Raw genomic sequence first — 56676 nt, forward strand, 5'->3', positions numbered from 1 at the left:
CAGGCGCCGCGCGCCGTTCTTGCGCACGTCCGTATAGTCCTCGCCTTCACCGATGCATTCCTGGTTGCGGATCTTCAGATCGGTGGCGGTGTTATAGCCGCTGTAAAAGCCGTCCCTGGTGGTCTCGAAGCCCGAATAGTGCAGCCCCAGTTCATAGCGCGCGATCTCGCCGGTCTTCGCATCGCCGAGCAGCCAGCTGTTCGCATAGCCGCCGTTATTGGCGAGCGCGAACATCTCGCACCATTCGCCGATACTGTTCGCATACTGCGACGCGCGCCGCGAACGGTAGAACTCCGGTGCGCCCGCCGGGTTATAGCCGGCGAAGTTGGAGATGGTGGTTTCGGTGACCATCAGCCCCGCGGCGGTCACCCAGAAGTCGGTGAGGCTGGAGATGCAGCCCGGCAGGCCCTGCATCAGGATGCGGTTGCCGCGATCCGGCACGATGTCGAACACCACGTTGAACGCGTCGCCTGCGGCGTAGCGGTCCCACGAGTTGTGCGCCATCACGATGCGGCCGTCGCGCGTGGCCTTGCCGGTGGCGACGAACGCGCTGCAATGATGTCCGCGCCGGCCGCGCCACGGTTTCACGCCCAGCTGCGGCTGCTGCTGTGCCGCGTGGCTCGGCCACCAGCTTTGCAGCAGATCCATGTAGCCGTTCCATGCCAGCACTTCGGCGAACGGCAGCTTCGCGCCGTCGGCGATGCCCTGGATTTCGTCGGCGAATTCGGTGTCGAGCCGGTTGGCGAACTGGGCGACCGCGGCGTCGACGAAAGTGTCGAACTCTTCGCCCGTGTCCCACTTCGCGAGGTAGCGGGCGGTGCGGATCGCGTTCTGGATTTCGCTGGCGAGCAACTGCCCGTGCTGTTCGCCGCGATCGTAGGGTTCGCCTTCGATGTGCAGGAAAATCCAGCCTGCCTGGTCGCGGCGCACGGCATCGAGGGACGGTTCGCTCATGTTCGCTCCGATCGAACGGCGGGCGTCCCGGGGCGCCCGTCCTGGCGTAACGCGCGCTGCCGGCGCCTTGTGCTTGCGCTGCAGCGGTCTCCCCATTGTAGAAAATCTGCGGCGCTTTGCACGGCGCCGCCAGGTTCGCGGGGCGCGGCCGCCTAGTGAGTCGGATTCATGCGGAAATACGCATCGAGCAGCGAGGTCTTGTAGACCACGCCCGCCAGCTTCGGATGCGCGGCGCTTTCCACTACCGGCAGACGCTCCCCCTGGAACGCGAGGAAGTGCTGCAACGCGACGCCGAGCGACATATCCGGCGTGAGCACGTCGAAGTGCGGCTGCAAATAGTCCGCCGCCGTTTTCGCCGCCGTGTCGCGATTGTCGAGCAGATCGGACGTGATGTCCTTGAGCGCGACCACGCCGAGAAACGCGCCGGACTGGTTGGCGACGTACAGATACTTCACCGGATATTCGAGGAACACGCGCGTCATCTCCTGCACGCTCGCGTTGGGCAGCACGACGGTTTCGGCGGGCCGGATCAGCTCACGCATCTGCGTGGCGCGCAGGCGCGTGCGCTCCTGTTCCTCGCGATTGCGCCGCAACGTGATCTCATACATCGAGGTCTTGCCGATCGCGCGCGAGATGAAATACGCAACCACACACGACAGCATCAGCGGCAGCACGACCTGGTAGCTGAGCGTCATCTCGAAGATCATCAGGATCGCCATCAGCGGCGCCTGGGTTGCGCCGGCGAGAAACGCGCCCATGCCGACCATCGCATACGCGTAGGGCGCCGAAGTCGCATGCGGCCACAGCGCGTGCATGCCCTGGCCGAACAGCGAGCCGACCGCGGCGCCGACGAACAGGGTCGGCGTGAAAACCCCGCCGACCGCGCCGGAACCCGCCGTGGCCGCGGTCGCCGCGAGCTTGAACACCAGCACGAGGACGAGCGCGGTCCACGTCCACGGCGAATGCAGGATCGAGTTGACGACGCTATAGCCGTTGCCCCACACCTCGGGGGTCCAGATGGAGATGATGCCGACCACGAAGCCGCCGAGCGCGAGCCGCACGGGCAGCGGCACCGGCAGCTTGCGAAAGGCCGCCTTCGACGCGTCGAGCAGCCGCAGAAACTGCGGCGCCGCCGCGCCGCACAGCGCGCCGAGCGCGACGAACAGCAGTACCTCGACGCCGGTCACCGCGGGAAACACCGGCATCTCGTACGGCGGTTTGTAGCCGGCGAATTCGCGCATCGTGATGTTGGCGACCACCGCCGACACCACCACCGGCCCGAAGCTTTCCATCGCGATTGAGCCGAGCACGATCTCGGTGACGAAGAACGCGCCTGCGATCGGCGCGCTGTACGCGGACGTGATCCCGGCCGCCGCGCCGCAGGCGACCAGCAGTCGCAGACGCGACGGATCGAAATGCACCCAGCGGCCGATCAGCGACGCGCCCAGCGCGGCCAGTTGCACCATCGGTCCTTCGCGGCCGATCGAGCCGCCGCTCGCGATCGTGAACAGCGACGACACGCTGCGCCACAGACTCAGCCGCACGGGCACCACGCCGTCGCCGATCGCGACCGCTTCCATGTAGTCGACGTGATTGGCTTTGTCGGCGTGGCGCTGCGCGATCAGCAGGAAGAAGCCGGCGATCAGGCCGCCGGCCGCGGGCAGCCAGATGCGCACGGTCCACGGCAAGCTGCGCGCCATCTCGACGAAGCTGCCGGACCGGCCGGCCACCGCCAGTTGCAGCAACGCGATCGCCTCGCGAAAGGCGATGGTCGCGAACGCGCCGGCGATGCCGACCACCACCGACCAGACCAGCATCGTGTGGGCTTCGGACAGACGGAACAGGTGTTGGGCGCGGGTGCGCAGCTTCAGCAGGAATGAAAGCACATCGGTGGTACGGGGCGTGAGGGTGGGTTAAAGGACGCGCGCCACAACAGCAGCGCGCCCGCTACGGACGGCGGGCGCGCGGCTGTGGATGAGCGATGGACGACGGCGCGGTTCAAGTCGCCGCCTTGTCGAGTTCCGGGTAGTGCCGGAAGATGCAGGCCTCGTTATGTTCGATGCGCCGCTCGGACTGCAGATACGCGGCGATGTTCGACCGCTCGATCACCGCGTCGTGCAATGCGGCGAGCCGCGGATAGTGTTCGCCGAAGCGCTTGAGCGCACGCGGGAACGCGTACAGCAGGCCGTCGATCAGCTGGAACATCGACAGGTCGACGTAGGTGAGCGAGTCGCCGACCATGAAGCTGTCGCCGGCAGGATTCTGCTTCAGCACGCGCTCGAAGTACGACATGAATTTCGGAATCCGGTTGTCGATGAAGTCGTGTGCGCGCACCTTCGCGGCGTCTTTCTGATCTTCGTAGTAAAGGGCGCTGGCGAGCGGATGATGCGTGTCATGCGCTTCCGTGACGACGTCGGCGACGGTCAGCTGCAGACCGTTGGCGACGTAGCGCAGGCCTTCGACCGACGGCGCGAGATTCAGCCGCGGCCCCAGGTAGAACAGGATGTTGGCGGTCTGCGAGATCACCAGATCGCCGTCTTTCAGAAACGGCGGCGCGAACGGCGGATACGGTTCGTCGCGGTTTTTCATCACGGTCATCATCGCGCCGGTGCCGAGGCCTTCCGACGACGTGCCGCGCGCCACTTCCACGTAGTCGGCGCCGGCTTCCTCCAGCGCGAGCCGCACGAATTCGCCGCGGCCCTGAAGGCCGTCCCAGTAGTAAAGTTCCAGGCTCATCGATCGATCCTCATTCCGGTCGCCCATGCGTGTGGCATGAGCGGGTTGCAGGAGCAGGTGACGCCATCAACCAGTATGCCGTGCGCGCACGCCGGATGCTTCTTCAGAATGCGCAAAACCCCGCGCGCGGCGGGGTGGGTTCGAAAGCGCGGTCGGCTTAGCCGAGCAGGTGCTGGACAGCCCATGTGATGCCCAGTCCACCGGCAATCAGCCACACGTACAGGATCAGGCCGGTGGTCAGCGCGCGTGGGCCGGCCTGGCGGATCTGCGAAATGCGCGTTTCGATGCCGAGCGCGGTCATGGCCATGGTCAGCGCGAAGGTGTCGAGCGTGTTGAGCGTGCTGGTCGCGGCTTCCGGCAGCACGTTCAGCGAGTTGATCACGACGAACGCGAGGAAGCCGACCGCGAACCAGGGAATCGCCAGCTTGCGCGGGGCGCTGCCGTGGGCGCCGTCCCGCGAGGCCGCTGCCGCCGCGCTGCGCGCGGAGCGGTTCACCCACATGCCGACCACCAGCAGCACCGGCACCAGCAGCATCACGCGGGTCATCTTGACGATGGTGGCGATGTGCGTCGCTTCCGGGCTCACGTTGCTGGCCGCGCCGACCACCTGCGCCACCTCGTGAATCGTGCCGCCGAAGAACAGGCCAGCGCCGACCGTGTCGAGATGCAGCCAGCCCGCGTTGAACAGCACCGGGTAGAGGAACATCGACAGCGTGCCGAACAGCACCACGCTGCCCACGGCCATCGCGCTCTTGTGCGGCTTCGATTGCAGCGTGGATTCGAACGCGAGCACCGCGGCCGCGCCGCAGATCGCGCTGCCGGCGGCGGTCAACAGCGCCGTGTCACGGTCGAGCTTCATGATCTTCATGCCGGCCCACGTGCCGATGACGAGCGTGCTCACCACGATCAGCACCGATTCCGCGAGGCCCGGCAGGCCGACCTGAGCGATTTCCTGCAGGCTCACGCGCAAGCCGAAGAAGGCGACGGCGATGCGTAGCAGCTTGCGCGCCGAAAAATTGACGCCCGCCGCCCAGCTCGCGGGCATGCCGTCACGCAGCGCGTTGCCGTAAATGGCCCCGGCGACGATGCCGACGATCAGCGGGCTCAAGCCCAGACCGGCGATCGCCGGGATCGACGCGATGCGGGTCACGGCCGCGGCGAACAGCGCGACGAAGAGAATGCCGTTCAGTTGCCCGCGCGTGGACGACTCGGCGGGTGTGATGGCGGCAAGGTGAGCCGGTGTGGTGGACATGGCGTGGTGCCTCGTTGACTGACTGGATTCAATGGGGCTAATCCTAAAATAGATATAAGGATATGAAAAATCATCATTTAGGATGTAAAGTATCGGCTTAACTGATATTTATATTGCCATGACCCCCGATCAGCTTATAACGTTTGCCGCCGTCGCCGAGCATCGCAATATCAGCCGCGCGGCCGTGGCGCTGCATCTGTCGCAGCCGGCGGTGTCCGGGCAGTTGCGGCAATTGCAGGACGAGTTCGGCGAGCCGCTCTATCAGCGCGACGGGCGCGGCGTGCGCCTGACGCCGGCCGGCGAGCAACTGGCGAGCTATGCGGCGCGGCTGCGCGACACCTGGCGCCAGGCGCATGCCTATCGCGACGCGCTGCGCGGTCTCGAGCAGGGCACCTTGCGGATCGGCGCGAGCACCACACCGGCGAGCTACCTGCTGCCGTACCTGATCGCCGAATTTCATCGTCGTTATCCGGACGTGACCGTGCATACCGCCAACGGCAACACCACGGAAATCGTCGAGGCGCTCGGCTCGGTGGACATCGCGATGATCGAGGGGCCGGTCGGCGCCGATCTGCCGCCGGACACCGCCGTGCACGCATGGCGCGAGGACGAGATCGTCGCGATCGTGCCGCGTTCGCATCCATTGGCGCAGGCGGGCGAGGGCGGGCGCGCGGATCTGGCGGCGTTCGCCGCGCATCGGCTGGTGTTGCGCGAGGCGGGCTCGGCGGTGCGGCAGATCGTCGAGCGCGCGTTCGCGCGGGCGGGCGTGCCGATGCGCGTGGCGCTGGAGATTGCCGGCGTCGAAGGGGTGAAGGAAGCGGTACGGGCCGGCATGGGCGTCGGCTTCGTGTCCGGCATGTCGATGCGCCATGAAGACGGTGCGCTATGCCGGCTGTCGCTGGGTCCGGAGCCGCTGACGCGCCGTCTGTCGATTCTCGTCCCCTTCGCGAGTGCGCCGTCGCGCGTGGTCGAGCGGTTTCTCGCGCTCTGTCTCGCCGATGGCGTCTGAGCGGCGCAGCCGTGCCCGGCGCGCCTGGGGATTTCCTCTATGGTGCGGGCGGCGGATCTCGGCGCACTATTCGGGCATCGCAAGCGCCTCGGCGCTTTTTTTCGAAGCGGGTTTGGAACCGGTTCCAAGCATCGACAACGGCACAGAACTGAGTAGATTCGACATGGCTGATGTGATTGACATCGTGATCGTCGCAAGCGCATTCGGCATGGATGCGGTCCGCGCGCAGGGTCATCTGAAGTGCGCAGAGGCGTGCCGGCGTGCCGGCGCCGCGGGCTTCGAGGTGCGCCGCGAGCTGTTCGCCGACGAGGCCGACGCCGCGCCGCAGCACCTGCGTGCGCTCGGCGGCGCGATTGCCGATCTGGGCTTGTGGTCAGTGTTTTCGACGCCCGCGGCGCTGTACACGGCCGACGGCCGACTCGACGCCGCCGCGCTGCGTCTCTCGCTCGTCGAAGCGAGCGCGCTCGGGGCGCGGTTCGTCAAGCTGCAACTCGGCGGGTTCGTGCACGACGCAGCCGGCGCGGCGATTGCTGGGCAGATGCAGGGTTCGAATGTGCGGCTGGTCGTGGAAAACGGGCAATTGGCCGAAGGCGGCTCGCTCGCGCAGTTCGTCGGGCTGTTCGGCGCGCTGGCGCGCGAAGAGCACGCGCACGTGCTCGGCATGACCTTCGACATCGGCAACTGGGCATGGCGCGACGTCGCGCCGCTCGACGCCGCCGCACAGCTCGCGCCGCACGTCGAATACATCCATTGCAAGACGACCGTGGGCGAGGGCGCGCGGCGCTTTCCCGCCGCGCCGGCCGCCGACGATGCACGCTTCATCGCGGTGCTCGACCGCTTGCCGCGCGATGTGCCGCGCGGCATCGAATTTCCGTTCGATGCGAGCCGTGTCGAGGCGGACGCGACGCACTATGTCAAATGGCTGGCCGCGGTGTGAACGGCGGCTGGAACCTGAGCGAAAGAGCAGTATCTGGAACGGTGGGCGGCGCGAGGCTTGCGGCGACACGAACGGAACGACGCCCGGCAAAACGTCTGGCGAACGGACCGCAAAAAGCGCGTGGCAAACGCATGGCAAGCGCAGACGCATAGCAACCGCCAACGCACCGTGAACGCCCGGCCACGCACCCACAAACCCACGCACCGAAACCCGCGGCAAAACGCACAACCCGCAGCAAATGCAACACGCAGGAGCAAGCATGAACAACCCAGGCGCAGCACTCGATGTCATCACCTACGGCGAAGCGATGGCCATGTTCGTCGCCGCTGAAACCGGCCCGCTGGCCGGCGTCGGGCAATTCACGAAGCGCGTCGCCGGCGCGGATCTGAACGTGGCGATCGGTTTGTCCCGGCTCGGTTTCAAGGTGGGCTGGATGAGCCGCGTCGGCAACGATTCGTTCGGCCAGTACGTGCGCGACACGTTGACGAAAGAGGGCATCGATCAGCGCTGCGTCAGCACCGACGAACGCTATCCCACTGGCTTCCAGCTCAAGTCGAAAAACGACGACGGCAGCGACCCGGCGGTCGAATATTTCCGCAAGGGCTCGGCGGCGAGTCACCTGTCGCTGGCCGACTACGCGGCGAACTACGTGCTGCCGGCGCGGCACCTGCATCTGACCGGCGTCGCGCCTGCGATCTCGGCAAGCTCGCGCGAACTCGCGTTCCATCTCGCGCGGGAAATGCGCGCGGCCGGCAAGACGATTTCGTTCGACCCCAATCTGCGCCCGACGCTGTGGCCGTCGCGCGCCGCGATGGTCGAGGGACTGAACGCACTCGCCGCGCTGGCCGACTGGGTGCTGCCCGGCATCGGCGAGGGCGAGATCCTGACTGGCTACACGGAGCCGCAGGACATCGCCGGTTTCTATCTGGAGCACGGCGCGCGCGGCGTGATCGTCAAGCTCGGCGCGCACGGCGCCTACTTTCGCACCGCTGACGCCTCGGGCGTGATCGCCGCCAAGCCGGTCGCGAACGTCGTGGACACGGTCGGCGCGGGCGACGGTTTCGCAGTCGGCGTGATCAGTGCGCTGCTCGAAGGCAAGCCGTTGCCGCAAGCGGTGGCGCGCGGCAACCGCATCGGCGCGCTGGCGATCCAGGTGATCGGTGATTCGGAAGGCCTGCCGCACCGCGCCGAGCTCGACGCGCTCGAACTGGCCGATGCAAACGCCACCGCAGCACCGATCGCATCTGCGGCCTGAATGCACGGCCAGCCGTCGTCCGCTTTCACCCAGGCCGCCCCGATAACAGCAAGAGCGCCCGACAGCGCCCCCTCACTGTCCATCATTGGTTCGGGAAGCCGTCAGCCACTATCTTGCATGGGACCGGAGTAGGCGCTGAAGCGCCAACTCGGGTCGACCGCATCCAGTTGCATGGGACCCGAGTAAGCGCTAAAGCGCTAACTCGGGTCGACAAAGGAGACACTCATGACTTCATCGCTTGCGATTCGCCGCTGGTGGACGATCATGCCGATCGTATTCATCACATACAGCCTCGCTTATCTGGATCGCGCGAACTTCGGCTTCGCATCGGCCGCCGGCATCAACCAGGATCTCGGCATCAGCAAGGGCCTGTCGTCGCTGATCGGCGCGCTGTTCTTCCTCGGCTATTTCTTCTTCCAGATTCCCGGCGCGATCTACGCGGAACGCCGCAGCGTGAAGAAACTCGTGTTCTGGAGCCTGATCCTGTGGGGCGGCTGCGCGGCGCTCACGGGCATGGTCAGCAATATTCCGTCGCTGATGGTGATCCGCTTCGTGCTCGGCGTCGTCGAAGCCGCCGTGATGCCCGCGATGCTGATCTTCATCAGCAACTGGTTCACGAAGCGCGAGCGCTCGCGCGCCAACACCTTCCTGATTCTCGGCAATCCGGTGACGGTGCTGTGGATGTCGGTGGTGTCGGGCTATCTGGTGCATTCGTTCGGCTGGCGGCAGATGTTCATCGCCGAGGGCGCGCCCGCGATCATCTGGGCCGTGTGCTGGTGGTTCATCGTGCAGGACAAGCCGCAGCAGGTCTCATGGCTCACCCAGCAGCAAAAGGACGATCTCGCCGAAACACTGCGCGCGGAGCAGGCCGCGATCAAGCCGATGCGCAATTACAGCGAAGCGTTTCGCACGCCCGCGGTGATCAAGCTGTGTGCGCAGTATTTCTGCTGGAGCATCGGCGTGTACGGTTTCGTGCTGTGGCTGCCGTCGATCCTCAAGAACGGCTCGTCGCTCGGCATGGTCGAAACCGGCTGGCTGTCGGCGCTGCCATATCTGGCCGCGACCATCGCGATGCTTGCAGCTTCGTGGGCATCGGATAAACTCAATCGCCGTAAAGTGTTCGTGTGGCCGTTCCTGCTGGTCGGCGCGGTGGCGTTCGCGGCGTCGTATGCGCTCGGCTCCACGCATTTCTGGCTCTCGTATGCATTGCTGGTGATCGCGGGCGGCGCGATGTACGCGCCTTATGGGCCGTTCTTCGCGATCGTGCCGGAGCTGCTGCCGAAGAACGTCGCGGGCGGCGCGATGGCGCTGATCAACAGCATGGGCGCGCTCGGTTCGTTCGTCGGCTCGTACGTGGTCGGCTATCTGAACGGCGCGACCGGTTCGCCCTCGGCCTCGTATGCATTCATGAGCGTGGCGCTGATCGCCGCGGTGATCCTGACGCTGATCGTCAAGCCGCAGCCGCTCACCCAGGCGCCCGCGCTCGCCACCCCGTTGCAAGGAAAATAAGCTGATGAAGAAGATCGTCGCCTGGAAGTCGCTGCCCGAAGATGTGCTCGCGTATCTGCAACAGCATGCGGAAGTGGTGCAGGTCGATCCCGAGCGGCACGACGCGTTCGTCGCCGCGTTGCGCGATGCCGACGGCGGCATCGGCGCGAGCGCGCAGATCACGCCGGCCATGCTCGAAGGCGCGAGCCGCCTGAAGGCGCTGTCGACCATCTCGGTGGGCTTCGACCAGTTCGATGTCGCCGATCTCACGCGCCGCGGCATCGTGCTCGCGCACACGCCGGACGTGCTGACCGAATCCACCGCCGACACCGTGTTTTCGCTGATCCTCGCGTCGGCGCGCCGGGTGGTCGAACTCGCCGAATGGGTCAAAGCGGGACAGTGGCGCACCAGCATCGGACCAGCTGAGTTCGGCGTCGACGTACAAGGCAAGACGCTCGGCATCGTCGGGCTGGGGCGGATCGGCGGCGCGGTCGCGCGGCGCGCGGCGCTCGGCTTCAACATGCAGGTGCTGTACACCAACCGCAGCGCGAATCCGCATGCGGAGCAGGCGTATGGCGCGCGGCGCGTCGAGTTGCCGGAATTGCTCGCGAGCGCCGACTTCGTCTGTCTGCAAGTGCCGCTCACGCCCGAGACGAAGCATATGATCGGCGCGGCGGAACTGAGATCGATGAAGAAGAGCGCGATCCTGATCAATGCGTCGCGCGGCGCGACCGTCGACGAACAGGCGCTGATCGAGGCGCTGCAAAACGGCACGATCCACGGCGCGGGGCTCGACGTGTTCGACACCGAACCGTTGCCGGCCGACTCGCCGCTGCTGAAGCTCGCGAACGTGGTCGCGCTGCCGCATATCGGCTCGGCGACCCACGAGACGCGTCACGCGATGGCGCGCAATGCGGCGGAGAATCTGATCGCCGCGCTCGACGGCAAGTTGACGACCAACATCGTCAATCGCGAAGTGCTGGCGAAGTGAGCGGGCATGAGCAAACCGACTGAGGCGTCCCCACGCGGCAATAGCCCATGACCACGCCGCCGCAAACCGCACCGCGCCGCGCGACGATCACCGATGTCGCGCGCGAAGCCGGCACCGGCAAGACCAGCATCTCGCGCTATCTGAACGGCGAGATGAACGTGCTGTCGCCGGAATTGCGCGCGCGCATCGAAGCCGCGATCGCCCGGCTCGACTATCAGCCGAACCAGATGGCGCGCGGCCTCAAGCGCGGCCGCAACCGTCTGATCGGCATGCTGCTCGCCGATCTGACGAACCCGTACACGGTCGAAGTGCTGCAAGGTGTGGAAGCGGCGTGCCACGCACTCGGGCTGATGCCGCTGATCTGCCATGCGGCCAATGAAGTGGAGATGGAGCGGCGCTATCTGCAACTGCTGACGACGTATCGCGTGGAAGGCGTGATCGTCAACGCGCTCGGCGTGCGCGAGGAAACGCTGCGGCCGGTCGGCGGCGGCGGAATTCCGGCGGTGCTGGTCGACCGTCTGGTGGACGGCCTGAGCGCCGACATGGTGGGCCTCGACAACCGGGCCGCCGCCGAACTCGGCACGCGCCATCTGCTGGATCAGGGATTCGACGACATCTGGTTCGTCGTTCAGCCGTTCGAGCAGGTCAGTTCGCGGCAACTGCGCGAGCTGGCGTTTCGTGACGCGATGCAGGCCCAGAACGCTGCGCGCGCGCATACGCTGGTGCTGGATCTCGCGGACACGGCCGCGGTCGAGCGCAGCCTTGCTGAACTGGATCGCGCGATCGAGGCGGGCGGTGGCGATCGCGTGATGGGCAAGGCAGGCAACCAAGGCAACGCGGATACCTCAGGCACAACAGCACGCGTCGCATTGTTCGCGGCCAACGCCCCCGTCGCGCTGCGTCTCGCGCTACATCTGAAAGGACGTTACGGCGCCGGCTGGCAGACGCGCGTCGCGCTCCTCTCCATCGACGACCCCGACTGGGCCGAACTGGCCGGCATCACGACGATCCGTCAGCCGACCTACGAGATCGGCTATCGCGCGGTCGAGTTCCTGCACGAGCGCATCGAAGGCGTGCAAAGCACCGCGCGCGACTGTCTTTTGCCGGGCGAACTGATCGTTCGCGCGTCAACTTCGCGCTGATCTGCGATCATTCGGGCTGCGACGCGCAGCGGGTGCGCGCCGGTCATCGCAAGGAAACTCATGGTTGTTGCACCGCTTACCCTCTCGAGCCTCGCCCTCGCGACGTTGTTCGTCGCCGCTTTACCGTTTCTGATCTACCGGCGTCTGCGCCGGCCGCTCGCACTGCAGCCGCGCGACGCGATCGCCGGCATCGCCGTGTTCGCGCTGTTCGCGATGGTGATCGAGCGCGCGCTGAACGACTACGTGCTGCATCGGAACGAGGCGACCGCCACGTTCCTGTCGAATCCGCTCGCGTTTGTCGTCTATGGCGCGCTGGTTGCGGGCGTGTGCGAGGAAGTGGGGCGGTTCATCGGCATGCGGCTGCTGCTCAGGCGCGCTGCGGCGAAGTCCGCGGCCGCCGCCAGCGCGGCGCGCGTCGACGACGGCACCGCGCTGACCTACGGCCTCGGTCACGGCGGCGCGGAAGCGTGGATGGTCGGCGTGCTGGTGCAGGTTCAATGGCTGCTGTTCGCGGTGTTCGAAAACCGCGGCCAGCTCGACGGCTATCTGAGCAATCTGCCGCCCGATTCGCTGATGCGCATTCACCTGATTCTCGCCAGCCTGACGCCGCAGACGGCCGGCATTTTCGCGCTCGAACGAGTCGCCGCGCTGGTGTTTCAGATCGGCCTGTCGGTGTTGATGTGGCGCGGCGTGCGAGCAGGCTGGCGCGGCATCCTGCCGGTCGCGATCGTGTTGCATGCGCTCGTCGACGTGCCCGCCGCATTGTTCCAGGCGCAGCTCGTGCCGCTTGCGGCGGTGGATGCCGTGTATGCGCTGGGCGCGGTGATCGTCGCGGGCCTGCTGATGCGGACCTTCAGACGTCGTGAGGCGGCCGCGTGATGCCATGTCTCGCTAAAGCCCCGGTCTTTGCCTAAAATCCGCCTGCCTATTCCGGCCCACCTTCAGAATATCTTCCGGCAGACCCCATGGAAGCTTACCAATACGACTGCGCCAACCCCGAGTTCGAGGAGCTGGCGCGCGTGATCAGCGATCTGTTTCCCGAGCAGACACACTTCATCCAGTGCGCGGCCGAAGACGGCACGCCGACGCTGGCGATTCACTGGGTGGCGATGCGTTTCGGCGCGACCGCGCGTCGTATCGTGATGACCGTGGCGATCGCGCCGGCGTCGCTGGCGCGTTACCGCGCGTTGCCGGCACGGCTGCGCGGCCGCAGTTTCGCGGTGTTGCGCGCGTATGTCGAAGCGAGCCTCGGCTCGCTCGAAGAGCAGTATGCGAACGGCGAGCCGGTGCCGCGCGACGTCATCGTGGAGTTGGGCGACGAGTTCGCCTGAGACGGCTCAGTCCTCGCGCCGGTAGACCTTCGCGAAGCGCGCGGCCTGGACCACGCCGTAGTCGCCGGGGGCGTACTGCATGATCCAGTCGCCGGCGGCGCCGCGCAGCACGTCGCCGCCGTCCGCGGAACGCGCGAGCGAGAACGCTTCGTTCATCTGTCTGGCAAGCACGACGGCGGGGCGGTTGCGATACGCGCCCGGTTCGCCGTGCGCGAGCGTGGTGTCGGCGGGAACGTACTTGGCGTCGAAGCGCTCGCGCGACACGACCCAGCGGTCGCCCGTCGATCCGGTAATCAGCGCATCGCCGTGCAGATAGCGGTTCGGGCCTTCGAGGCTCATCAGTTCGCCTTCGACGGCGGCAAATTCGACGCTTACCGTTTCGTCTTTGACGACGCGTTGCGCATGGACGTCATGGCGCAGATCGATGTTTTTGAGTTCGGTCATGAAGCGGGAGGTGGGGCGGGTGAGCGTGGAAATATGGACAGCGGCGCTTCGGGCTGGTGTCACGGCCGAGCTGTGGGCCGTGATGCGCTGAAGCCGCGTACCCGCATCATGCCAGATGCATCTGGCGGCCGGTTTGTTTTACTTTCTTTTGGTTTCTTTTGCGATAGGCGGCATGAGTCGCCTGTTTCGAGCGGGCAGGTGCGCCGACAAAAGAAGCCGCGTAATACGAGCGAATTTCGCCGAGTGGCGCTCGACGCTCGTCGCATGTGCTCTGATGCCGCCGCCCATCGCAAAAGAATCCGGCGACGCGCAGCGCGAAAAACCGCGCTACGCGCAGGGCAACTTACTTCTTAAGGCTTCATAGTCGCGTCGCTGGCGGGCGCCGCATGACCAGCCTAGCCCTTGTCATGTTGACGATGATGACCGCCGCCCGGCTGATGGAACGTCGTGTCGGCCAGCTTCTTCTGCTCCGGCGACAGGCTGTTGTACAGCGGCTCGAACGCGTCGAGCAGTCTCTTCATGCCGTCCGCATGCGCTTGCGCGATCGTCGCGTACTGCTTCATGTCGTCGAGAGCGCTCACGTTGGTGGCAGCCTTGCGTTCCTGGAACAGCTGGCCCATGGTTTCGCCGTTGCCGCGCATCACGTCGGCGAACGCATTCCATTGCGATTCCTGCGCCGAGGTGATCTTCAGTTGCGTGTGCAGATAGGCGATGCGGTCTTCGACGTTGCGCTCATGACCGGCCTTCCCGGCGGGCGCGGAAGCGGCGCCTGCGGGTGCCGAGGCCGGCGCGGAAGTTTGGGCGAACGCGCCGCTCATGGAAATGGCGGTGGCCAGCATTACCAGTGCTTTTTTCATCGAAACTCCTGATGTCTGTTCGAATTGGGACAAGGCGGGTGGCGAGCGGCCCGCTGCGCGTCGACCGTTGGTGACGCACGGCGGCCGGCTGCCCCCTTTCGCCGTCGCCGCTATTAGTATCACGATATCCGTCCAATGCGGCTCTTGTGCGACAAACGCTTACAACCGAAACGAAAGGGAAATAGCTGACGCTTACGCTTCCTTTCCTTAGCTTTTCGTCGCCGTGATCGGAGCGGGCGTTGAGAGCGGGACCGGTTGCCGCGACATTTCGTCGGCCACGGCGGGTCGGCATGCGCGCGAGCATCATGCATGCCGTGGCTGGCACCAGCTTCAGTGGTTTCGCAAGCAAGCGCTTCGGCGCGTGAGCTTCACGACCGCCCCCGATCGCCATTCCGCGCCGCAGACGCGCGATAATCCGCTGCACCGTTGACCAACTTCTTTCTCCCCCGATGAGACCTCCGCGCCTCGACCAGCTCGACGACCTCGACCGAAACCTTGTTGCACTGTTGCAAGCCAACGCGCGCGAAAGCGTCGCCAGTCTCGCGCGCCAGCTGGATGTGGCGCGCACCACCGTGATCGCACGAATCGCGCGGCTCGAACGCAGCAACGTGATCGCCGGCTATAGCGTGCGGCTCGGCCAGGACGTGCTCGATTCGAGCATCGTCGCCTACGTCGGCATCATCATCGCGCCGAAGTACGGGCCGGCGGTGCAGAAGCGCCTCGGCAAGATGCCGGAAGTGCAGTTGTTGTGCGCGGTGAGCGGCGAGTTCGACTACGTCGCGTGGCTGCGGGCCGATTCGCCCGATCGGCTGAACGACCTGCTCGATCAGATCGGCGGCATGGAAGGCGTGGAGCGGACCACGACCTCGATCATCCTCGCGCGCAAGATCGACCGCGGGATGGTGTGAACGCGCTGTGAGTCGCCGATATTTGCTGACCTCTGCCACGGGCGTTAACGCAATTTTTATACAATTTCGTCAGATCGACTAACACGTTGGTCATAACGTCGAACTTCATGGTCATACCGCAGCATTTTGCGTGTATGAACTGTATTTGCTTCTCCCTAAACTGTTGCTCAAGGGTTCAGCCCGCCGGGCGCCGCGCGTGAAGCGCAGCGCACTTCCCAAGCTGGAGACAGCACACAGATAACAAGGAGAAGCGCATGAAAGTAGCCATTGTGGGTGCCGGTCTGATCGGACATACGATCGCGCATATGCTGCGTGAAACCGGCGACTACGAAGTCGTCGCCTTCGACCGCGAGCAAGCCGCACTCGACAAGCTCGCCGCTCAGGGCATTCCGACGCGCCGCGTCGATTCCGCCGACGCCGCCGCGTTGCGTGCCGCAATACAAGGCTTCGATGCACTCGTCAACGCGTTGCCGTATTACCTCGCGGTGAGCGTGGCGGCGGCCGCCAAGGGCGCGGGCGTGCATTACTTCGATCTGACCGAGGACGTGCGCGCCACGCACGCGATCCGCGCGATCGCCGACGACGCCGAGCATGCGTTCATGCCGCAGTGCGGTCTCGCGCCGGGCTTCATCGGCATTGCCGCGCACGAACTGGCGAACCGCTTCAGCGAAATCCGCGACGTCAAGATGCGCGTCGGCGCGTTGCCGGAGTTTCCGACCAACGCGCTGAAGTACAACCTGACGTGGAGCGTCGACGGTCTGATCAACGAGTACTGCCAGCCTTGCGAAGCGATCCGCGACAGCCGCACGCAGTGGGTGCAGCCGCTCGAAGGCCTCGAACATTTTTCGCTCGACGGCACCGAGTACGAAGCCTTCAATACGTCGGGCGGCCTCGGCACGCTGTGCGAGACGCTGGCGGGCCGGGTCGAATCGCTCGACTACAAGTCGGTGCGCTATCCGGGCCACCGCAATCTGATGCAGTTCCTGCTCGAAGACCTGCGTCTTTCGAGCGACCGCGACACGCTCAAGACCATCATGCGCCGCTCGGTGCCGGCGACCGCGCAGGACGTCGTGCTGGTGTTTATCACGGTGAGCGGGATGCGCGACGGTCAACTCGTGCAGGAAGTGTTCACCCGCAAGATCTTCGCGAAGACCGTGTGCGGTGTGCCGATGAGCGCGATACAGATCACCACGGCCGGCGCGATGTGCGCGGTGCTCGATCTGTTCCGCGAACGCAAGCTGCCGCAAAAGGGTTTCGTGCGCCAGGAGCAGGTGTCGCTGCGCGACTTCCTTGCGAACCGCTTCGGCCAGTTGTACGAAGGGCAGTCACTGGATGCGATGGCGACGGTATAACGTGCGGCCATCGTTGTTGCACGCGGCAATCGAGGGCCGTGGGACGAAGCGGCGGTGTGTTGTGCCGTTGCGCTGAACGACGAAGGGCCCCGCAGAGGGCCGCGCAGAAGAGTCGTACAGAAGGGTCGTAGAGATAGCACCGGAAATGCCCCGCCTCGCGGGGCATTTCTGTTTCAGGGACGCCGCCGCCGGCTAGACCGGCACCGGCGGCATCATCACGCCCGCCGCCTGCGGCTCGCCGACGATGCGCGCGAGCAACGCCTCGTAGTCCTGCGGCTTGGGCGCGGTGTTGTCGAACATCAACAGATCGTCGCAAAGCGCGCCGCTGGGCACGAAGCGGCGCTGCCGGTACTGGTCCCAGTGCACGAGCTTGTACGCGTCGTTCGGATCCGCACGTTCGACGATCCGCTGCCGCGCCGTCTCTTCCGACGTATGAACCCACACGACGCGCAGCACCACTTCCGCGCCGACGCCCAGCCACGTGCGATCGAACAGGCGCCGTTCGCGCACTTCGCGCGACAGCGGCCCGACCACCAGCGCGCTGACGCCGAGTTCGAGGTTCTCGCGCGCGGTGTCGATGAGGCCGCGGTACTCGGGGTCGCGCAGATGCTGGAGAAAGAGCGGGCTGTCGCGGTCGTTTGGGTCGCCGGTCAGCATCGCCATGGCGGCCGCGCTATAACCGCCGAACAGCGTGTCCTTGTCGAGCAGGCAGAAGGGCGCTCCGCTCGCTTGCATCAGCGGGCCGATCAGCTTCTTCGCGAGCGTGGTCTTGCCGGTGCCTGCGTGACCGCAAAAGAAAACCAGATGCGTCACGAAGGCTTGTCCGCGGCAGCGGTGGACGGTGTGGCGGCGGGCTGCGGATCGCGCGAGAACTTGCCGTTGGTCTCCAGCCACAGCACGTTGATGATGCCGAAGCCCAATGCCACGCCGACGCCGAGAATCCAGGTGAAGTACCACATAGCAGTCTCCTTGCTTGCAGATCCGGCGATACGGACGGCTCACTCTGCATGCCGGCCAGGCGGGGCGGCACGCTCGATCCGAGGGTAAATCCGCAACGCGAAGCGCGCACGGTGCGACCCTTTTGCAGCGATCATGAAGAAGAACGCGACGCCATGCAAGAGCGGCGCGTATGGCCTGTTGGGCCCGGCTGGCGGAACGCCCGCGCGTTGTTATCATGCATGGCAACGGAGCGCCGGAGTCGGGATGGCCAGGCATCGCGCCTCGCGCGGATAAGAAGCGGGATCGCGATCAATCACAAGGGGGAGGCCGAATGCCGATGCGCTCGCGTTGCCCATGCAAAGCCGCGCTTGTCAGGCTCGTCATCCCCGTCACGCTCCTGTGCGGGGCGCTTGCCGGTTGCGCGTCGACCCCGGCCGAGCCGGTGCCGTTCAAGCCGGTGCCGTCCGCGCGCATCGTGCGGCCCGGCTATACGGAACCGGCGGGGGGACGGGTCGCGATGGATGTGCGGCGCGAGCGCTCGCGCGACGTGATCGTGCGGTTTCGCGATGCGCTGGTGTACATCGACGGCGAGCAGGTCACCGATGTGATGAACGGCGAGCACGTGGTCTTTTATCTGCGCCCCGGCATGCATCGGATCGGCGTGTCGACGCAGTTCGACCCGGTCGTCGAACTGCAGTTTCTGGTGACGGCCGATCCACGCTATACGAACCGCGCGTCGGTCACGTTCGACGAAGATCATCGCATCATGCTGCACCGCGTCGCGCAATAGCCGTTAGGGAATACGCGTGTTCGACGCGGGCCCCACAAGGTTTAACAATTGGATATGTGACGTTTTCGCAGCGCCGCTTAACATGGCGGCTAACGCTCATTCGTCAACGCAGACCTGACGTATGGCTTACGCACAGGGCGGGGCCGGCCGGTCTGCTTCCCGTTTTCAAGGTAATCCGAACATGCTGATCAATTGCGCCGCCTACCAGGACGGTCGGAAGCTCGCTGACATCGACGTGGATAGCATCAGCGACTACGTGGCGCGGCCCGAGTGCTTCGTCTGGGTCGCGCTGAAGGACCCGGGGCCGGGCGAGCTGGCCGTGATGAAAAAGGAGTTTACCCTTCACGAACTCGCGATCGAGGACGCGCAAAACGGCCACCAGCGTCCCAAGATCGAGGAGTACGGCGAGTCGCTGTTCGCCGTGATGCATACGGTCGAGGTGGACGAACAGGGCGAACTGGTGCTCGGCGAAGTCGACGTGTTCGTGGGGCGCAACTACGTGCTGTCGGTGCGCCGCGGCACGCGCACCGGCTTCCAGAACGTTCGCGCGCGCTGCGAGCGCGAGCCGCGCCTGCTCAAGGAAGGCTCGGCCTTCGTGTTGTACGCGCTGCTCGACGATGTCGTCGATCGCTACTTCCCGATCGTCGAAGCGATGAACACCGAGATCGAAGCGCTCGAAGACCGCATTTTCGAGCGCAACGATTCGGCTGCGGCGCGCGCGGTCATTCAGGATCTGTACTCGTTGAAGCGCCGCCTCGTGATCCTGCAGCACCATATTTCGCCGCTGCTGGAAGCGGTCGGCAAATTGACCGGCGGGCGCATTCCGAGCGTCTGTCAGGGCATGCAGGCGTACTTCCGCGATGTCTACGACCATCTTGAGCGGATCGTCAGAACTATCGACGGCCGGCGTGAAATGGTCGTCACCGCGGTGCAGATCAATCTCGGCATGATCTCGCTGACCGAGAGCGAGGTGACCAAGCGGCTCGGTTCGTTCGCGGCCCTGTTCGCGGTGCCCACCATGATCGCCGGCATCTACGGGATGAACTTTCAGAACATCCCGGAGCTGCACTTCAGGTTCGGCTATCCGCTATGTCTGGGGATCATGCTGCTGGTCGACCTCATCCTGTTCCGCCGCTTCCGCAAGGCTGGCTGGCTCTAGCCTGATCGCCGGGTCGCGCTCACGGTCGAGGCCGCGCGTGGCCATACACGGCCATTGATCGCCTGTCACGCCATGGCGCATGGCGGCGGCGCATGTCCATGCGGCCGCTCGCCCGACTCGCGCGTGCGTGGCTCGCGTCCGGCTCGCCTCGTATTGTCCCGGCTTGCACCGCACGCAATAAAAGGCCAGCATAGGCGGCCCGCCGGTCGCCCGTCTTGCGGCCGGTGGCAAAACCGCCACGCATGGACCGAGCGAGGGACCCTTGTCACACGCTGCCCGCCGGCGCGTTGATCCAGCGCGCCGGCCTGAATCGATCGAGCGCCCCGCATCGCCGCAGCATGCTGCGCACCGGTGCACCGCACCATGCCCGATCGTTGACATTCCGAAAGGTCTGCGTTGAGAATAGCCCTCGCAAACGTTTGCGCGCCATGAAAAATATGGCTCGAACCCGAGCCCGAAAAACCAGGAGATACGCATGAGCTTTCGCATTCGCCGTCGCATTCTCACCGCCGCAATTCTCACCGCCGCTAGCGCCGCGCTGCCGTTTTCCACCGCGTACGCGCAAAACGCCCCCGCCCATAAACCGAAGATCGCGTTGGTCATGAAGTCGCTCGCCAACGAATTCTTCCTGACCATGGAAACCGGCGCGAAGGACTACCAGAAACACAACCCCGGCCAGTTCGACCTGATCACCAACGGCATCAAGGACGAGACCGACACCGCGAACCAGATCCGCATCGTCGAGCAGATGATCGTCTCGAAGGTCGACGCGATCGTGCTGGCGCCGGCCGATTCGAAGGCGCTCGTGCCGGTCGTCAAGAAGGCGGTGGACGCGGGCATCATCGTCGTGAATATCGACAACCGGCTCGATCAGGACGTGCTCAAGTCGAAAGACCTGAACGTGCCGTTCGTCGGCCCGGATAACCGCAAGGGCGCGCAGTTGGTCGGCGACTACCTGGCCAAGCGGCTGAAGGCGGGCGACGAGGTCGGCATCCTCGAAGGCGTGTCGACCACCACCAACGCGCAGCAGCGCACAGCGGGCTTCAAGGACGCGATGGAGAAGGTCGGCGCGAAGATCGTGTCGGTGCAATCCGGTGAATGGGAAATCGACAAGGGTAACGCGGTGGCCTCGGCCATGCTCAACGAGTACCCGAATCTGAAGGCGCTGCTCGCCGGCAACGACAATATGGCGATCGGGGCGGTCTCGGCGGTGCGCGCGGCGGGCAAGCAGGGCAAGGTGCTGGTGGTCGGCTACGACAACATCAACGCGATCAGGCCGATGCTGAAGGACGGCCGCGTGCTCGCCACCGCCGATCAATACGCAGCCAAGCAGGCCGTGTTCGGCATCGATACCGCGCTGAAGGCACTCAGCGAGCACAAGAACCAGTCGCAGCTGTCCGGGGTGGTGGAAACGCCGGTTAGCCTCGTGACCAAATAAGCGCCATTCGCCTGGTGTCGAAGTCGGCGCCGGGACCGCGGATTCGTCGGTTCGCGCCGGCGCCGTTGCATGCCGCGCAGTGGCCCATGAAGAGGCCTGTGTAGAGGGCTATGAAGCGGCCTATGAAGCGGCCCATGACGTGACGCCAGACCCGCGAATCCGCCGCTATTCAACAAACGCTCAACAGGCGCTCAAGAATCCGCGCGCGCCGCCGTTAATTCCAGAGGTAAGCGTTATGACGGCGGCTGCGCGGCGGGAGGATAAGCGGCCGTTTGGCGCCTGCGCATTGGGCCGACATGATACGTGACGGCCGTCGACGGCTTCATTCGAGCGAATCGCATGAGGCCGCGAGGGCCGCCATGGAACCAGGATCGCGATGGATTCAACCGACCACGATGTCTTGCCTGTCGTCTTGTCCGTCAGCGGCATCGGCAAGACCTATGCCGAGCCGGTGCTCGCCGACGTCTCGCTGGCGCTGCGCGCCGGCGAGGTACTGGCGTTGACCGGCGAAAACGGCGCTGGCAAGAGTACGCTGTCCAAAATTATTGGCGGGCTGGTCGAGCCGACCACCGGCACGATGCGCCTGGGCGGCGAGCCCTACGCGCCAGCGAGCCGCACCGAGGCCGAGGCGCTCGGCGTGCGCATGGTGATGCAGGAACTGAACCTGCTGCCGACCTTGTCGGTGGCCGAGAACCTGTTCCTGAACCGCCTGCCGCGCCTGGGGGCGTTCAGCTTCGGCTGGATCGACCGCCGCAAGCTGCGCGACGACGCGCGGCACGCGATGGCGCAAGTCGGGCTCGACGCGATCGATCCCGACACGCTGGTCGGCGAACTCGGCATCGGGCATCAGCAGATGGTGGAGATCGCCCGCAACCTGATCGACGACTGCCGCGTGCTGATCCTCGACGAGCCGACCGCGATGCTGACCGCGCGCGAAGTCGACCTGCTGTTCGAGCAGATCGGACGGCTGAAGTCGCGCGGCGTCGCGCTGGTCTATATCTCGCACCGGCTCGAGGAGCTGGCGCGGGTGGCCGGGCAGGTCGCGGTGCTGCGCGACGGCCGGCTGGTGCACGTCGACGCGATGGCCCGGCTGACGAGCGAGCAGATCGTCACGTGGATGGTCGGGCGCGAACTCGGCGAGCGGATCGATCTGGGTGTGCGCAACATCGGCGCGCCGCTGTTGAAGGTCGAGCGGCTGGCGCGCGGCAAGGTGGTGCGCGACGTGTCGTTCGACGTGCGCGCGGGCGAGATCTTCGGCATCAGCGGTCTGATCGGCGCGGGCCGCACCGAGCTGATGCGGCTGATCTACGGCGCCGACCGCAAGGACAGCGGCACGGTGTCGCTCGCCGCGGCGCCGGGCGCGCCGCCCACGCCGGTGCGGATCGATTCGCCGTCGGACGCGGTGCGCGCGGGCATCGCGCTGATCACCGAAGACCGCAAAGGCGAAGGCCTGCTGCTGCCGCAGCCGGTTGCGGCCAACGTGTCGCTCGGCAACATCGGCGGCGTGGCGCGGCACGGCATCGTCGATGCGAAGCGCGAGAACGCGCTGGCGCAAAAGCAGATCGACGCAATGCGGATTCGCAGTTCGGGGCCGGGCCAGATCGTGGGCGAGCTGTCGGGCGGCAATCAGCAGAAGGTCGTGATCGGCCGCTGGCTGGCGCGTGAGAGCCGCGTGCTGTTATTCGACGAACCTACGCGCGGCATCGACGTCGGCGCGAAGTTCGATATTTATGGCTTGATGGGCGCGCTGGCTCGCGAAGGACGCGCGCTCGTCGTGGTGTCGAGCGACCTGCGCGAGCTGATGCTGATCTGCGACCGGATCGGCGTGATGTCCGCGGGCAGCATGACGGGCGTGTTCGAGCGCGATAGCTGGTCGCAGGATGCGTTGCTGGCCGCCGCGTTCGCCGGCTACCGCGGCCGCGAGGCGCTGCTGCACGTCCCCGACACCAACGAAGCAGGGAGTCTGTCATGACCGATCAATCGTTGCGCGAAGCGTCGGGCGGCAAGCAGGGCGGCACCCCCGCACAGGCGAACGCGGGTGCGAACGCAAACGTCGTGCCGCCGGCCGATCCTTCGGCGCCGCTTGCGAGCGGCAAGCCGGCCGGCACGCGGCTCGGCTTTTCGAACTACCTCGGTCTGGCCGGCGCGCTGCTGGCGATGATCGTGCTGTTCTCGCTGCTGAGTTCGCACTTTCTGACCTACGACACGTTCAGCACGATCGCCAATCAGATTCCGGATCTGGTGGTGATGTCGGTGGGGATGACCTTCGTGCTGATCATCGCCGGGATCGATCTGTCGGTGGGGTCGGTGCTGGCACTGGGGGCGTCGGTGGTGAGCGTGGCCGCGCTGAAGTGGGGCTGGGGGCCCTTGCCGTCGGCGCTGCTCGGCGTCGCGGCGGCGGCGCTGACCGGCACCATCACCGGCGCGGTGACGGTCGGCTGGCGGATTCCGTCCTTCATCGTGTCGCTCGGCGTGCTCGAAGCGGCGCGCGGTTTGGCGTATCAGATGACCAATTCGCGCACCGCCTATATCGGCGATGCGTTCGACTTCCTGTCGAACCCGATCGCGATCGGCATTTCGCCGGCGTTCCTGATCGCGGTCGCGGTGATGGTGATCGCGCAACTGGTGCTCACGCGCACGGTGTTCGGCCGCTATCTGGTCGGCATCGGCACCAACGAGGAAGCGGTGCGGCTCGCGGGCGTCAATCCGCGCCCGTACAAGGTCGTGGTGTTTGCGCTGATGGGCGCGCTGTCGGGGCTCGCCGCGCTGTTCCAGATCTCGCGTCTGGAAGCGGCCGACCCGAACGCGGGCGTCGGCACGGAGCTGCAGGTGATCGCGGCCGTGGTAATCGGCGGCACCAGTCTGATGGGCGGGCGCGGCTCGGTGATCAGCACGTTTTTCGGCGTGTTGATCATTTCGGTGCTGGCGGCCGGGCTCGCGCAGATCGGCGCGAACGAGCCGACCAAACGCATGATCACCGGCGCGGTGATCGTGGTGGCGGTGGTGCTGGACACCTATCGGAGCCGGCGCAAGCGCGCCTGAGCCGGGGTTCGTGGAAGCGGCGCGATGGAAGTTGGATTAGCGGTAACGCATAGGCATTCATAAGTTGGGTCTGTCTTCGAAGAAGACGTCCGGTGGGTCGCCAGGTGGCGCGGCCGGCGGGAAAAACAGGCAGGAGAGCAACAGGTTATGACGACGATCAAGGATGTGGCAGCCGTGGCGGGCGTGTCGTTCACGACGGTATCGCACGTGGTGAACAACTCGCGGCCGGTGTCGGCCGACGTGCGCGCGAAGGTCGAGCACGCGATCCGTGAACTGCACTATGTGCCGTCGGCGGTGGCGCGCTCGCTGAAGGCGCGCGCGACGGCGACGATCGGCCTCGTGGTGCCGAACAGCACCAACCCGTATTTCGCGGAACTGGCGCGCGGGATCGAGGACGGCTGCGCGCGCAACGGCTACTGCGTGTTCTTCTGCAATTCCGACGACGACCCCGCCAAGCAGCGCAACTATCTGCGCGTGCTGCAGGAAAAGCGCATCGACGGGCTGATCGTCGCGTCCGCGGGCGACGACGCGGTGCTCGCGCAAACGCTCGCCGACGCGCACGAACCGCTGGTGATCGTGGATCGCAACATCGAAGGCCTGAACGCGGACCTGGTGCAGATCGACCACGAAAAGGGCGCGTATCTTGCCACTCGCCATCTGCTGGAGCTGGGGCACGTGCGGATCGGTTGCATCACCGGGCCGGTGCAGACGGCGGTCAGCGCGATGCGGGTACACGGCTTCATCCGCGCGATGACCGAGCGCGGCATCGAGATTCCGCCTGACGCGATCGTCGAGAGCGATTTTTCGGGGACGGGCGGCCATCGCGCGGCCGGGCAACTGTTCGATACGGTCAAGCCGTCGGCGATTTTCGCCGGCAACGACATGATGGGCATCGGCGCGCTGCGCGCGGCCGCCGAACGCGGCATCAACGTGCCGCACGACTGCTCGATCATCGGTTTCGACGACATCGAGCTGGGCCGTTTCACCTATCCGGCGCTGTCGACGGTCGGGCAATCGGTGCGTGCGCTCGGCGACATGGCTGCGCAGACGCTGATCGAGCGGATCGCCGGGAGCTCGTCGGGCAGCGTTCGCGCGCCGGGCCGCCGGCGCGTCGTGTCGCCGCGGTTGATCGTGCGCGAATCCACCGCGACGTGGGCCGGTGCGGCGCAGCGCGATCTGGCCGCTTGAGCGGGCCTGCAGCGTGAACACGCTGCGTGACATCGAGGAGAAGCGAGTGGCAAGCAATGAACCGCGCTCACGCGTGACGGTGGTCGGCAGCCTGAACATGGACCTCGTGGTGCGCGCGCCGCGTCTGCCACATCCCGGCGAGACGCTCGCCGGCCATACGTTCGCGCAGGTGGCGGGCGGCAAGGGCAGCAACCAGGCGGTCGCGGCGGCGCGGCTCGGCGCGCGGGTGTCGATGCTCGGCTGCGTCGGCGCGGACGCCAATGGCGCGCAACTGCGCGTCGGGCTCGAAGCGGAGGGGATCGACTGCGCGGCGCTCGAAACCGGCAAAGAGGCGAGCGGCGTCGCGCTGATCGTCGTCGACGACGCGAGCCAAAACGCGATCGTGATCGTCGCGGGCAGCAACGGCGAAGTGACGCCCGAAACGATTGCCCGTCACGAAGCCGTGCTGGCGGCCGCCGACGTGGTGGTCTGCCAGCTCGAAACGCCGCCGGCCGCGGTGCGCGCTGCGCTGGCCGCGGCGCGGCGGCTCGGCAAGACGGTGATCCTGAATCCCGCGCCCGTCACCGGCCCATTGCCCGCCGACTGGCTGCCGCTGATCGACTACCTGATTCCGAACGAGCTGGAAGCGGCGGCGCTGACCGGGCTGCCGGTCGATTCTCCGGAGGACGCGGCGCGCGCCGGCGCCGCGCTGCACGCGGCCGGTGCGCGCAACGTGCTGGTGACGCTCGGCGCGCGCGGCGTGCACGCGACACTCGACGGCGCGGCCGCCGCGCTGTTTGACGCGCCGCGAGTGAAAGCGGTCGACACGACCGCTGCAGGCGATACGTTCATCGGCGGATTCGCGGCGCAGCTTGCGCAGGGCGCGAGCGTCGATGCCGCGATCCGCTTCGCGCAGCGCGCCGCGGCGCTGTCGGTGACGCGCGCCGGTGCGCAGCCGTCTATTCCCACTAGCGCGGAGCTTGACGCGTTGGGCTGATTTGCAGCGGCGCCAGGCACGCCGCCGATCCCGTTCTTCCCGTGGTGCTTGCCCATTGATGGTGCTTCTGCGCATATTTTTGGCGCCTGCGCTGCACCACGCCTTAGCTGCTTTACCCGGTCAATCCAGGCAGCAACATTACTCCGACACGCTGCCGGTCAAGCAAACCCCGCTCCTTTCCCATGCCACGACGCTGCGGCGAGTCGGTCAAAGCCACGCGCCTCGCCATCCGACCCCGACAGTGCTTTGTAATTTCTTCCATTCTCTTTCACGCTTTTCTTCATACTATATAAATAATTCAAGGACGCGGTTCCTGTGCCGTAAACGAAGTAACTAGAGCACTTCTTCGAAAAGTGCCAGAACGTATACGCCACACGTTGCTTCGCACTGCGTATGCAGCCTCACATTTGCCGGGCACAGGAACCAGACATGTTGAACAAGAGCATTACGATCAAGGCACGGATTGGCCTTACGATGGCTTTTCTCGCCGCGCTGCTGGTCGCGATCGGCGTTTTCGGGCTGATCGGCATGAGCCGTTCGAACGACGCTTATAAGGACACCTTCACCGGCGCAATGCCGAGCGCGGTCAATGTCGGCAACGCCGAGCTGTACGCGGCGCGCGAACGTCTGGCACTCGACCGCGCCGCGTTCATGGCCGGCACGCCCGAATCGGCGCCGACGCTGGAGCGCGCGCGCCTGATGCGTAGCACCTCCGACGCATGGTGGAAAAAGTATCTCGACCTGCCGCGCGGCGCCGAAGAGGACCGCATCGCGCAGGAGGTCGCCGCCAAACGGGACACGCTGCACCGGCAGATGGACGCGTTCGCGGCGATCGTCTCGGCGAACGACCAGGCCAAGCTGATCGACGGCGCCAAGCTGCTGCAGTCCACCTACAACGATCTGGCCAACGCCGACGAGGCGCTGCGCAAGGTCCAGTTCGACTCGGCGAAGCAGGGCTATGACGCCGCGCAAGGCAGCTTCGACGTGTTTCGTATCGTCAGCATGGGCGCGCTGGCCATCGGCATCGTGGCCGCGGCGCTGTCGTACCTGACGCTGAGCCGCTCGATCGCGCGGCCGCTCGGCGAAGCGCTCGGTCATTTCGACGCGATCGCCGCCGGCGATCTGCGCCGTCCGGTCGTCGTCACCTCGCGCGACGAAATGGGGCAACTGCTCGACGGCATCGCCAAAATGCAGCGCAGCCTCACCGAAACGGTGCACGCGGTGCGCAGCGGCACCGAGTCGATCGCGACCGCGACGCGGCAGATCGCCGCCGGCAATATCGACCTGTCCTCGCGCACCGAAGAGCAGGCCTCGGCGCTGCAGGAAACCGCGTCGAGCATGGAAGAGCTGACCGGCACGGTCAAGCAGAACGCCGAGAACGCCCGCCAGGCCAGTTCGCTCGCGGCCAACGCGTCGGAGATCGCCAACAAGGGCAGCGCGGTGGTCGGCCAGGTGGTCGGCACGATGGGCGACATCAACCAGAGCTCGGCGAAGATCGCCGACATCATTTCGATCATCGAAGGCATTGCGTTCCAGACCAACATCCTCGCGCTGAATGCGGCCGTCGAAGCGGCGCGCGCCGGCGAGGAAGGGCGCGGCTTCGCGGTGGTGGCGGGCGAGGTGCGCAGCCTCGCGCAACGCTCGTCGGCGGCGGCCAAGGAAATCAAGGAGCTGATCGATACCTCGGTCGAGCGGGTGCAGTCGGGCTCGGCGCTGGTCGACGAAGCGGGCCGCACAATGACCGAGATCATCGGCGCGGTGCAGCGCGTGACGGACATCATGGGCGAGATCGCGGCGGCGTCGGAAGAGCAGAGCGGCGGCATCGACCAGGTGGCGCGCGCGGTCACGCAGATGGACGAAGTCACGCAGCAGAACGCGGCGTTGGTCGAGGAAGCCGCCGCAGCGGCGTCGTCGCTCGAAGATCAGGCGGGCAAGCTGCGTACCGCGGTGGCCGTGTTCCAACTCGACGAAGGTGGTTACAAGGCACCTGCGAAGGCACCCGTGAGCGCAGCGCCGAAGCGCGCCTTGACGCCGGCGCGCCCGACGGGCGCTCGCAAGATTTCGTCCACGAATTCACAGCCCGCCGCGCATGGCGCGGCGGTGACGAAGACTCGCGCGGCCATCACGCCCGCGCATGCTCCCGCCAAAGCCATTGCGGCGGCAAGCGCGGGCGGTGATCAGGATTGGGAAACGTTCTGATCGCGGGTCAGCACCGTTCCTCAGGCAAGCCTTCTCGCAACATTCGTTCCCGATGACGCAGCGAGAGCCAAGCAAGCCGCCGAGCTGAAAGCGTCATATCGAAAGACCGCGACTGCCAGAAAGTCGCGGGTTTTTTCATGGTGCGCGCAGTGACTAACGTTTGCGTCTGCAGAGCGCACCCTGGCGGGCCTCGCGATCCGGTACATTGACGGGCGCGGCCATGGCTTGTCGTGGCGGCATCGCTCACGCAGCGTCGATCCGGCGCAATGCCGTCGGCCCACGATGATTGCCTGCCTTCAGCCGCACGCAACCCATGGCTTCCCCCAACCCTCGAGCCTGATGAACCTCTCAATGCGCCAGCCAGAAAGGACCGACATGACGCCACACGACCTCGCGCAACGCCTCGTCGAAGCACGCCGGCAGCATCGCCCAATCGACGCGCCCGCCCCCGACAGCCTGCCGCCCGATGCGGCAACCGCCTATGCGATCCAGCAGGCGGTCATCGCGGGCCTCGGCGACTCGACGGGTGCGTGGAAGATCGGCGCGCGGGCGCCGGGCGGCGCTGCCGCGGGTGCGCCGATTCCGGCGTCGGTCGTGCTGCCGTCGCCGGCGCGGCTCGCGCATGGCGGGTTCTTCCGGGTGCTGGTGGAGCTGGAGATCGCCTTTCGCTTCGCCGAGGCGATCGAGCCGCGCGGCCGCGCGTATGCGCGCGACGAAGTGCTCTCGAAGGTTGGGGTGGTGCTGCCAGCCATCGAGATCGTCGACAGCCGTTTCAGCGAATGGCCGAACGTCGCGCCGCTCGCGCAACTGGCCGATGCGCAGAACAACGGCGCGCTGATCACCGGGCACCCGCTCGCTTATGCGGGTCTCGCACGCGGCTTCGACTTCGTTTCACCCGAACTGGAGCTGAGCTTCGACGGCGACTCGCTGGTGCCGGAGGTCACAGGCAACCCTGCGGGCGACCCGCGCGAGCTGCTGGTGTGGTTCGTCAACCATTGCGCCGCCATGGGCATCACGATCGAACCGGACTGGACGCTCACCACCGGTTCGTACGTCGGCGCACACAGGGTGGACAAGCCGGGCATCGTGCGCGGCCATATCGACGGCCTCGGGGAAGTGGAGATCGAGCTGACCTGAACCGATCACGGCGCGCACTTCATAGCGCGGATGTAACAGCAAATTACGAAGCTTCATTCAAACGGCTGCCAGGGGCGGCCGTTTTATTTTTGTGGCATCCGCGTCAGCGGCTTTGCCGTATACACCTATGAAAACACACGGCTGTGTTGTCGTGATGCAGTCATGCGTGCGGCGACCCTCCGAGCGACGCGGTCAATCGAGATGCGCGGCGCTCGTGGCTCGCGCAACGATTCAAAGTGTGGGTTCGCTCGAGCGTGTGGAACCCAAAGCCGTCATGCGTTGACGAACCGCGGGGATGATGTGTGAGCGAACATGTAACAGACGCATGCGCAGGTAGACCGAACGCATGGGTCGCGCGTTGATGAAGAAAAACGTGAGCAGGCATGAAAACCGCATGACGTCTGCACGTTCAGCAAAAAAGTGTGCGTACGCAGACAGCGTGTCCGGCGCAACAGCGGGATCGTTCGCTATGAGAGCGCGTGCGTTGCGATGCAGTGATGCGGGATTTGCAGTGCCGTTGCATGAGGACGGCGCAGTAGAGAGCGCAACGTCAGCGTGAGATTGGATGCGATGTGCGTGCAAGATTGTAGGTGGTCGAAATTTTGTTTCCAAGTGAGGAATGTTGGGAGGCGGGTACGGCGCGATTTTCGCAACGTAGTTCGTGAAAAAAAATTTAAAAGGGTTTAGGATGAATTCGAGCGATGTCGTTTCCGAATAGCGCGCCGCGCACGACATCGGTCTAGACTTCGGCGAGGAGGTAGCATGGATATCTACGGCAGTTTCGCGACCCGCTTCGAGAAAACGCGAGAAGATGAGCTCTCGCTCGAGGAGTATCTCGCGCTCTGCAAAGACAATCCCGCCGCGTACGCCACGGCTGGCGAACGCATGTTGACGGCAATTGGAGAACCGGAACAGATCGACACTCGCAACGATCCGCGCTTGTCGCGCATCTTCGCGAACAAGGTCATCAAGGTATACCCCGCATTCCGTGAGTTCTACGGAATGGAAGAGGTGATCGAGCAGGTGGTCGCCTACTTCCGGCACTCGGCCCAGGGGCTCGAAGAAAAGAAGCAGATTCTGTATCTGTTGGGCCCGGTCGGCGGCGGTAAATCGTCGATCGCGGAACGTCTGAAGCAGCTCATGGAACGCGTGCCGTTCTACGCGATCAAGGGCTCGCCCGTGAACGAGTCGCCGCTCGGTCTGTTCGACTACGAGGAAGACGGCCCGATTCTCGAAGAACAATATGGGATTCCACGCCGCTACCTGAAAGGCATCCTGAGTCCGTGGGCGGTGAAGCGCCTGCACGAATACAACGGCGACATCCGCAAGTTCCGCGTGGTGCGCCGCTACCCGTCGATCCTTCGCCAGATTGGCATCGCCAAGACCGAGCCGGGCGACGAGAACAATCAGGACATCTCGTCACTCGTCGGCAAGGTCGACATCCGCAAGCTCGAACAGTACGCGCAAGACGACGCGGACGCCTACAGCTACTCCGGCGGCCTGTGTCTCGCCAATCAGGGCCTGCTCGAGTTCGTCGAAATGTTCAAGGCGCCGATCAAGGTCCTGCACCCGCTGCTCACCGCGACCCAGGAAGGCAACTTCAAGGGCACGGAAGGCTTCGGCGCGATCCCGTTCGACGGCATCATCCTCGCCCACTCGAACGAGTCGGAATGGAAGGCGTTCCGCAACAACCGCAACAACGAAGCACTGCTCGACCGGATCTTCGTCGTGAAGGTGCCGTACTGCTTGCGCTACGGTGAAGAGATCAAGATCTACGAGAAGCTGCTGCGCAATTCGTCGCTCGCGAATGCGGTGTGCGCGCCCGGCACGTTGAAGATGATGGCGCAGATGTCGGTGCTCACGCGTTTGCAGGAGCCGGAGAATTCCAGCCTGTTCTCGAAGATGCAGGTCTACGACGGCGAGAATCTGAAGGACACCGATCCGAAAGCCAAGTCGTATCAGGAGTACCGCGACTTCGCCGGCGTCGATGAAGGGATGACCGGCGTGTCGACCCGCTTCGCGTTCAAGATCATGTCGCGCGTGTTCAACTTCGATTCGACCGAGGTCGCGGCCAATCCGGTGCACCTGATGTACGTGCTCGAACAGCAGATCGAACGTGAGCAGTTTCCGCCGGAAACCGAGCAGAAGTATCTGTCCTTCATCAAGGACGTGCTTGCGTCGCGCTATGCGGAGTTCATCGGCAAGGAGATTCAGACCGCGTATCTGGAGTCGTATTCGGAGTACGGTCAGAACATTTTCGATCGCTACGTGACGTACGCGGACTTCTGGATTCAGGACCAGGAGTTCCGCGACCACGACACCGGCGAGAGTTTCGACCGGGCGTCGCTGAATGCCGAACTGGAGAAGATCGAGAAGCCTGCAGGCATCAGCAACCCGAAGGACTTCCGCAACGAGATCGTGAACTTCGTGCTGCGCGCGCGTGCGGCCAACGCGGGGAAGAATCCCGCGTGGATCAGCTACGAGAAGCTGCGCGTCGTGATCGAAAAGAAGATGTTCTCGAACACGGAAGAACTGCTGCCGGTGATCTCGTTCAACGCGAAGGGCTCGGCGGAAGAGCAACGCAAGCACGAAGACTTCGTCAACCGGATGGTGACGAAGGGCTATACGCCGAAGCAGGTGCGCTTGCTGTGTGACTGGTATCTGCGTGTGCGCAAGTCGTCATGATGCGCATTGCGTGCAGCCCGCGCGGTCCGGCCGCGCGGGCACCCTGCGAGGCGCAAGCCGCATGGACATAGCATGGCCGCCTAGGCGGCGTGCGTCTCGCGCACCCGAAATTACAGCGGGAGACCGGGCGTGCTTCATCAAATCATTGACCGCAGGTTAGCAGGCAAGAACAAGAGCATTGCGAATCGCGAGCGTTTTTTGCGCCGCGTCAAGAACTACATTCGTCGCGCCGTTTCGGATGCGGTGCGCGACCGCAGCATCAAGGATATCCAGAACACCCAGAGCATCACGATCCCGCGCAAGGACATCGCGGAACCGTCGTTCCGCCACGGCCCCGGCGGCAGGCGCGAAATGGTGCATCCGGGCAACTCGGACTACATCCGCGGCGACAAGATCCAGCGGCCGCAAGGGGGCGGCGGCGGAGGCGGGGGCAATCAGGCCAGCAACGAGGGCGAGGGTCAGGACGACTTCGTGTTCGAGCTGAGCCGCGAAGAATTCATGCAGTATTTCTTCGACGATCTCGAACTGCCGCGCCTCGTCAAAACCCATCTGCTGGCCGTGCCTACGTGGAAAAGCATCCGCGCGGGCTGGGCGGCCGAAGGCACGCCGAACAACATCGACGTGGTGCGCTCACTGCGCAGCGCGCTCGGCCGGCGCATCGCGCTGGGTGCGCCGCTCGTCAACCAGTTGCACGAGATGGAGCGGCAACTCGACGTGATGAAGGCCGATCCCGCGGATCGCCGTGAAGAGATCAAACTGCTCGAAGAGGAAATCCACCATTTGCGCGGGCGCATCTGGCGCATTCCGTTTATCGACCCATTCGATCTGCGCTACGTGAATCGCGTGAAGCAGCCCACGCCGTCCAGCCAGGCGGTGATGTTCTGTCTGATGGATGTGTCCGGTTCGATGGACGAGCAGCGCAAGGATCTCGCCAAGCGCTTCTTCATCCTGCTCTATCTGTTCCTCAAGCGTAACTACGAGCGCATCGAGGTGGTGTTCATTCGCCACCACACGCGTGCCGAGGAAGTCGACGAAGACACGTTCTTCCATTCGACCGAAAGCGGCGGCACGGTGGTGTCGAGCGCGCTCGAACTGATGCAGAAGGTGATGGACGAGCGCTACTCGCCAACTGAATGGAACATTTACGGGGCGCAGGCTTCGGACGGCGACAACTGGACCGACGACTCTCCCAAGTGTCGCAAGATACTCTCGGATGACATCCTGGAGAAGGTGCGCTATTTTGCGTATATTCAGGTGACGCCCGAAGAGCAGAACTTGTGGCTCGAGTATGCGCAGCTGGCGCTGAGCCAGCCGCACATGGCGATGAAGAAGGTCGAAACCGCGGCCGACATTTATCCGGTGTTTCGTGAACTGTTTGAAAAACAGGTGGCGTCTTCATGACGACCAAGCACCTGCACAACGAAGCGCGCGGCTATCAGCCGGAGCGTGGAAAAGGCGTGCCGCAGCAACAGTCGGGGCATGCCGAGGCCGGGGCGGATCATCCTGAATCCGCCGCAGCCGGAGCAGTCCATGGCGCTGCAGCACGGGGACACACCGGAACGCCCACTGAGGGGCAAAGGGAAGTCCGTATGAACGTAGCCGATAGAAGGCCTCTGCCGTGTCCGTCCGACTGGACCTTCGAGTTGATCGAGGAGTACGACTCGCATATTGCCCGTGTTGCGGAGCAATATGAACTCGACGTGTATCCGATCCAGCTGGAACTCATCAGCGCCGAACAGATGATGGATGCGTACGCGTCCGTCGGTATGCCGGTGAACTACCGTCACTGGTCGTTCGGCAAACACTTTCTCTCCACCGAAAAAAGCTACCGTCGCGGGCAGATGGGGCTGGCGTATGAGATCGTCATCAATTCGAATCCCTGCATCGCGTATCTGATGGAAGAGAACACGATGACGATGCAGGCGCTCGTCATCGCGCATGCGGCCTATGGGCACAACTCGTTCTTCAAGGGCAACTATCTGTTCCGGCTGTGGACGGATGCGCACGCGATCATCGACTACCTCGTCTACGCGAAGAACTACATCGCGGAGTGCGAGGAGCGCTATGGGCTCGACCGGGTCGAGGAACTGCTCGATTCGTGCCATGCACTGATGAACTACGGCGTGGACCGTTACAAGCGGCCGCAGAAGCTGTCGCTCGAAAAGGAATTCGCCGCGCGCCGCGAACGTGAGGCGTATCTGCAATCGCAGGTGAACGAACTGTGGCGCACGCTGCCGACCCGGCATACGCCGTTGCCGGAGGAAATCGAGGGGCGCTATCCGCCGGAGCCGCAGGAAAATCTGCTGTATTTCGCGGAGAAGAATGCACCGCTGCTGGAGCCGTGGGAGCGCGAGGTGATCCGCATCGTGCGCAAGGTCGGGCAGTATTTCTATCCGCAACGGCAAACCCAGGTGATGAACGAAGGCTGGGCGACGTTCTGGCACTACACGCTGCTCAACACGATGTACAACCAGGGCAAGCTGGAAGACGGCTTCATGATGGAGTTTCTCCATTCGCACAGCAACGTGGTCTACCAGCCGCCGGTGACGAAGCCGTACTACAGCGGCATCAATCCGTACGCACTCGGCTTTTCGATGATGAGCGACATCCGCCGCATCTGCGAAGCGCCGACCGAGGAAGACCGCAAGTGGTTTCCTGAGCTGGCGGGCAGCCCGTGGCTGCCGGCGATGCACTACGCGATGCGCAACTTCAAGGACGAAAGCTTCGTCGCGCAGTACCTGTCGCCGCATCTGATCCGCGAAATGCGGCTGTTCTCAGTGCTCGACGACGACATGCGCGATGCGCTCGAAGTGTCGGCGATTCATGACGACAGCGGCTATCAGTACGTGCGCCAGGCGTTGTCGCGGCAATACGACATGCACCATCGGGAGCCGAACATTCAGGTGTGGGCGGTGAACACGCGCGGCGACCGGAGCCTGACGCTGCGCCACTTCATGAGCGACAACCGGCATCTGTCGTCGGATAGCGAGGAAGTGCTCAAGCACATGGCGCGGCTGTGGCAGTTCGACGTGTACCTCGAGAGCGTCGACGAGAACGGCACCGTGCGCAAGCGCTATGAATGCCGGTATGTGCCGCCTGCTGTGAGGGTGTGAGGCCGTTCGGACGAGCGGCCGGTTGATGACGGGCGCAAAGCCTCTGCCAGTCGCAGGACTGGCAGAGGCTTTTTTCTTTTACCGGACTGGCCGCATCAACGCGAATGCGCCGATCTCCGCCATGAGACATCTGACAAACTCCCATCTTCCCCTTGCGGTTCTGTAAAATTCGCGCACGCGCGTGGCGAGCCTCTCGCGGCGCGGGTTGTGAAGGCGGCGACACGACCGCCATCTTCGTTTTACGACAAGGACAAATACCAGCATGACCGACCTGACAGACCAAACCATGGCCTCGGCCCACGACACCCGGCGGCGCATCTTCGCGATCGTCGGCGCTTCCTCGGGCAACCTCGTCGAGTGGTTCGACTTTTACGTGTATTCGTTCACCGCGCTGTACTTCGCGCCGGCGTTCTTCCCGAGCGGCAACACCACCACGCAGTTGCTCAACACAGCGGGCGTGTTCGCCGCCGGCTTCCTGATGCGTCCGATCGGCGGCTGGTTCTTCGGCCGCCTCGCCGACAAGCACGGCCGACGCAACGCGATGATGGTGTCGGTGTTCATGATGTGCGGCGGCTCGCTCGTGATCGCCTTGCTGCCGACGTACGCGCAGATCGGCGCGCTGGCGCCTGCGCTGCTGCTGGTCGCGCGGCTGTTCCAGGGCTTGTCGGTGGGCGGCGAATACGGCACCAGCGCGACTTACATGAGTGAAGTTGCGCTCAAGGGCCGGCGCGGTTTCTTCGCGTCGTTCCAGTACGTGACGCTGATCGGCGGCCAGTTGTGCGCGTTGCTGGTGATCGTGATCCTGCAGCAGGCGCTTTCCCCGGCTGAAATCAAGGCGTGGGGCTGGCGCGTGCCGTTCGTGATCGGCGCGATCGCCGCGTTGGTCGCGCTCTATCTGCGTAAATCGCTCGACGAAACCACCACCGCCGCGACCCGTCAGCGCAAGGAAGCCGGCACGTTGCGCGGCTTGTGGGTGCACAAGGGCGCGTTCATGACGGTGCTCGGCTTCACCGCCGGCGGCTCGCTGATTTTCTACACCTTCACGACTTACATGCAGAAATACCTGGTCAACACGGCGGGCATGCAGACCAAAACGGCCAGCTCGGTGATGACCGTGGCGCTGTTCGTCTACATGGTGATCCAGCCGGCGTTCGGCGCGCTGTCGGACCGGATCGGCCGCCGTCGTTCGATGCTGCTGTTCGGTTTCTTCGCGACGATCGGCACGGTGCCGCTGCTGCATGCGTTGAAAGACGTGACGAGCCCGTATGCGGCGTTCGGGCTCGTGGTGGTGGCGCTCGCGATCGTCAGTTTCTACACGTCGATCAGCGGCCTGATCAAGGCGGAAATGTTCCCGCCGGAAGTGCGCGCGCTGGGCGTGGGGCTTTCCTATGCGGTGGCCAATGCGGTGTTCGGCGGCTCGGCTGAGTACGTCGCGCTGTGGCTGAAGTCGATCGGCATCGAAACGGCGTTCTTCTGGTACGTCACGGTGATGTGCGCGATTGCCGGCATCGTGGCGCTACGCATGCGCGATCCGTCGACGGAAGGGTATTTGCGTCACGAGCCCTGAGCCTTTGCGAGGTATGGCCCGTGCCTTTGCGTTGGGGGTGCGGGTTCAAGAGCGGCGGCCGGTAGCGATCCGGTCGCTTTTTTTTCGCATGCGCGCTGCGATGCGGGCCGTTGCGTACGCGCTCAACTCACCACGATCTCCGTCCCCCATGCGTGCAGCAGATCGCGCAGCGCTTCGGCTTGCGGCATGCGCGCGTTGCTGCGCAAATGAATCCGCAGCGCCCGGCCCGCGATACCGTCGACGGGCTGTACCAGCCACAACTCGACAGCGAGCCCCAATCCTTCGGGTTGATCGACGAGCACGGGCTCGATCACGCGTGGCTTGAAACAGGCGCTGTCGGACATGGTGAATCACCTCGCGGCTGATGATGGATCGAGTTCATCGTAATCAACGCGGTGCGCGCTGCCAAACAACGAATACGCGTTTGCTAAGCACAGGATGCCCGGGGCAGGGGGTGTTCGAACACGCGTTCAGGCGAGCGTCTGGCGACGCCGTCCATCCCTCATCAAACCGACTCGGAGCGATCCGTCACAAGCTCGTTGACGAGTTCCTTGACCACCGCAGCCGGATCGGATGCGACCGCCGGCCTGGCTGCCACGGCCGCAACAGCGGCAGCCGCCACAGCCTGCGGGCGCACCGTCAAGCCTGCGCGTGCGAGCATCAGAAGATGGTAGTAGAGCCGCGCACTGAACCCATAGTTGTATGCGGACAGATGACCAAGCGCGATCCTGAAACCCGCCAGCGCCTGCCGGTTTCTCGCGTGAATCGACACGACGATCGGCGCGAGACGCCGCAGCGCCAGCTTGCGCGACGGCTCCAGTTGCGGCGGCAGTTGCAAGGCCTTCACGAACGCGTACGCGCTGACCGTCGCAGCGATCGCCGTGCCGCGCGTGCTGTGCGAGATCGACGTCGCGGTCTTGCGATACACCGACACATAGTCGTGCAGATAAAACACTTCGCGCGCCGCGAGACAGAGTTCGGCGCCGAACACGAAGTCACAGCACATGCCGTACTGTTCCTTGTAGCCGATCCGCTTGACGAGTCGGGCGTCGGCCATCCAGCCATTGTTCGGGAACATCTGGATCAGTCCGGTTCTGCCCGGCAACGGCTGCAGACCTTCAGCGTCCTTCGTGCGCCGGAACGCCGCGTTCAGCCGTGCGCTCGCGTCCAGATGGACGGCGCCGCCGTGATCGGCTTCGTATTGATCGCCGAAGGCCGCGTCGAGTTGCGGATGAAGCGTCCAGAGCGACACGAGTTTTTCGACGCCGTCGCTCGCGAGCAGATCGTCGTCGTGGATCAACAGGATCTTGTCGCCGCTCGCGCGTTCGAACAGGCTCGCGACATTGCGCGCCTGGCCGAGCGGCGGCTGATTCCGCCTGTAGCGCACGCGCGGCTCCTGTCCATAGCGGGTCGCGATCAACTTCTGGGTGCGGGTGTCCTTCGAATCGTCGCCGATCACGATTTCCAGGTTGCCGTAGCTTTGCGCGAGGCATGAATCGATGCACAGCGCGATCAGTTCAGGACGATCGCAGGTGGGCAGACAGATGGAGACTTTGGCGGAAAGTTCGGCCTGACGAGGTGACCTCGATGAGATGGACATGGGCGTCGCCTTTTTTATCGATTAAGAGGGGCGGCAGCCGGTTCGCTTGGTGCGCACGCTGCAAGCAGCAAAATAATGCAACGCGCAAAAAAAATAATCGGCAAAAATCCGGAAGAAATGTTTGGCTTCCGAAAGCCGATAGAAGGGAAAAATTTATGCGGCTTAGCTGCTCAAACGCAGCAAAGCCGCTTGCAGACACGCTTAATTTTTTCAACTGACTGACGGCTCGCCCTCGCCGGGCTTCTTGCCGGGACGGTCCGCGGGCGACTGATTGCGGTCTTCGTCGTCGCGTTCGGGCAGTTTGCTCTTTTCGTTGTCGCTGTGAGTCACCGGCTGCGGGTGTTCCATGTCGGCCGGGGTGTCCTTGGTGGATTGCCTGGTTGCGCTCATTGCCGCTCTCCTGGGTGGATGACCCTTTCCGTGCAGCAAGGCGCGGGCCTGGAGTCGCAACCCGGCGACGCGCCGGCAGACGCTGGTGCGCTTGCGGATTCCGAGCGCCTTGCCATACTTCTTCGGCGGCCTGCGTATTTCGAGCGGGCTATCGCTGATCGGCGCGGTGGTCGCGGAGTTCGTCGCCGGTACGGGAGGCAGTGGCGCGGGGCTCGTGTATCAGATCCCGCAGGCGGGCTTCCAGCTGAATATTCCGCGTCTGTTCGCGCCGTTGCTGCTGATTACCGTGACGGGCGTCGTGTTGTTCGCCATCACGGCCTGGGTGTCGCGCATCGGTTTACGCGGCTGGCATGATAGCCAACTTTGATTCTCACGCACACGCTCATGACGGCACACGACACGACAACTTCGACGCTGATCCGCAACGCAGCCGCGATCATGACCGGCGGCCTCGGTTCCCGCGACGATCCCGCACGCGTGAGCGGTCCCGACATCCGCATCGTCGGCGATTCGATCGATGCGATCGGCGCGCTCACGCCACGGCCCGGCGAGACGATCGTCGACGCGACCGATTGCGTGATCTACGCCGCGTGGGTCAACACCCACCATCATCTGTTCCAGTCGCTGCTCAAGGGCGACACGGCCGGCCTCGACGCAACGCTGACGCCGTGGCTCGCCGCGACGCCGTATCGCTTTCGCGCGCTGTTCGACGAGCGGCGCTTTCGGCTCGCGGTGCGCATCGGCCTGATCGAACTGGCGCGTTCGGGCTGCGCGACGGTGGCCGATCACAACTACGTGTATTACCCGGGCATGCCGTTCGACAGTTCGGCGATCCTGTTCGAAGAAGCGCAGAAGCTCGGCTTGCGTTTCGTGCTGCTGCGCGGCGGCGCGACGCAGACAGGGCAACTCGAAGCCGAACTGCCGACGACTTTGCGGCCCGAGTCGCTGGATGCGTACGCGGCCGATATCGAGCGGCTCGCCGCCCGCTATCACGACGCGTCGCCGCGCGCGATGCAGCGGGTCGTGATGGCGCCGACCACCGTGCTGTATTCGATCTCGCCCGCCGAGATGCGCGCGAGCGCTGCGCTCGCGCGGCGGCTCGGCTTGCGTCTGCATAGCCACCTGTCGGAGACGGTCGCCTATCAGGACAGCGCGCAGGCGATGTACGGGCAGTCGCCGGTGGCGTTTTGCGGTGAGCATGATTGGCTCGGCAGCGATGTCTGGTACGCGCACCTCGTCAAGGTCGATGCCGACGAAATCGCCATGCTCGCGCAGACGGGCACGGGGGTCGCGCATTGTCCGCAGAGCAATGGGCGCTTGGGCAGCGGCATCTGTCCGGTGCGCGAGATGGCGGATGCCGGCGTGCCGGTGTCGATCGGCGTCGACGGCGCGGCGTCGAACGAAGCGGCCGATATGATCTCCGAAGTGCACATGACCTGGCTTGCACAGCGCGCGCGGCTCGGGATGATGGCGCAGCCCGCGTATCGCGGCGGCAGCTTCGAGGGCGGAGCGGGCGCTGCCAGCATTGCGGACGTGATTCACTGGGCCACGGCGGGCGGGGCGCGGGTGCTGGGTCTCGACGAGGTCGGCCGGATCGCGGCGGGCTTTTCCGCCGACCTCGCGGTGTACCGGCTCGACGATCCGCGCTATTTCGGCTTGCATGATCCGGCGATCGGGCCGGTGGCGTCGGGCGGGCGGCCATCGCTCGCGGCGTTGTTCTGCGCCGGCAAGCGCGTGGTAGCCGATGATCAGATCGACGGCGTCGATCTGAGGGAACTGGCGCGTGAGGCGCGCAAGGCGGTGAGGGAGTTGCTGATCGAGGTGGCGTGAAGCAGTGAGCGAATCGAGCGGCCGGCGTGCTTGAAACGGGCGCGTGGCCGCGCCCTTCATCAGCCGCAGCGTGGCAATCAAAACCGATCCGGCCGGAGTCCGAACTATCCCGCAACGTCGCGAATTCGAACCCCAACCTGAACCCGCAGACCGCAACAATTCCTTCACCTGGCTCGCTGCTTCAACCCGCCGCCTCACGCGGCGCACCGCCGGTCAGCGAAACAATGAAGTCAAAGAACGCGCGTACCTTGGCCGGCGGATGATGCCGCGAAGGATAGAGCGCATACAGCGGATAAACCTCGTCGGCCCAGTCCGGAAACAACTCGATCAGCTTGCCGCTTGCCAGCAGCGACTCCGCGCCGAGCGACAGAATCTGCGCGACGCCCTGGCCCGCCACGCAGACGCTGTGCAAGGTGCCCACGTCGTTCACGGTCAAGCGGCCTTGCGGCGTAATCACGAGCTTCTTGCGGCCGCGATGAAATTCCCAACTGAATGGATAGCCGGTCAACGGGTCGCGGAACTTGATGCAGACGTGCTGCGCGCTTTCGAGTTCGGCCGGGTTCGCCGGATGGCCGTGCTTCTTCAGATACGAAGGCGCGGCCACCGTCAGAATGCGCGTATCCAGCAGCTTGCGCGCGATCAGCGTCGACACCGGCGGCTCGCCGAAACGGATCGCGAGATCGAAGCCGTCGGCGACCATATCGCCCAGCTGGTCGCGCGTGATCAGTTCGAGCTGCAGATCGGGGTGTTTGTCGATGAAGCCGCCGAGCCTCGGCCCCAGCACGAGGCGCGAAAAGAACGGGTCCATGTTCACGCGCAAGCGTCCGCGCACCGCGCTCGCGCCCTGGGCCGCGGACGCCGCCGCTTCTTCGAGGCCGCCCAGCAGCGGCACGATCTGTTCGTAGAAGCGCCGGCCTTCGTCGGTCAGCATGACCGAGCGCGTGGTGCGGTCGAATAGCCGGATGCCCAGGCGCGCTTCGAGCCGCGCGACGGAACGGCTGACCCCGGATTGCGACATGTCGAGCGCTTCGCCGGCCGCCGCAAAACTGCCGCAATCGACGATCGCCGTCAGCACGCCCATGCCGTTCAGCATGCGCTCGTCAAATGGCATGTGAGATTCCTTTTGTTATTCGTGAATGCCCGACATGCTAACGCGAAGTCTGCTGGAATTCACGCATCGGCGCAGGGATGTAATGCCTGTCAAAACGGATAGATGATCTGCTGTCATGAGTGCAATGACGGTCGCGCTATCGGGTCAGGCGTGACTTTAACGTTAAGCTGTACGAACTCTCGCCCGGCATACGGTGGCATGCGGTTCTTGTTATGCATTGGGCATATTTTGACTCGTCAACGGAGAACGCACGATGTCACGAGTTTTTATTACCGGCTCCGCCGATGGCCTCGGCCAGATGGCCGCACGCCTGCTCGTCGAGATGGGGCATCAGGTCGTGTTGCACGCGCGCAGCGCCGCGCGCGCCGAGCAAGCCTTGCGCGCGGTGCCGCAAGCGCAGACCGCGCTGGTCGGCGACCTGTCGAGTATCGCGGCCACCAAAGCGCTTGCGGAGCAGGTCAATCGTCTCGGCCGTTTCGACGCGGTGATTCACAACGCGGCGCTCGGCTACCGCGAGCCGCGCCGGGTCGCCACCGTCGACGGCTTGTCGCAGGTCTTCGCGGTCAATACGCTGGCGCCCTACGTGCTGACCGCGCTGATCGACAAGCCGAAGCGGCTCGTCTATCTCAGCTCGGGCCTGCATCGCAGCGGCGATGCGAGCCTCGACGATCTGGCCTGGGAGCGGCGTCCGTGGCAGGGCGCGGCAGCGTATTCGGACTCGAAACTGCATGACGCGCTGCTCGCGTTCGCAGTCGCGCGACGCTGGCCGCAGGTGTTGTCGAACGCGTTGGAGCCCGGATGGGTCGCCACCAGAATGGGCGGGGCGGGCGCGCCGGATGATCTGCAGGCGGCACCGAAAACCCAGGTGTGGCTCGCCGTCAGCGATGAGCCGGCTGCCACCGTCAGCGGCGGGTATTTCTATCACATGAAGCCTCGCGACACGCATCCGGTGTTGCGTGATGTCGCCGTGCAGGAGCGGCTGATCGAAGCGTGTGAGGGGTTTTCGGGCGTCCGCTTGCCGGATTGATGCGAAGCAAGCGGTGGTGTGCGGGCACTGTGCGAGCAGGCAGGCCCTGCCAGTCGCAACGGCACATGGGTGCCGCGAGGGTACAGATCAAGCGCGGATCAGGCGCGGATCAAGCACGACACAGCCGCGCTGCAACCACCTCAACGCCCCGCGCTTTGCGCCGCCTGCCGACCCACCACCCGCGTGCCGGACGGATCGTCGAGATGACGAAACACCCACGCGGACAGCAGCGTGATCACGCCGACGCACACGAAGCTGAAACGGAACCCCAGCGCCGCCGACCCCCATTGCGCGGAGAACAGATTCACCAGCCCGCCGCCGATCGACACGCCCAGCCCGATCGCCAGCATCTGCACCATCGAAAAGAGGCTGTTGCCGCTGCCCGCATCTTCATGCGAAAGGTCCTTCAACGTGACGCTGTTCATCGCCGCGAACTGCATCGAGTTGGCCGCGCCGAATACGGCGAGGATCGCAATCTCGATCACGAGCGGCGTGCCGCGCGAAATCAGCGCGAACGCGACGATCGCGGACCCCACGATGATGGTGTTGACGAGCAGGAAAGTGTCATAACCGTAGCGCCGCACGAGCGGCGCGATCCAGCGTTTGGCGAGCGTGCCGGCCAGCGCGGCGGGCAGCATCATCAGCCCCGAATGGAGCGGCGAATAACCCAGTTGCAGTTGCAGCAGCAGCGGCACGAGGAACGGCACGGCGCTCGACCCGACGCGACACACGAGGTTGCCGATCAGGCCGACGCTGAAATTCGGCTCGCCGAACAGCGACAGCTTGAAGAGCGGATTGCGCCGGTGTTTCGCGTGCGGAATGTAGGCGAGCGCGCTCGCGACGGCGAGCGCGAACAACGCCGCCGACCAGGCCGCGCGATGTGTGGCGACCGGCGTGTCGATCGCGAGCGAAAACGCGATCATGCACAGCGACAGCAGAGTGCAGCCGATCAGATCGAACGGCGGCGCCTGGGTGCTGTCGTGCGACGGCAAAAACCGCTGCACCGCGTATAGCCCCACCGCGCCGATCGGCACATTGATCAGGAAAATCCAGTGCCACGTGATGGCCTGGACGAACCAGCCGCCGAGCGTCGGCCCGGCAATCGGGCCGAGCTGCCCGGCGATCGAAATGAAGGCGAGCGCCGACACGTATTGCTCGCCGGAGACGCTGCGCAACACGGCGAGCCGGCCGATCGGCAGCAGCATCGAGCCGCCCAGACCCTGCAGCACGCGCGCCATCACCAACTGGCCGAGCGTGTGCGCGCTCGCACAGCAGATCGAGCCCAGCACGAACACGAGGATCGCCGCGAAGTAGACGCGGCGTGTGCCGAAGCGGTCGGCGAGCCAGCCGGACGCGGGCGTGAGCATCGCCATGGTCAGCGTGTAGGCGACGACGACGGGTTGCATCGCAAGGGGCGCGACGTGCAGGCTGTTCGCGATCGACGGCAGCGCGGTGTTGACGATCGTCGTGTCGAGCGACTGCATGAAAAAACCGGCGGCGACGATCCACAGCAGCGCGGTCTGGGAAGAATCCTTGTTCATCTGGTAGGGCGCGGCGGGCGGTCTGACGGCGCAGAAGTCCGCGCGCGAGGCAATCATCGGGAGAGTTCCGTCATGATATTGACATCGACGTCAATCGGGAAGCCCACTAGGGACGCTGACTGTTATCGACTTTGGCGATAAGCGGCGCGACAATGACGCATGCTCAATCCCATCTGGCTCAAGACCTTCGCGACCGTCGCCGCCTGCCACAGCTTTACCGAGGCGGGGCGCCGGCTCGGCCTCACACAGTCGAGCGTCAGCGAACACGTCCGCCGGCTCGAAGCGAGCGTGGGCCGGCGCCTGTTCGTGCGCGACACCCATTCGCTCGCGATGACGCCGGACGGCGAGGCGATGCTCGCGCACGCCAGCGTGATCCTGCAGGCGCTGGCGCGGGCCGAGTCGCAGTTTCGCGCGCCGCGTCTGAAAGGGCGCGTGCGCCTCGGCTCGTCCGACGACGTCGCGCTCGGGCCGCTGCCCACGGTGCTCGCGGCGTTCCGCAATGCGCATCCGGATGTCGAGCTGGAGATCACCATCGGCATGACCGGCAAGCTGTACGAGTTGCTGGACGCGGGCGCGATCGACCTGCTGGTCGGCAAACGGCGGCTTGGCGACCGGCGCGGCGTGCCGCTTTTCACCGGGCGGCTGGAATGGCTCGCGCGCGCGGGCACGCTGGTCGATCTGAGCCAGCCATTGCCGCTGATTCTGGTCGCCGAGCCGAGCGTGACACGCGCGGTCGTGCTCGACGCGCTCGCCGAGGCGGGTTTCAGCTGGCAGGTGGTGTGCACGAGCAGCAGCCATGCGGGTTGCATCGCGGCCGCGCGCGGCGGGCTCGGCATCACGGTACGGCCGCAGTACCTGGCCGCGCGCGGGCTCACACCGCCGTTGAACGCCGCTGGTTTGCCGACGCTGCCGTCGGTGGAGTTCATCGCGCTGGCGGCCAAACGCCTCAGCCGCCCGGCTGGCACGCTGCTGCAACTGTTGCACGACAGCGATTTGCGAGGCTCGTGGATTGGTGAATGACGACAGGCGCGCGCCGCTTGCGCGACGCAAGAAGCCGCCCGTTTCATTCTGTTCGGATTAGCCACGCCGCTGCATTGCTTTTCATCGCGCGCGTTGCGGTCTGGTCGCGCAGCACCGCGCCCGATCCGGTGCGGCAACCGGTCGGTCATCGGTCCCGACACTGACAATCGCTACGCTGTCCTACGCGTGCGGCGCCTGCGGCCGCCAGTTCACTTCGTCACAGCGATTTGCGCGCACGCTGCATACGTGTTGCGCGGTTGCCGCGCCCGCCAGATTTTATTTTTTCATCTGGGTGCGAATCGCTATACTTTTCCATATACGGGTACATGTTCCATACAAGGAACACTGAGCGTTTTTATCCGAAAGAAGATTGGCCACGTGAAAGTACCGGAACTCACCGTCTTTCACACGTGCGCGGGGACCGCACGTCATGAGCCGCAGCGCCAGACCAGCCAGAGCGACCACCACCACGATGACCAAAAATCTCACCATCAATCTGCGCATCGCGATCACGATTGCGTTTCTCGGCGTGCTGCTGATCGCCACCGGCGCGCTCGGCATTCTCGGCATGGACCAAAGCAACCAGGCGCAGCGCGACGCGTACAGCGTGCATTTCGCGTCGGTGGTGGCGCTCGGCAAATCGGGTACGGCGATGTCACGCGCGCGTTTCGGGCTCGACTGGGCGATGAGCAATCCGCATTCGCCGCAACTGGCCACGCAGCTCGAACGCGCCCGCATGCTGCTCGGCGAATCGGACAAATGGTGGAATGCGTTCCGCGATCTGCCGAAGACGCCGAAGCTGCAACGCCTCACCGACGAGCTCGACGCGAGGCGCGGCACCGTGCGGCGCGACGGCATCGACAAGCTGATCGACGCGATCCGCAGCGGCGACGCGAGCTGGATGGACGAGAGCCGCGCGAATCATCTGATCGGCCTTTACAGCGCGATGAATGCGAGCCAGAGCGCGCTGGAGGACTATCTGAACCAGCAGGCGAGCGACGCCAACGAGCGCTCGGCGACGCTGTTTCATACGCTGCTGTATGCGTGCATCGGCAGTGTGCTGGTGGGGCTCACCGTCGCGTTCATCAGCTGGCGCATGTTGCGCCGCGCGATCATGACGCCGCTGAACGACGCGCTACGCCAGTTCGACGCGATCGCCGCCGGCGAATTGACGACCCGCGTGCCGATCCGTTCGAACGACGAAATGGCGACGCTCCTGCGCGGCGTCGCGTCGATGCAGGACAAGCTCGGCGCGACCGTCACCACCGTGCGCGCCGGTTCGCATTCGATCGCCTCGTCGACCCAGCAGATCGCCGCGGGCAATCTGGATCTGTCGCAACGCACCGAAGAGCAGGCCGCGTCGCTTGAACAAACCGCCGCGGCGATGGAACAGCTCACGTCGACCGTGCAGTTGAACGCCGAGAACGCGCATCACGCGAGCGAACTGGCGTCGCGCGCGTCCGAGATGGCCGCGCGCGGACGTCATTCGGTTGGCAGCATGGTGGAGACGATGCGCGTGATTCATGCGGGGTCGTCGAAGATGACCGGCATCATCACCGCGATCGAAGGCATCGCGTTTCAAACCAATATCCTCGCGCTGAACGCAGCCGTCGAAGCGGCGCGTGCCGGCGAAGAAGGGCGCGGCTTCGCGGTGGTGGCGGGCGAGGTGCGCAGTCTCGCGCAACGCTCGGCGGCGGCCGCGAAGGAAATCGGCGCGTTGATCGCGGAGTCGACTTCGCGCGTCGAGAGCGGCGCGGGACTCGTCAACGAAGCGGGCGGCACGATGCAGGACATCGAAGCCGCGATCGGGCGCGTCGCGCGTCTGGTCGGCGAGATCGCGGCGGCGTCGAAGGAGCAGAGCGAAGGCATCCGCCAGGTGAGCCTCGCCGTCACGCAGATGGACGAGGTCACGCAGCACAACGCGGCGCTGGTCGAGGAAAGCGCGGCGACCGCGAACTCGCTGGCGGATCAGGCGCGGCAATTGAGCGAGTTGACCGCGGCCTTCAAGGTCGCGAGCGATGTAGCGCTGCGTGAAGAGGCTGTCTGAACCTGCTCGACGCAGCGCCGTCCGGGTGGGCTCGACGTGTGCGCTTACCGCAACGCGCGCGTTCAGGCCGGCATCTTGCGAAACGAAATCGCAAAACGGTTCCATGCGTTGATCGCCGAGACGAGCAGCGTCAGGTCGACCAGTTCCTCGTCGCTGAAGTGCGGGCGCACCGCGTTCCATACCGCGTCGGGCACATGGTCTTGCGACACGAGCGTCAGCGCTTCGGTCCATTCGAGCGCGGCGCGTTCGCGGTCCGTGAAGAACGGCGTTTCGCGCCACACCACCACGGTCGCGAGACGCCGTTCGGTTTCGCCGCCTTTACGGGCGTCGCTGGTGTGCATGTCGACGCAGTACGCGCAGCCGTTGATCTGCGACGCGCGCAGGCGAACCAGTTCGGTCAGCGATTTTTCGAGCGCCGATTTGCCGATGCGCTCTTCGACGCCGATCAAGGCCTTGATCGCGGCGGGGTTGGCTTTGTAGAAGTCGAGACGTTGTTCCATGATTCACTCCTGAGTCGGGTTGGACGCATTCCGTGATGCGATGGGTGAAGCTTAGGCGTAAGACTGGATTCGGAAAATAACCGGTTTTGGGTATTTTCAGGTAACCACTTTCCCGCTTGCATGACTTGCGCAGGTGGCCCGCCGAGCGTCCTTACCGCCTGTAATGGCATCGTTGCCGGGCCTCGGGCGATTCTGTATGGTGGGCCATCGCCTATTCGAAGAGACCGCCCATGACGCCCGCCGCCGACCCGCCAGCCGATTCTCTCGCGCCCCCGATCCGCTCCGACGTGCTGATCGTCGGCGCCGGCCCCGTTGGCCTGTTCGCGGCTTTCGAGGCGGGCGTGATCGGCCTGTCGTGCCAGATCGTCGATGCGCTCGACAAGATCGGCGGCCAATGCACCGAACTCTATCCCGACAAGCCGATCTACGATATCCCCGCGATTCCGTCGTGCACCGCGCGCGATCTGGTCGAGCGTTTGATGACCCAATGCAAGCCGTTCGACGTGCCGATCCATCTCGATCAGCGGGTCGAGTCGGTCGAGCAGCGCGACGACGGGCGTTGGACCGTGCGCACCGGCCGCGGTCTCGTGTTCGACGTCGCGGCCATCATGCTCGCGGCGGGCAACGGCGCGTTCGTGCCGCAAAAGCTGACTCTGCCCGAGGCCTTGCCGCTGGAGTCGCGCCATGTGCACTACAGCGTGCCGCGCGTCGCCGATTTCGCCGGCAAGACCGTGGTCGTGGCCGGCGGCGGCGACTCGGCGCTCGACTGGGCGCTCGCGTTGCGCAAGGTCGCGCGGCGCGTGACGCTGGTGCATCGGCGCAGCGGCTTCAGCGCGGCCGATTCGAGCGTCGCGTCGATGCGGCGCGCGGTCGAAGCGGGCGAGATGGATTTCGTGGTCGGCGCGATCACGGGATTGAGCGTCCAAGGCGATGCGTTGAAGGCGCTGACGCTGCGGCATATCGAAGGCGAGACGCAACTCGAGACCGAGCATCTCGTCGCGCTGTATGGGCTGGTTGCCGATCTCGGCCCGATCGCGCAATGGGGTCTCACGATTCACGGCGGCCGCGTCGATGTCGATACGTCGAACTATGAAAGTTCGCGCCCGGGCATTTTCGCGGTCGGCGACATCGCCAACTATCCGAACAAGCAGAAGCTGATTCTGTCGGGATTCCACGAGGCGTCGCTGGCGCTGCGCAAGGCGTATTCGTACGCGTATCCCGAGAAAAAGCGCGTGCACATCCATTCCAGTTACGACGCGAAGCTGGCGGAAAAAGTCGCCGCGGCCGGCTGAGCGGGTGGCCGTGTGACTGGCCGGCGCCTGGATCGAACCGATCGAGCCGATTGAGCGGGTCGTGCGACGCGCGTGAGCGAGCCGGTCGAGATCGACATGTCACGACCGGCTCTTTTTTTCTGCGGGCCAGGTGTTATTTTCCTGCGGGCTCGCTCGCCGCGGCGGCCGCGCTCGCCGCCTTGTCCTTCTTCTTCGCTTCGTGATGGCCGATCGCGCAGCCCGCGGCCGCGCCCGCCACGCCGTGGTCCCCGGCGACGTGCCCGGCGACGCCGCCCACGACCGCGCCTTTGGTGCAACCTTCCGCGTAAGCCGCGGCATGGGCGAGCGCGAGCGCTGCGGCGAGCGTGAGGGTGGTCAGTGTCTGCTTCGTTCGTTTCAATTGGGGCTCCCTGTCTTAACGACATGCGATGTCGATGTAACGACAGTCACCTCGTAGCAAAAGCGGGGCCCGGCGCGATCGTTTTCTGCCGATGGGGCAACGCGGCGGCGCGGCGGCCGTGACGGCATCCATCGGGTGAAACGATAGGCAAAGCAGCCGGTCATGCGCGGTGTATCCTTTGACCGGAACCTCTATACTTGCGCGTCATGAACCAGCTTGATGTTCCTTCCGCCCGCGAAGACGGCGAGCCCGACCGAGGCGCCGCCGCAGCCCGTACGACCCCTGCCGTCGCCGTCGACTATTCGGCGCTCGTGCAGGCGATCGAAGACTACGCGATCTTCCTGCTCGATGCGACCGGGCACATCGTCAGCTGGAACGTCGGCGCGCAGAAGCTCAAGGGCTACACGGCGCAGGAAATCATCGGCCAGCATTTCTCGCGCTTCTATACCCAGGAAGCCGTGGCGCGCGGCTGGCCGACCTACGAACTGCAACAGGCGTCGCTCACAGGCCGCTTCGAGGACGAAGGCTGGCGAGTGCGCAAGGACGGCAGCCTGTTCTGGTCGAACGTGGTGATCACGGCGATCCGCAACGACGCGGGCGTCCTCACCGGCTTCGCCAAGATCACGCGCGACCTGACCGCGCAACGCGAGTACGTGGAAGCGTTGCGGCAAAGCGAGGAGCGTTTTCGCCTGCTGGTCGATTGCGTCAAGGATTACGCGATCTTCATGCTCGATCCGCAAGGCTACGTGGTGAGCTGGAATGCGGGCGCGGCGCGCATCAAGGGCTATACGCGCGAAGAGATCGTCGGCCGGCATTTCTCGCTGTTCTATGTGCCCGAAGAAGCCGCGGCCGGCAAACCGGCGCGCGAGCTGGCCATCGCGCGGCAGCTCGGCCATGTGGAAGACGAAGGCTGGCGCGTGCGCAAGGACGGCTCGACCTTCTGGGCCAACGTCAACATCACGGCCGTGCACGACGAATCGAACCGCTTGCGCGGCTTCGCCAAGGTCACGCGCGATCTGACCGAGCGGCGTCAGCGTGAAGAACTGGAGCGCTCGAGCGAGCGCATGCGCGAGTTTCTGGCGACGCTCGCGCATGAGTTGCGCAATCCGCTTGCGCCGGTGCGCAACGCCGTCGGCGTGATGCAGCTCGAAACCGGGCTGAGTCCCGCCATGATGCATTCGCGCGATCTGATCGACCGCCAGGTCACCCATCTGACACGGCTGGTCGACGATCTGCTCGACGTGGGCCGGATCATGTCGGACAAGATCGAATTGCGCGTCGGCCGCGTCGATCTGCGCGAACTGGTGGCACGCGCGATCGAGGCGGCGCGGCCGTTCACCGACGCGCACGAGCAGATCGTCGTGCCGCATGTGCCGGACGAACCGGTATGCATTCGCGGCGACATGACCCGTCTCGTGCAGGTGCTGCAGAACCTGCTGCACAATGCGTCGAAATTCTCGCCGCCGGGCAGCCGTATCGATGTCACGGGCCGCATCGACTACCGGATGGCGGTGCTCGAAGTGCGCGACGCGGGCTGCGGTATTCCGGCGCAATCGCTCGACAAGATCTTCCAACTGTTCGCGCAGGAAAAAGCCGGCCAGAATTCGAGCGAAGGCGGTCTAGGCATCGGGCTCACGCTGTGCAAATCGCTGGTCGAGATGCATGGCGGCAGTATCTTCGCGAGCAGCGAAGGGCTCGGGTGCGGCAGCGCGTTCACGCTGAGTCTGCCGCTTGCCGGCGCGTCGTCGGAAGCGGCCGCTGACGAGACGCATGCGGTCACGCCCGAGGTGTCGCCGTTGCGGGTCCTGCTGGTCGACGACAATCACGATTCCGCCGACAGCCTCGCGATGCTGCTCGAACTCAAGGGCCACGAGGTGCGCATCGCGTACGGCGGCGAGCAGGCGCTGGAGATCGCGCCGCGCTTCGTGCCTCAGTTGGCGGTGATCGACATTGCGATGCCGAAAATGGACGGCTACGCGACGCTCGCCGCACTGCGCGTGATGCCCGAACTGGCCGGGACGATGTTCGTCGCCATGACGGGCTTCGGCCACGCGAGCGACCGCGAACGGACTCGCACTGCCGGTTTTCATGCGCATCTGGTGAAGCCGGTGGAACTCGGGCAGTTCGACGCGCTGCTCGCGCAGGCCGAATCGCGGCGCGGCAAGCGCGATTTCCCTTGAGCGTCGACGCGGCCGGTTCGTCCCCATCGTTGCTTTGATCCCTTTGTCGTTGCCTCCCAGTACCGTGCGCGGCTTCGCGCACTTCATCCCACCTTCCTGACACTGAGCGGCCTGAAGACGGCGGCTCGCCGGCGTTCGGCGCTGGGGCACGTCGTTTGCTGAGGCCTTTGCATATGCCGCGGCTTTACGCAGGCCGCAGGCGGCAAATCGAACCGCTTCAGGGAGGCACGATGCTCGATACGCGTGATCATGCGGCCGGCGTCCATGCGCGGCGCCCGCCGGGCGAGGGCAAATCCGGCCGCCGCGATTCGGATCCGGCGCGCGAGCCGCGCGGCGGCGCGAAAACTACCGCGCCGCTGGATGATTTTCTACATACTGCGCGTTTCGATCCGAACCACCCGGCTGCGCTCGGCGCTCTGTTGCGCGAGATGGTCGAGCGCGGCTACGACCGCGCGCCGCTTCTGCCATTGCCCGGCCACGGCCACACGCTGGCCCGCTGGCGCGCACTGGCGGCGGTTGCCGCGTGCGACCTGGGCCTCGTCAAGCTGTTCGAAGGCCACACGGACGCACTTGCCATCCTCGCCGAATTGCACGGCCCCACGCCGCCCGCGGGGAGTTGCTGGGGCGTGTGGGCCGCCGAGCCCCCCGACGCGCGCGTGCAGGTCAGCAAAGTAGGAATCCGAAGCGATAACGGGCAGGTTCAGCTCACCGGTACCAAAGCCTGGTGTTCGGGCGCAGCGGTCGTCAGTCACGCGCTCGTCACCGCATGGCTGGATGAACAGCCGGTGCTCGTCGCCGTCGCGATGGATCAGCCGACGATCTCGATCGACGCATCGAACTGGCAAGCGGTCGGCATGCGAGCCACGGCCAGTGCGGATGTGATGTTCGATCGCACCCCCGCGACGCTGGTGGGCGCGGCGCACGCGTATGTGCGCCGGCCGGGCTTCTGGCATGGCGGCGCCGGCATTGCCGCGTGCTGGTACGGCGCCGCCGCGCAGATCGGCCGGATGTTGCGCGACGCTTGTGCGCAGCGCGCCGATGCGCTGCGCCTCGCTCATCTCGGCGCGGTCGATGTCGCGCTGCAAGCGGCGGCTGCCGTGTTGCGCGAAACCGCCGCGCATATCGACGCGAATCCGCAGGCCGACGCGCAGTGTGAAGCGCTGCGCGCGCGTCTGGTCGTCGAGGAGGCGGCGGGCGCCGTGATGCTTCACGCGACGCGTGCGCTCGGCGCGGGCCCGTTGTGCCGCAATGCGCGCTTCGCGCGCGCGTTGGCGGACCTGCCGGTGTTTCTGCGCCAGAGTCACGCGGAACGCGATCTTGCCGCGCTCGGCGAGATGATCGCCGCGCCGCGCGTCGTCGACACGTCCACCTTCGGAGGTGCGCCGTGGACCCTTTGATCCGAAGCGCGGAGGGTCGCTGAGATGTCGACCACGCAGTATTTCGATCAACTCTACAAAGAGAGCGACGATCCGTGGAAGCTGCGCGAAGGCTGGTACGAACGGCGCAAGCGGTCGCTCACGCTCGCGCTGCTGCCGCACCCGCGTTATCGGAACGCGTTCGAACCCGGTTGCGCGAACGGCGAGCTGAGCGTCGAACTGGCGAACCGCTGCGACGCGTTGCTCGCCGTCGATCTGCATGAGCGAGCGGTACTGCTCGCGCGCGAGCGCGTGGCCGGCGCACCGCAGGTGCGTGTCGAGCAGCGCACGGTGCCGCGTGAATGGCCGACCGAAGCCGGACCGTTCGATCTGATCGTCATCAGCGAGTTTGCCTACTACCTCGCTGCAGCCGAGCTGGAAACGCTGGCCGCGCGGATCGCCGCGTCGCTGACGACCGACGGCACGCTGCTCGCGTGTCACTGGCGCCGGCCTTTCGCCGAAGCGCTTGAATCCGCCGACGCCGCGCATGCGTTGTTCGATGCGCGCTGCGGCTTGTCGCGTCTTGCGCATCATGACGAAGCCGATCTGCTGATCGACGTCTGGTCGCGCGACGCGCGTTCGGTAGCGCAACGCGAGGGGCTCCTATGATCGGCGTGATCGTTCCGGCACATAACGAAGAGGCGTTGCTGGCGCCTTGCCTCGCGGCGCTGATCGAAGCGTCGCGCCACGAGGACCTCGTGGGCGAAGCGGTGCGCATCGTGGTCGTGCTCGATGCGTGCAACGATTTTTCCGGCGCGATCGCGCGGGCCTACGGCGTGCAAACGCTGACGCTAAAGGCGCGCAACGTCGGCATTGCGCGCGCGACGGGCGCCGACCTGCTGCTCGCGGACGGCGCCCGCTGGCTCGCGTTCACCGACGCCGACAGCCGCGTGTCGGCAGGCTGGCTGGTTGCGCAGCTGGCGCAGGATGCGGACGCGGTCTGCGGCTCGATCGCGGTGGACGACTGGAGCACGCATCCGCACAGCGTGCGCGAATATTTTCGCAAGACCTACGTCGATGCAGACGGTCATCGTCACGTACACGGCGCGAATCTCGGCGTGTCGGCCGAGGCTTACCGGCGCGCCGGCGGCTTTCCGCCGCTCACGTGCAGCGAAGACGTGGCGCTGGTCGACCGGCTGATTGCGATCGGCGCGCGCATCGCGTGGAGCGCCGCACCGCGTGTCATCACGAGCGCGCGCGCGGCGGCCCGCGCGCGGGGCGGCTTCGGCGACACGCTGGCGGCATGGGCGGCCGGATGACGCGCGCGACTCGCGAGGCATCCGGAATTTGCTTCGGATAACAGAAGATCGAGACGGCGGGACGCCGCGAGGAGGGCGACATGATGGACGCGATCTTCGTTCTGTTTGGCGAGGGCAGGAATCTCGACCCCTTGCAGATGGGCATGCGCTCGATCGTCGTGTTCCTGATCGCGCTCGTGCTGATACGCGTATCGGGCCGGCGCTCGTTTGGGCAACGCTCGCCGTTCGATTCGGTGGTGGTGATCCTGCTCGGCGCCACCTTGAGCCGCGCGATCGTCGGCGCATCGCCGTTCGTCGCCACAGTCGTCGCGTCGCTCGCAATCGTGCTGTGTCACCGGATGCTGGCGTGGGCCTGCATGCGCTCGCGCGGGCTCGAGCGGCTGGTGGGCGGCGTCGAGCGCGAGGTGTTCAGCAACGGCGCGTTCAACGCGCACGAAATGGATGCCGCGCTGATCACCTCGACCGACGTGCAGGAAAGCGTGCGGCAAAAGACCGGATCACGCACGATGGACAACGTGGCCGCGGCGATTCTCGAACGCAACGGCGAAGTGAGCGTGATCCGCAAGAACGCGTGAGAACCGGGTAAGGAACGCGTGACGAGGGTGTATAACCTGCGCGCGGCGCTTAACCCCGGCCGCCGCGCGAGATTTCCTCACCGGCGCCGCGCGGCATGCGCAGCGTGACCGGAATCGACGCGAACGAGCACAAGCCGACCACCAGAAACGCCGGCCAGAAATCCGACCACGTGATGCTCGGATGCCCGTGCAACAGCCGCGAAATCTGCAGCACGATCCCGCCGACCGTCACGCCGAGCCCGAGCGACATCTGTTGCACGACGCTGCCGAGGCTCGTTGCGCGTCCCACGTCGCGGTTGGCGATCTCCGCATAGGTCAGCGAGTTCAGACTCGTGAATTGCAGCGCAGGGAAGAAGCCGCCGAGCAGCACGACCACCCAGATGATCCACGTCGGCGTGCTGGGGAAAAACAGTCCGCATGCCGCGATCGACAGTCCGGAAAGCGCCGCGTTGACCACCAGCACCGAGCGGAAGCCGAATTGCCGCAGCACGCTCGACGCGACCGTGCGCATGAACATGCCGCCGAACGCCGACGCGCAGGTGATGAGGCCGGATTGGAACGCGCTCATGCCGTGGCCTTCCTGCAGCATCAGCGGCAGCAGGAACGGCAATGCGCCGAGGCCGATCCGGAACAGCGAGCCGCCGAGCACGCTGGCCTGGAACGTCGGCACCTTGAAAAAGCGCAGGTCGAGCAGCGGGAGTTCGACGCGCTGTGCGTAAGCGACGTAGATCGCGAGCAGCACGGCGCCGCTTGCGCACATGCCGAACGCGTCGGCGTTGGAAATCAGTTCGCCGCCGACCAGCGACAGCCCGAGCAGAAGCAGCACCGCGCCCGCCGCCGACAGCAGGAAGCCGATCCAGTCGAGCGGGCCCGGGTCCGGCTCGCGCGTGTTGGTGATGTACTTGTTGGTCAGATAAATGCCGAGTATGCCGATCGGCACGTTGATGAAGAAAATCAGACGCCAATGCAGATAAGTGGTGATGAAGCCGCCGAGCAGCGGGCCCGCCGCGGGGCCGAGCATCGCGGGCACACTCAGGTAGTTCATCGCGCGGATGAAGTCGGACTTGTCCACCACGCGAAAGATGATGATCCGCCCGACCGGCACCATCATCGCGCCGCCGACGCCTTGCACGAAGCGCGCGAGCGTGAACGTGGCGAGCGAATTGGACGCGGCGCACAGGAGCGAGCCCGTCACGAAGATGCCGATCGCGGTGCGGAAGATGGTGCGCGCGCCAAAACGGTCGGCGAGCCAGCCGCATACGGGGATGAACACGCCGAGTCCCAGCACATAGCTCGTCACCGCGATTTTCAGCGTGACCGGGTCGCGCCCGAAGTCGCGCGCCATGGCGGGCAGGGCGGTGACGATCACGTTCGCATCGACGCTCTCCATGAACATCGCGCAGGCGACGATAAGGGGCGCAATCAGAGCTTTCTGGACGGCGGTCATGAAGGCGAGCGGCGGCGTGTCGCAGGCAAAGGGGCATTATTGCACCTGTACGGTGCGGATTGTTAATAGCGCCGCATGGTGATGGCGCCCCTTCATGATTCGCGACTGAGTGTGACTGCGGCGCAACACATCCGGCGCCTATTTAATAGTTGTTGCGGTGCGACATAAGAAGAC

Annotated in this window: 51 protein-coding genes and 1 pseudogene (1 of these 52 only partly in view); 36 read left to right on the forward strand and 16 right to left on the reverse strand. The window is 65.2% G+C overall.

What is annotated here, in order from left to right:
* The 4 genes from FVF58_RS12540 to FVF58_RS12555 all read right to left on the reverse strand — a co-directional run.
* A protein-coding gene (locus FVF58_RS12540; RefSeq protein WP_149670220.1) for a C45 family autoproteolytic acyltransferase/hydrolase crosses the window boundary here: on the reverse strand, nucleotides 1-954 show its 5' portion. It extends 384 nt beyond the left edge of the window; only the first 954 of its 1338 coding nucleotides appear in the window; the start codon lies at nucleotides 952-954; its stop codon lies off the left edge, out of view.
* A 152-nt stretch (nucleotides 955-1106) separates the two neighbouring features.
* On the reverse strand, nucleotides 1107-2840 hold the full coding sequence (locus FVF58_RS12545) for a ClcB-like voltage-gated chloride channel protein (RefSeq protein ID WP_149670221.1): 1734 nt from the start codon (nucleotides 2838-2840) through the stop codon (nucleotides 1107-1109).
* A 112-nt stretch (nucleotides 2841-2952) separates the two neighbouring features.
* The gene (locus FVF58_RS12550; protein WP_149670222.1) at nucleotides 2953-3690 is read right to left on the reverse strand and encodes a glutathione S-transferase; all 738 of its coding nucleotides are present in this window, start codon (nucleotides 3688-3690) and stop codon (nucleotides 2953-2955) included.
* Nucleotides 3691-3847: 157 nt separating this feature from the next.
* On the reverse strand, nucleotides 3848-4942 hold the full coding sequence (locus tag FVF58_RS12555; RefSeq protein WP_149670223.1) for a YeiH family protein: 1095 nt from the start codon (nucleotides 4940-4942) through the stop codon (nucleotides 3848-3850).
* A gap of 118 nt (nucleotides 4943-5060) precedes the next feature.
* Here FVF58_RS12555 and FVF58_RS12560 point away from each other — a divergent pair, with 118 nt between their 5' ends.
* The 8 genes from FVF58_RS12560 (at nucleotide 5061) to FVF58_RS12595 (ending at nucleotide 13095) form a co-directional block, all read left to right on the forward strand.
* Nucleotides 5061-5951 (forward strand): LysR family transcriptional regulator, encoded by an 891-nt coding sequence (locus tag FVF58_RS12560; protein WP_149670224.1) that lies wholly within the window; start codon nucleotides 5061-5063, stop codon nucleotides 5949-5951.
* A gap of 163 nt (nucleotides 5952-6114) precedes the next feature.
* Nucleotides 6115-6888, forward strand: a complete 774-nt coding sequence (locus tag FVF58_RS12565; RefSeq protein WP_149670225.1) for a sugar phosphate isomerase/epimerase family protein — start codon at nucleotides 6115-6117, stop codon at nucleotides 6886-6888.
* Nucleotides 6889-7147: 259 nt separating this feature from the next.
* Nucleotides 7148-8143 carry a sugar kinase gene (locus FVF58_RS12570; protein ID WP_149670226.1) on the forward strand — a complete coding sequence of 332 codons (996 nt, stop codon included), beginning with the start codon at nucleotides 7148-7150 and terminating at the stop codon, nucleotides 8141-8143.
* A gap of 225 nt (nucleotides 8144-8368) precedes the next feature.
* A complete protein-coding gene (locus tag FVF58_RS12575; protein ID WP_149670227.1) occupies nucleotides 8369-9652 on the forward strand; it encodes an MFS transporter in 1284 nt (427 codons plus the stop codon).
* Nucleotides 9653-9656: 4 nt separating this feature from the next.
* Complete coding sequence (locus FVF58_RS12580) at nucleotides 9657-10622, forward strand: 2-hydroxyacid dehydrogenase (RefSeq protein ID WP_149670228.1); 966 nt, start codon at nucleotides 9657-9659, stop codon at nucleotides 10620-10622.
* Nucleotides 10623-10669: 47 nt separating this feature from the next.
* Entirely contained in the window at nucleotides 10670-11764 is a 1095-nt protein-coding gene (locus FVF58_RS12585; RefSeq protein ID WP_149670229.1) for a LacI family DNA-binding transcriptional regulator, read from the forward strand.
* 60 nt (nucleotides 11765-11824) lie between these two features.
* On the forward strand, nucleotides 11825-12643 hold the full coding sequence (locus tag FVF58_RS12590) for a YhfC family intramembrane metalloprotease (protein ID WP_149670230.1): 819 nt from the start codon (nucleotides 11825-11827) through the stop codon (nucleotides 12641-12643).
* 86 nt (nucleotides 12644-12729) lie between these two features.
* On the forward strand, nucleotides 12730-13095 hold the full coding sequence (locus FVF58_RS12595; protein WP_149670231.1) for a DUF3022 domain-containing protein: 366 nt from the start codon (nucleotides 12730-12732) through the stop codon (nucleotides 13093-13095).
* Between the two features lie 6 nt (nucleotides 13096-13101).
* Here FVF58_RS12595 and FVF58_RS12600 read toward each other — a convergent pair whose 3' ends face one another.
* Nucleotides 13102-13539, reverse strand: a complete 438-nt coding sequence (locus tag FVF58_RS12600) for a PGDYG domain-containing protein (protein ID WP_149670232.1) — start codon at nucleotides 13537-13539, stop codon at nucleotides 13102-13104.
* Between the two features lie 115 nt (nucleotides 13540-13654).
* On the opposite strand from FVF58_RS12600, the gene FVF58_RS12605 reads away from it, so the two are divergent.
* Nucleotides 13655-13903, forward strand: a complete 249-nt coding sequence (locus FVF58_RS12605) for a hypothetical protein (RefSeq protein ID WP_149670233.1) — start codon at nucleotides 13655-13657, stop codon at nucleotides 13901-13903.
* Between the two features lie 31 nt (nucleotides 13904-13934).
* Here FVF58_RS12605 and FVF58_RS12610 read toward each other — a convergent pair whose 3' ends face one another.
* Nucleotides 13935-14396: a Spy/CpxP family protein refolding chaperone gene (locus FVF58_RS12610; protein ID WP_149670234.1), complete on the reverse strand. Its 462-nt coding sequence runs from the start codon at nucleotides 14394-14396 to the stop codon at nucleotides 13935-13937.
* A 449-nt stretch (nucleotides 14397-14845) separates the two neighbouring features.
* On the opposite strand from FVF58_RS12610, the gene FVF58_RS12615 reads away from it, so the two are divergent.
* A complete protein-coding gene (locus FVF58_RS12615; RefSeq protein WP_149670235.1) occupies nucleotides 14846-15304 on the forward strand; it encodes an Lrp/AsnC family transcriptional regulator in 459 nt (152 codons plus the stop codon).
* A gap of 254 nt (nucleotides 15305-15558) precedes the next feature.
* Nucleotides 15559-16656: a saccharopine dehydrogenase family protein gene (locus FVF58_RS12620; protein ID WP_149670236.1), complete on the forward strand. Its 1098-nt coding sequence runs from the start codon at nucleotides 15559-15561 to the stop codon at nucleotides 16654-16656.
* A 192-nt stretch (nucleotides 16657-16848) separates the two neighbouring features.
* Here FVF58_RS12620 and FVF58_RS12625 read toward each other — a convergent pair whose 3' ends face one another.
* Both FVF58_RS12625 and cydX read right to left on the reverse strand, forming a co-directional pair.
* Nucleotides 16849-17469 (reverse strand): P-loop nucleotide/nucleoside kinase family protein, encoded by a 621-nt coding sequence (locus tag FVF58_RS12625; protein ID WP_149670237.1) that lies wholly within the window; start codon nucleotides 17467-17469, stop codon nucleotides 16849-16851.
* Nucleotides 17466-17615, reverse strand: a complete 150-nt coding sequence (cydX, locus tag FVF58_RS12630) for a cytochrome bd-I oxidase subunit CydX (RefSeq protein ID WP_149670238.1) — start codon at nucleotides 17613-17615, stop codon at nucleotides 17466-17468. Before cydX ends, FVF58_RS12625 begins: the two co-directional genes overlap by 4 nt.
* Before the next feature lie 311 nt (nucleotides 17616-17926).
* Here cydX and FVF58_RS12635 point away from each other — a divergent pair, with 311 nt between their 5' ends.
* The 13 genes from FVF58_RS12635 to FVF58_RS12700 all read left to right on the forward strand — a co-directional run bounded on the left by FVF58_RS12635 (nucleotide 17927) and on the right by FVF58_RS12700 (nucleotide 36889).
* Nucleotides 17927-18385 carry a hypothetical protein gene (locus FVF58_RS12635; RefSeq protein ID WP_149670239.1) on the forward strand — a complete coding sequence of 153 codons (459 nt, stop codon included), beginning with the start codon at nucleotides 17927-17929 and terminating at the stop codon, nucleotides 18383-18385.
* 181 nt (nucleotides 18386-18566) lie between these two features.
* Nucleotides 18567-19544, forward strand: a complete 978-nt coding sequence (corA, locus tag FVF58_RS12640; protein ID WP_149670443.1) for a magnesium/cobalt transporter CorA — start codon at nucleotides 18567-18569, stop codon at nucleotides 19542-19544.
* A gap of 475 nt (nucleotides 19545-20019) precedes the next feature.
* Entirely contained in the window at nucleotides 20020-20982 is a 963-nt protein-coding gene (locus FVF58_RS12645) for a sugar ABC transporter substrate-binding protein (protein WP_149670240.1), read from the forward strand.
* A 376-nt stretch (nucleotides 20983-21358) separates the two neighbouring features.
* A complete protein-coding gene (locus FVF58_RS12650; protein ID WP_149670241.1) occupies nucleotides 21359-22954 on the forward strand; it encodes a sugar ABC transporter ATP-binding protein in 1596 nt (531 codons plus the stop codon).
* Nucleotides 22951-24024, forward strand: a complete 1074-nt coding sequence (locus FVF58_RS12655; protein ID WP_149670242.1) for an ABC transporter permease — start codon at nucleotides 22951-22953, stop codon at nucleotides 24022-24024. The genes FVF58_RS12650 and FVF58_RS12655 overlap by 4 nt, the downstream gene beginning before the upstream one ends.
* Before the next feature lie 147 nt (nucleotides 24025-24171).
* Nucleotides 24172-25212, forward strand: coding sequence for a LacI family DNA-binding transcriptional regulator (locus FVF58_RS12660; protein WP_149670243.1), 1041 nt, complete (start codon nucleotides 24172-24174; stop codon nucleotides 25210-25212).
* A gap of 46 nt (nucleotides 25213-25258) precedes the next feature.
* Nucleotides 25259-26188 (forward strand): ribokinase, encoded by a 930-nt coding sequence (gene rbsK, locus FVF58_RS12665; protein WP_149670244.1) that lies wholly within the window; start codon nucleotides 25259-25261, stop codon nucleotides 26186-26188.
* 429 nt (nucleotides 26189-26617) lie between these two features.
* Entirely contained in the window at nucleotides 26618-28387 is a 1770-nt protein-coding gene (locus FVF58_RS12670; RefSeq protein ID WP_149670245.1) for a methyl-accepting chemotaxis protein, read from the forward strand.
* A gap of 375 nt (nucleotides 28388-28762) precedes the next feature.
* Entirely contained in the window at nucleotides 28763-29524 is a 762-nt protein-coding gene (locus tag FVF58_RS12675) for a hydratase (RefSeq protein ID WP_149670246.1), read from the forward strand.
* A 762-nt stretch (nucleotides 29525-30286) separates the two neighbouring features.
* Nucleotides 30287-32209, forward strand: coding sequence for a PrkA family serine protein kinase (locus FVF58_RS12685; RefSeq protein WP_149670248.1), 1923 nt, complete (start codon nucleotides 30287-30289; stop codon nucleotides 32207-32209).
* 129 nt (nucleotides 32210-32338) lie between these two features.
* The gene (locus FVF58_RS12690; protein ID WP_149670249.1) at nucleotides 32339-33610 is read left to right on the forward strand and encodes a YeaH/YhbH family protein; all 1272 of its coding nucleotides are present in this window, start codon (nucleotides 32339-32341) and stop codon (nucleotides 33608-33610) included.
* Nucleotides 33607-35322, forward strand: coding sequence for a SpoVR family protein (locus FVF58_RS12695; RefSeq protein WP_149670250.1), 1716 nt, complete (start codon nucleotides 33607-33609; stop codon nucleotides 35320-35322). Before FVF58_RS12690 ends, FVF58_RS12695 begins: the two co-directional genes overlap by 4 nt.
* A gap of 262 nt (nucleotides 35323-35584) precedes the next feature.
* Nucleotides 35585-36889: an MFS family transporter gene (locus FVF58_RS12700; RefSeq protein WP_149670251.1), complete on the forward strand. Its 1305-nt coding sequence runs from the start codon at nucleotides 35585-35587 to the stop codon at nucleotides 36887-36889.
* A 122-nt stretch (nucleotides 36890-37011) separates the two neighbouring features.
* Here FVF58_RS12700 and FVF58_RS12705 read toward each other — a convergent pair whose 3' ends face one another.
* Complete coding sequence (locus FVF58_RS12705; protein ID WP_149670252.1) at nucleotides 37012-37233, reverse strand: hypothetical protein; 222 nt, start codon at nucleotides 37231-37233, stop codon at nucleotides 37012-37014.
* Between the two features lie 161 nt (nucleotides 37234-37394).
* Nucleotides 37395-38489 (reverse strand): glycosyltransferase family 2 protein, encoded by a 1095-nt coding sequence (locus tag FVF58_RS12710; RefSeq protein ID WP_149670253.1) that lies wholly within the window; start codon nucleotides 38487-38489, stop codon nucleotides 37395-37397.
* A 75-nt stretch (nucleotides 38490-38564) separates the two neighbouring features.
* Between FVF58_RS12710 and FVF58_RS51380 the strand changes: the two genes are divergently transcribed.
* On the forward strand, nucleotides 38565-38711 hold the full coding sequence (locus FVF58_RS51380) for a hypothetical protein (RefSeq protein ID WP_188130803.1): 147 nt from the start codon (nucleotides 38565-38567) through the stop codon (nucleotides 38709-38711).
* Here FVF58_RS51380 and FVF58_RS12715 read toward each other — a convergent pair.
* Nucleotides 38700-38879, reverse strand: coding sequence for a hypothetical protein (locus FVF58_RS12715; protein ID WP_149670254.1), 180 nt, complete (start codon nucleotides 38877-38879; stop codon nucleotides 38700-38702). The two genes, FVF58_RS51380 and FVF58_RS12715, sit on opposite strands and share 12 nt — an antisense overlap.
* Before the next feature lie 58 nt (nucleotides 38880-38937).
* Between FVF58_RS12715 and FVF58_RS12720 the strand changes: the two are divergent.
* Both FVF58_RS12720 and FVF58_RS12725 read left to right on the forward strand, forming a co-directional pair.
* A pseudogene (locus FVF58_RS12720) lies at nucleotides 38938-39246 on the forward strand (ABC transporter permease); the annotation flags it as partial.
* 17 nt (nucleotides 39247-39263) lie between these two features.
* Nucleotides 39264-40709, forward strand: coding sequence for an isoxanthopterin deaminase (locus FVF58_RS12725; RefSeq protein ID WP_149670255.1), 1446 nt, complete (start codon nucleotides 39264-39266; stop codon nucleotides 40707-40709).
* Between the two features lie 181 nt (nucleotides 40710-40890).
* Here the strand turns inward: FVF58_RS12725 and FVF58_RS12730 are convergent, their stop codons facing one another.
* Nucleotides 40891-41820 (reverse strand): LysR family transcriptional regulator, encoded by a 930-nt coding sequence (locus FVF58_RS12730; protein WP_149670256.1) that lies wholly within the window; start codon nucleotides 41818-41820, stop codon nucleotides 40891-40893.
* Between the two features lie 253 nt (nucleotides 41821-42073).
* On the opposite strand from FVF58_RS12730, the gene FVF58_RS12735 reads away from it, so the two are divergent.
* Nucleotides 42074-42847, forward strand: a complete 774-nt coding sequence (locus tag FVF58_RS12735; RefSeq protein ID WP_149670257.1) for an SDR family NAD(P)-dependent oxidoreductase — start codon at nucleotides 42074-42076, stop codon at nucleotides 42845-42847.
* A gap of 140 nt (nucleotides 42848-42987) precedes the next feature.
* Here the strand turns inward: FVF58_RS12735 and mdtD are convergent, their stop codons facing one another.
* The gene (gene mdtD, locus FVF58_RS12740) at nucleotides 42988-44388 is read right to left on the reverse strand and encodes a multidrug transporter subunit MdtD (protein WP_149670444.1); all 1401 of its coding nucleotides are present in this window, start codon (nucleotides 44386-44388) and stop codon (nucleotides 42988-42990) included.
* A gap of 159 nt (nucleotides 44389-44547) precedes the next feature.
* Between mdtD and FVF58_RS12745 the strand changes: the two genes are divergently transcribed.
* Both FVF58_RS12745 and FVF58_RS12750 read left to right on the forward strand, forming a co-directional pair.
* Nucleotides 44548-45408: a LysR family transcriptional regulator gene (locus FVF58_RS12745; RefSeq protein WP_149670258.1), complete on the forward strand. Its 861-nt coding sequence runs from the start codon at nucleotides 44548-44550 to the stop codon at nucleotides 45406-45408.
* 472 nt (nucleotides 45409-45880) lie between these two features.
* A complete protein-coding gene (locus FVF58_RS12750; protein ID WP_149670259.1) occupies nucleotides 45881-47455 on the forward strand; it encodes a methyl-accepting chemotaxis protein in 1575 nt (524 codons plus the stop codon).
* A 62-nt stretch (nucleotides 47456-47517) separates the two neighbouring features.
* Here FVF58_RS12750 and FVF58_RS12755 read toward each other — a convergent pair whose 3' ends face one another.
* Nucleotides 47518-47955: a carboxymuconolactone decarboxylase family protein gene (locus FVF58_RS12755; RefSeq protein ID WP_149670260.1), complete on the reverse strand. Its 438-nt coding sequence runs from the start codon at nucleotides 47953-47955 to the stop codon at nucleotides 47518-47520.
* A gap of 230 nt (nucleotides 47956-48185) precedes the next feature.
* On the opposite strand from FVF58_RS12755, the gene FVF58_RS12760 reads away from it, so the two are divergent.
* A complete protein-coding gene (locus tag FVF58_RS12760) occupies nucleotides 48186-49247 on the forward strand; it encodes an NAD(P)/FAD-dependent oxidoreductase (protein WP_149670261.1) in 1062 nt (353 codons plus the stop codon).
* 133 nt (nucleotides 49248-49380) lie between these two features.
* On the opposite strand, the gene FVF58_RS12765 is transcribed toward FVF58_RS12760, so the two are convergent.
* On the reverse strand, nucleotides 49381-49605 hold the full coding sequence (locus FVF58_RS12765; protein WP_149670445.1) for a hypothetical protein: 225 nt from the start codon (nucleotides 49603-49605) through the stop codon (nucleotides 49381-49383).
* Between the two features lie 227 nt (nucleotides 49606-49832).
* On the opposite strand from FVF58_RS12765, the gene FVF58_RS12770 reads away from it, so the two are divergent.
* The 5 genes from FVF58_RS12770 (at nucleotide 49833) to FVF58_RS12790 (ending at nucleotide 55055) form a co-directional block, all read left to right on the forward strand.
* A complete protein-coding gene (locus FVF58_RS12770) occupies nucleotides 49833-51806 on the forward strand; it encodes a PAS domain-containing hybrid sensor histidine kinase/response regulator (protein ID WP_149670262.1) in 1974 nt (657 codons plus the stop codon).
* A 230-nt stretch (nucleotides 51807-52036) separates the two neighbouring features.
* Entirely contained in the window at nucleotides 52037-53203 is a 1167-nt protein-coding gene (locus tag FVF58_RS12775) for an acyl-CoA dehydrogenase (RefSeq protein WP_223191147.1), read from the forward strand.
* A 24-nt stretch (nucleotides 53204-53227) separates the two neighbouring features.
* A complete protein-coding gene (locus tag FVF58_RS12780) occupies nucleotides 53228-53830 on the forward strand; it encodes a class I SAM-dependent methyltransferase (protein WP_149670263.1) in 603 nt (200 codons plus the stop codon).
* The gene (locus tag FVF58_RS12785; protein ID WP_149670264.1) at nucleotides 53827-54480 is read left to right on the forward strand and encodes a glycosyltransferase family 2 protein; all 654 of its coding nucleotides are present in this window, start codon (nucleotides 53827-53829) and stop codon (nucleotides 54478-54480) included. The genes FVF58_RS12780 and FVF58_RS12785 overlap by 4 nt, the downstream gene beginning before the upstream one ends.
* A gap of 80 nt (nucleotides 54481-54560) precedes the next feature.
* Complete coding sequence (locus FVF58_RS12790) at nucleotides 54561-55055, forward strand: DUF421 domain-containing protein (RefSeq protein ID WP_149670265.1); 495 nt, start codon at nucleotides 54561-54563, stop codon at nucleotides 55053-55055.
* Between the two features lie 49 nt (nucleotides 55056-55104).
* Here FVF58_RS12790 and FVF58_RS12795 read toward each other — a convergent pair whose 3' ends face one another.
* The gene (locus FVF58_RS12795; RefSeq protein ID WP_149670266.1) at nucleotides 55105-56502 is read right to left on the reverse strand and encodes an MFS transporter; all 1398 of its coding nucleotides are present in this window, start codon (nucleotides 56500-56502) and stop codon (nucleotides 55105-55107) included.
* Between the last annotated feature and the right edge of the window lie 174 nt (nucleotides 56503-56676).

It is taken from the genome of Paraburkholderia panacisoli (assembly GCF_008369935.1).
In the GTDB taxonomy this organism is placed as follows: domain Bacteria; phylum Pseudomonadota; class Gammaproteobacteria; order Burkholderiales; family Burkholderiaceae; genus Paraburkholderia; species Paraburkholderia panacisoli.

Coding starts and splice junctions, on each gene's coding strand:
- FVF58_RS12785 (WP_149670264.1), top strand. CDS start 53,827: ATGATCGGCGTGATCGTTCCGGCACATAACGAAGAGGCGTTGCTGGCG.
- FVF58_RS12610 (WP_149670234.1), bottom strand. CDS start 14,396: ATGAAAAAAGCACTGGTAATGCTGGCCACCGCCATTTCCATGAGCGGC.
- FVF58_RS12760 (WP_149670261.1), top strand. CDS start 48,186: ATGACGCCCGCCGCCGACCCGCCAGCCGATTCTCTCGCGCCCCCGATC.
- cydX (WP_149670238.1), bottom strand. CDS start 17,615: ATGTGGTACTTCACCTGGATTCTCGGCGTCGGCGTGGCATTGGGCTTC.
- FVF58_RS12780 (WP_149670263.1), top strand. CDS start 53,228: ATGTCGACCACGCAGTATTTCGATCAACTCTACAAAGAGAGCGACGAT.
- FVF58_RS12580 (WP_149670228.1), top strand. CDS start 9,657: ATGAAGAAGATCGTCGCCTGGAAGTCGCTGCCCGAAGATGTGCTCGCG.
- FVF58_RS12705 (WP_149670252.1), bottom strand. CDS start 37,233: ATGTCCGACAGCGCCTGTTTCAAGCCACGCGTGATCGAGCCCGTGCTC.
- FVF58_RS12795 (WP_149670266.1), bottom strand. CDS start 56,502: ATGACCGCCGTCCAGAAAGCTCTGATTGCGCCCCTTATCGTCGCCTGC.
- FVF58_RS12775 (WP_223191147.1), top strand. CDS start 52,037: ATGCTCGATACGCGTGATCATGCGGCCGGCGTCCATGCGCGGCGCCCG.
- FVF58_RS12590 (WP_149670230.1), top strand. CDS start 11,825: ATGGTTGTTGCACCGCTTACCCTCTCGAGCCTCGCCCTCGCGACGTTG.
- FVF58_RS12620 (WP_149670236.1), top strand. CDS start 15,559: ATGAAAGTAGCCATTGTGGGTGCCGGTCTGATCGGACATACGATCGCG.
- FVF58_RS12585 (WP_149670229.1), top strand. CDS start 10,670: ATGACCACGCCGCCGCAAACCGCACCGCGCCGCGCGACGATCACCGAT.
- FVF58_RS12565 (WP_149670225.1), top strand. CDS start 6,115: ATGGCTGATGTGATTGACATCGTGATCGTCGCAAGCGCATTCGGCATG.
- FVF58_RS51380 (WP_188130803.1), top strand. CDS start 38,565: ATGCAACGCGCAAAAAAAATAATCGGCAAAAATCCGGAAGAAATGTTT.
- FVF58_RS12655 (WP_149670242.1), top strand. CDS start 22,951: ATGACCGATCAATCGTTGCGCGAAGCGTCGGGCGGCAAGCAGGGCGGC.
- FVF58_RS12790 (WP_149670265.1), top strand. CDS start 54,561: ATGATGGACGCGATCTTCGTTCTGTTTGGCGAGGGCAGGAATCTCGAC.
- FVF58_RS12735 (WP_149670257.1), top strand. CDS start 42,074: ATGTCACGAGTTTTTATTACCGGCTCCGCCGATGGCCTCGGCCAGATG.
- FVF58_RS12730 (WP_149670256.1), bottom strand. CDS start 41,820: ATGCCATTTGACGAGCGCATGCTGAACGGCATGGGCGTGCTGACGGCG.
- FVF58_RS12750 (WP_149670259.1), top strand. CDS start 45,881: ATGACCAAAAATCTCACCATCAATCTGCGCATCGCGATCACGATTGCG.
- FVF58_RS12555 (WP_149670223.1), bottom strand. CDS start 4,942: ATGTCCACCACACCGGCTCACCTTGCCGCCATCACACCCGCCGAGTCG.
- FVF58_RS12695 (WP_149670250.1), top strand. CDS start 33,607: ATGACGACCAAGCACCTGCACAACGAAGCGCGCGGCTATCAGCCGGAG.
- FVF58_RS12710 (WP_149670253.1), bottom strand. CDS start 38,489: ATGTCCATCTCATCGAGGTCACCTCGTCAGGCCGAACTTTCCGCCAAA.
- FVF58_RS12560 (WP_149670224.1), top strand. CDS start 5,061: ATGACCCCCGATCAGCTTATAACGTTTGCCGCCGTCGCCGAGCATCGC.
- FVF58_RS12600 (WP_149670232.1), bottom strand. CDS start 13,539: ATGACCGAACTCAAAAACATCGATCTGCGCCATGACGTCCATGCGCAA.
- FVF58_RS12605 (WP_149670233.1), top strand. CDS start 13,655: ATGCATCTGGCGGCCGGTTTGTTTTACTTTCTTTTGGTTTCTTTTGCG.
- FVF58_RS12725 (WP_149670255.1), top strand. CDS start 39,264: ATGACGGCACACGACACGACAACTTCGACGCTGATCCGCAACGCAGCC.
- FVF58_RS12675 (WP_149670246.1), top strand. CDS start 28,763: ATGACGCCACACGACCTCGCGCAACGCCTCGTCGAAGCACGCCGGCAG.
- FVF58_RS12685 (WP_149670248.1), top strand. CDS start 30,287: ATGGATATCTACGGCAGTTTCGCGACCCGCTTCGAGAAAACGCGAGAA.
- FVF58_RS12700 (WP_149670251.1), top strand. CDS start 35,585: ATGACCGACCTGACAGACCAAACCATGGCCTCGGCCCACGACACCCGG.
- FVF58_RS12670 (WP_149670245.1), top strand. CDS start 26,618: ATGTTGAACAAGAGCATTACGATCAAGGCACGGATTGGCCTTACGATG.
- FVF58_RS12635 (WP_149670239.1), top strand. CDS start 17,927: ATGCCGATGCGCTCGCGTTGCCCATGCAAAGCCGCGCTTGTCAGGCTC.
- FVF58_RS12575 (WP_149670227.1), top strand. CDS start 8,369: ATGACTTCATCGCTTGCGATTCGCCGCTGGTGGACGATCATGCCGATC.
- mdtD (WP_149670444.1), bottom strand. CDS start 44,388: ATGAACAAGGATTCTTCCCAGACCGCGCTGCTGTGGATCGTCGCCGCC.
- FVF58_RS12650 (WP_149670241.1), top strand. CDS start 21,359: ATGGATTCAACCGACCACGATGTCTTGCCTGTCGTCTTGTCCGTCAGC.
- FVF58_RS12570 (WP_149670226.1), top strand. CDS start 7,148: ATGAACAACCCAGGCGCAGCACTCGATGTCATCACCTACGGCGAAGCG.
- FVF58_RS12595 (WP_149670231.1), top strand. CDS start 12,730: ATGGAAGCTTACCAATACGACTGCGCCAACCCCGAGTTCGAGGAGCTG.
- FVF58_RS12715 (WP_149670254.1), bottom strand. CDS start 38,879: ATGAGCGCAACCAGGCAATCCACCAAGGACACCCCGGCCGACATGGAA.
- FVF58_RS12645 (WP_149670240.1), top strand. CDS start 20,020: ATGAGCTTTCGCATTCGCCGTCGCATTCTCACCGCCGCAATTCTCACC.
- FVF58_RS12550 (WP_149670222.1), bottom strand. CDS start 3,690: ATGAGCCTGGAACTTTACTACTGGGACGGCCTTCAGGGCCGCGGCGAA.
- FVF58_RS12615 (WP_149670235.1), top strand. CDS start 14,846: ATGAGACCTCCGCGCCTCGACCAGCTCGACGACCTCGACCGAAACCTT.
- FVF58_RS12770 (WP_149670262.1), top strand. CDS start 49,833: ATGAACCAGCTTGATGTTCCTTCCGCCCGCGAAGACGGCGAGCCCGAC.
- FVF58_RS12660 (WP_149670243.1), top strand. CDS start 24,172: ATGACGACGATCAAGGATGTGGCAGCCGTGGCGGGCGTGTCGTTCACG.
- FVF58_RS12755 (WP_149670260.1), bottom strand. CDS start 47,955: ATGGAACAACGTCTCGACTTCTACAAAGCCAACCCCGCCGCGATCAAG.
- FVF58_RS12745 (WP_149670258.1), top strand. CDS start 44,548: ATGCTCAATCCCATCTGGCTCAAGACCTTCGCGACCGTCGCCGCCTGC.
- corA (WP_149670443.1), top strand. CDS start 18,567: ATGCTGATCAATTGCGCCGCCTACCAGGACGGTCGGAAGCTCGCTGAC.